Source organism: Gilliamella sp. App2-1, from assembly GCF_001690255.1.
GTDB lineage: Bacteria > Pseudomonadota > Gammaproteobacteria > Enterobacterales > Orbaceae > Gilliamella > Gilliamella apicola_G.
In genome coordinates, this window is the sequence record NZ_LZGR01000063.1 from 1 (window position 1) to 50,771 (window position 50,771).

At 33.0% G+C, this 50,771-nt stretch carries 41 protein-coding genes and 1 tRNA gene; 22 read left to right on the forward strand and 20 right to left on the reverse strand.

Going from position 1 to position 50,771, the window contains the following annotated elements:
- Nucleotides 1-561: stealth conserved region 3 domain-containing protein (locus A9G22_RS08615; RefSeq protein ID WP_141670026.1), on the forward strand; the 561-nt coding region annotated here is incomplete at its 5' end.
- 29 nt (nucleotides 562-590) lie between these two features.
- The gene (locus A9G22_RS08620) at nucleotides 591-1,295 is read left to right on the forward strand and encodes a CatB-related O-acetyltransferase (protein ID WP_065587362.1); all 705 of its coding nucleotides are present in this window, start codon (nucleotides 591-593) and stop codon (nucleotides 1,293-1,295) included.
- Nucleotides 1,296-1,514: 219 nt separating this feature from the next.
- Here A9G22_RS08620 and A9G22_RS11860 read toward each other — a convergent pair whose 3' ends face one another.
- Nucleotides 1,515-1,694: an integrase core domain-containing protein gene (locus A9G22_RS11860; RefSeq protein ID WP_081297023.1), complete on the reverse strand. Its 180-nt coding sequence runs from the start codon at nucleotides 1,692-1,694 to the stop codon at nucleotides 1,515-1,517.
- A 443-nt stretch (nucleotides 1,695-2,137) separates the two neighbouring features.
- Here A9G22_RS11860 and htpX point away from each other — a divergent pair, with 443 nt between their 5' ends.
- The 4 genes from htpX to A9G22_RS08645 all read left to right on the forward strand — a co-directional run bounded on the left by htpX (nucleotide 2,138) and on the right by A9G22_RS08645 (nucleotide 7,753).
- Nucleotides 2,138-3,007, forward strand: a complete 870-nt coding sequence (htpX, locus tag A9G22_RS08630; RefSeq protein ID WP_065587363.1) for a protease HtpX — start codon at nucleotides 2,138-2,140, stop codon at nucleotides 3,005-3,007.
- A gap of 138 nt (nucleotides 3,008-3,145) precedes the next feature.
- Complete coding sequence (locus A9G22_RS08635; protein ID WP_075508714.1) at nucleotides 3,146-5,089, forward strand: peptidase U32 family protein; 1,944 nt, start codon at nucleotides 3,146-3,148, stop codon at nucleotides 5,087-5,089.
- A gap of 983 nt (nucleotides 5,090-6,072) precedes the next feature.
- Nucleotides 6,073-6,660: a helix-turn-helix domain-containing protein gene (locus A9G22_RS08640; protein WP_176700259.1), complete on the forward strand. Its 588-nt coding sequence runs from the start codon at nucleotides 6,073-6,075 to the stop codon at nucleotides 6,658-6,660.
- A 49-nt stretch (nucleotides 6,661-6,709) separates the two neighbouring features.
- Nucleotides 6,710-7,753, forward strand: a complete 1,044-nt coding sequence (locus A9G22_RS08645; RefSeq protein ID WP_065586075.1) for a YdgH/BhsA/McbA-like domain containing protein — start codon at nucleotides 6,710-6,712, stop codon at nucleotides 7,751-7,753.
- Nucleotides 7,754-7,825: 72 nt separating this feature from the next.
- Here the strand turns inward: A9G22_RS08645 and hrpA are convergent, their stop codons facing one another.
- Nucleotides 7,826-11,701, reverse strand: coding sequence for an ATP-dependent RNA helicase HrpA (gene hrpA, locus A9G22_RS08650; protein ID WP_082264525.1), 3,876 nt, complete (start codon nucleotides 11,699-11,701; stop codon nucleotides 7,826-7,828).
- Nucleotides 11,702-11,776: 75 nt separating this feature from the next.
- Here hrpA and A9G22_RS08655 point away from each other — a divergent pair, with 75 nt between their 5' ends.
- The 4 genes from A9G22_RS08655 to A9G22_RS08670 all read left to right on the forward strand — a co-directional run bounded on the left by A9G22_RS08655 (nucleotide 11,777) and on the right by A9G22_RS08670 (nucleotide 17,631).
- On the forward strand, nucleotides 11,777-12,196 hold the full coding sequence (locus A9G22_RS08655; protein WP_065586074.1) for an META domain-containing protein: 420 nt from the start codon (nucleotides 11,777-11,779) through the stop codon (nucleotides 12,194-12,196).
- Nucleotides 12,197-12,514: 318 nt separating this feature from the next.
- Nucleotides 12,515-13,927, forward strand: a complete 1,413-nt coding sequence (gene pykF / locus A9G22_RS08660; RefSeq protein WP_075508715.1) for a pyruvate kinase PykF — start codon at nucleotides 12,515-12,517, stop codon at nucleotides 13,925-13,927.
- Between the two features lie 112 nt (nucleotides 13,928-14,039).
- Complete coding sequence (gene ppk1, locus A9G22_RS08665; protein WP_065586072.1) at nucleotides 14,040-16,097, forward strand: polyphosphate kinase 1; 2,058 nt, start codon at nucleotides 14,040-14,042, stop codon at nucleotides 16,095-16,097.
- A 64-nt stretch (nucleotides 16,098-16,161) separates the two neighbouring features.
- Nucleotides 16,162-17,631 (forward strand): Ppx/GppA phosphatase family protein, encoded by a 1,470-nt coding sequence (locus A9G22_RS08670; protein WP_081296902.1) that lies wholly within the window; start codon nucleotides 16,162-16,164, stop codon nucleotides 17,629-17,631.
- A gap of 88 nt (nucleotides 17,632-17,719) precedes the next feature.
- On the opposite strand, the gene A9G22_RS08675 is transcribed toward A9G22_RS08670, so the two are convergent.
- The 3 genes from A9G22_RS08675 to A9G22_RS08685 all read right to left on the reverse strand — a co-directional run bounded on the left by A9G22_RS08675 (nucleotide 17,720) and on the right by A9G22_RS08685 (nucleotide 23,212).
- Nucleotides 17,720-19,180: a DASS family sodium-coupled anion symporter gene (locus tag A9G22_RS08675; RefSeq protein WP_075508716.1), complete on the reverse strand. Its 1,461-nt coding sequence runs from the start codon at nucleotides 19,178-19,180 to the stop codon at nucleotides 17,720-17,722.
- Nucleotides 19,181-19,444: 264 nt separating this feature from the next.
- Complete coding sequence (locus A9G22_RS08680; protein WP_075508717.1) at nucleotides 19,445-20,410, reverse strand: FAD:protein FMN transferase; 966 nt, start codon at nucleotides 20,408-20,410, stop codon at nucleotides 19,445-19,447.
- Nucleotides 20,411-20,440: 30 nt separating this feature from the next.
- On the reverse strand, nucleotides 20,441-23,212 hold the full coding sequence (locus tag A9G22_RS08685; RefSeq protein WP_075508718.1) for a flavocytochrome c: 2,772 nt from the start codon (nucleotides 23,210-23,212) through the stop codon (nucleotides 20,441-20,443).
- Nucleotides 23,213-23,731: 519 nt separating this feature from the next.
- Between A9G22_RS08685 and A9G22_RS08690 the strand changes: the two genes are divergently transcribed.
- On the forward strand, nucleotides 23,732-24,796 hold the full coding sequence (locus tag A9G22_RS08690) for a dihydroorotate oxidase (protein ID WP_065586067.1): 1,065 nt from the start codon (nucleotides 23,732-23,734) through the stop codon (nucleotides 24,794-24,796).
- 765 nt (nucleotides 24,797-25,561) lie between these two features.
- Here the strand turns inward: A9G22_RS08690 and A9G22_RS08695 are convergent.
- Both A9G22_RS08695 and dnaQ read right to left on the reverse strand, forming a co-directional pair.
- A tRNA-Asp gene (locus tag A9G22_RS08695) sits at nucleotides 25,562-25,638 on the reverse strand.
- 112 nt (nucleotides 25,639-25,750) lie between these two features.
- Nucleotides 25,751-26,488, reverse strand: a complete 738-nt coding sequence (dnaQ, locus tag A9G22_RS08700) for a DNA polymerase III subunit epsilon (RefSeq protein WP_065586066.1) — start codon at nucleotides 26,486-26,488, stop codon at nucleotides 25,751-25,753.
- A 221-nt stretch (nucleotides 26,489-26,709) separates the two neighbouring features.
- Between dnaQ and rnhA the strand changes: the two genes are divergently transcribed.
- From rnhA to A9G22_RS08715, 3 genes are all read left to right on the forward strand, one after another.
- Nucleotides 26,710-27,180 carry a ribonuclease HI gene (gene rnhA, locus A9G22_RS08705; protein WP_065586065.1) on the forward strand — a complete coding sequence of 157 codons (471 nt, stop codon included), beginning with the start codon at nucleotides 26,710-26,712 and terminating at the stop codon, nucleotides 27,178-27,180.
- A 96-nt stretch (nucleotides 27,181-27,276) separates the two neighbouring features.
- Nucleotides 27,277-28,005 carry a hydroxyacylglutathione hydrolase gene (gene gloB / locus A9G22_RS08710; RefSeq protein WP_065586064.1) on the forward strand — a complete coding sequence of 243 codons (729 nt, stop codon included), beginning with the start codon at nucleotides 27,277-27,279 and terminating at the stop codon, nucleotides 28,003-28,005.
- A gap of 213 nt (nucleotides 28,006-28,218) precedes the next feature.
- Nucleotides 28,219-29,289 (forward strand): transglycosylase SLT domain-containing protein, encoded by a 1,071-nt coding sequence (locus A9G22_RS08715; protein WP_065586063.1) that lies wholly within the window; start codon nucleotides 28,219-28,221, stop codon nucleotides 29,287-29,289.
- Here the strand turns inward: A9G22_RS08715 and A9G22_RS08720 are convergent.
- From A9G22_RS08720 to rlmC, 3 genes are all read right to left on the reverse strand, one after another.
- Nucleotides 29,261-30,049: an endonuclease/exonuclease/phosphatase family protein gene (locus A9G22_RS08720; RefSeq protein WP_075508719.1), complete on the reverse strand. Its 789-nt coding sequence runs from the start codon at nucleotides 30,047-30,049 to the stop codon at nucleotides 29,261-29,263. The two genes, A9G22_RS08715 and A9G22_RS08720, sit on opposite strands and share 29 nt — an antisense overlap.
- Nucleotides 30,042-31,613, reverse strand: a complete 1,572-nt coding sequence (gene gshA / locus A9G22_RS08725; RefSeq protein ID WP_075508720.1) for a glutamate--cysteine ligase — start codon at nucleotides 31,611-31,613, stop codon at nucleotides 30,042-30,044. Before gshA ends, A9G22_RS08720 begins: the two co-directional genes overlap by 8 nt.
- Before the next feature lie 237 nt (nucleotides 31,614-31,850).
- Nucleotides 31,851-32,999 (reverse strand): 23S rRNA (uracil(747)-C(5))-methyltransferase RlmC, encoded by a 1,149-nt coding sequence (rlmC, locus tag A9G22_RS08730; protein ID WP_075508721.1) that lies wholly within the window; start codon nucleotides 32,997-32,999, stop codon nucleotides 31,851-31,853.
- 218 nt (nucleotides 33,000-33,217) lie between these two features.
- On the opposite strand from rlmC, the gene map reads away from it, so the two are divergent.
- Nucleotides 33,218-34,006, forward strand: coding sequence for a type I methionyl aminopeptidase (map, locus tag A9G22_RS08735; protein ID WP_065586059.1), 789 nt, complete (start codon nucleotides 33,218-33,220; stop codon nucleotides 34,004-34,006).
- 53 nt (nucleotides 34,007-34,059) lie between these two features.
- On the opposite strand, the gene A9G22_RS08740 is transcribed toward map, so the two are convergent.
- Complete coding sequence (locus A9G22_RS08740) at nucleotides 34,060-34,929, reverse strand: co-chaperone YbbN (RefSeq protein WP_075508722.1); 870 nt, start codon at nucleotides 34,927-34,929, stop codon at nucleotides 34,060-34,062.
- A 22-nt stretch (nucleotides 34,930-34,951) separates the two neighbouring features.
- Nucleotides 34,952-35,743 (reverse strand): SDR family oxidoreductase, encoded by a 792-nt coding sequence (locus A9G22_RS08745; RefSeq protein ID WP_065586057.1) that lies wholly within the window; start codon nucleotides 35,741-35,743, stop codon nucleotides 34,952-34,954.
- A 77-nt stretch (nucleotides 35,744-35,820) separates the two neighbouring features.
- Here A9G22_RS08745 and A9G22_RS08750 point away from each other — a divergent pair, with 77 nt between their 5' ends.
- Nucleotides 35,821-36,531, forward strand: coding sequence for a 5'-methylthioadenosine/adenosylhomocysteine nucleosidase (locus A9G22_RS08750; protein WP_075508723.1), 711 nt, complete (start codon nucleotides 35,821-35,823; stop codon nucleotides 36,529-36,531).
- Here the strand turns inward: A9G22_RS08750 and rnd are convergent.
- Both rnd and A9G22_RS08760 read right to left on the reverse strand, forming a co-directional pair.
- Nucleotides 36,525-37,619, reverse strand: coding sequence for a ribonuclease D (gene rnd, locus A9G22_RS08755; protein ID WP_065586055.1), 1,095 nt, complete (start codon nucleotides 37,617-37,619; stop codon nucleotides 36,525-36,527). The genes A9G22_RS08750 and rnd overlap by 7 nt on opposite strands.
- Before the next feature lie 24 nt (nucleotides 37,620-37,643).
- Entirely contained in the window at nucleotides 37,644-38,798 is a 1,155-nt protein-coding gene (locus tag A9G22_RS08760; protein WP_075508724.1) for a metallophosphoesterase, read from the reverse strand.
- Nucleotides 38,799-38,870: 72 nt separating this feature from the next.
- Between A9G22_RS08760 and cmoA the strand changes: the two genes are divergently transcribed.
- The 3 genes from cmoA (at nucleotide 38,871) to argE (ending at nucleotide 42,258) form a co-directional block, all read left to right on the forward strand.
- On the forward strand, nucleotides 38,871-39,602 hold the full coding sequence (cmoA, locus tag A9G22_RS08765; protein ID WP_141670027.1) for a carboxy-S-adenosyl-L-methionine synthase CmoA: 732 nt from the start codon (nucleotides 38,871-38,873) through the stop codon (nucleotides 39,600-39,602).
- A gap of 36 nt (nucleotides 39,603-39,638) precedes the next feature.
- Nucleotides 39,639-40,607 (forward strand): tRNA 5-methoxyuridine(34)/uridine 5-oxyacetic acid(34) synthase CmoB, encoded by a 969-nt coding sequence (gene cmoB, locus A9G22_RS08770; RefSeq protein ID WP_065586052.1) that lies wholly within the window; start codon nucleotides 39,639-39,641, stop codon nucleotides 40,605-40,607.
- A 493-nt stretch (nucleotides 40,608-41,100) separates the two neighbouring features.
- A complete protein-coding gene (argE, locus tag A9G22_RS08780) occupies nucleotides 41,101-42,258 on the forward strand; it encodes an acetylornithine deacetylase (RefSeq protein ID WP_065586051.1) in 1,158 nt (385 codons plus the stop codon).
- A 56-nt stretch (nucleotides 42,259-42,314) separates the two neighbouring features.
- On the opposite strand, the gene rnz is transcribed toward argE, so the two are convergent.
- Together rnz and A9G22_RS08790 are read right to left on the reverse strand one after the other, a co-directional pair.
- Complete coding sequence (rnz, locus tag A9G22_RS08785; RefSeq protein ID WP_065586050.1) at nucleotides 42,315-43,232, reverse strand: ribonuclease Z; 918 nt, start codon at nucleotides 43,230-43,232, stop codon at nucleotides 42,315-42,317.
- 6 nt (nucleotides 43,233-43,238) lie between these two features.
- Entirely contained in the window at nucleotides 43,239-43,466 is a 228-nt protein-coding gene (locus A9G22_RS08790) for a YccJ family protein (RefSeq protein WP_065586049.1), read from the reverse strand.
- 74 nt (nucleotides 43,467-43,540) lie between these two features.
- On the opposite strand from A9G22_RS08790, the gene yaaA reads away from it, so the two are divergent.
- Together yaaA and A9G22_RS08800 are read left to right on the forward strand one after the other, a co-directional pair.
- Nucleotides 43,541-44,314 (forward strand): peroxide stress protein YaaA, encoded by a 774-nt coding sequence (gene yaaA, locus A9G22_RS08795; RefSeq protein ID WP_065586048.1) that lies wholly within the window; start codon nucleotides 43,541-43,543, stop codon nucleotides 44,312-44,314.
- Between the two features lie 10 nt (nucleotides 44,315-44,324).
- Nucleotides 44,325-45,278, forward strand: coding sequence for an AEC family transporter (locus tag A9G22_RS08800; protein WP_065586047.1), 954 nt, complete (start codon nucleotides 44,325-44,327; stop codon nucleotides 45,276-45,278).
- A gap of 3 nt (nucleotides 45,279-45,281) precedes the next feature.
- On the opposite strand, the gene A9G22_RS08805 is transcribed toward A9G22_RS08800, so the two are convergent.
- Complete coding sequence (locus A9G22_RS08805) at nucleotides 45,282-46,142, reverse strand: carboxylate/amino acid/amine transporter (protein WP_065586046.1); 861 nt, start codon at nucleotides 46,140-46,142, stop codon at nucleotides 45,282-45,284.
- Nucleotides 46,143-46,312: 170 nt separating this feature from the next.
- On the reverse strand, nucleotides 46,313-46,534 hold the full coding sequence (locus A9G22_RS08810; RefSeq protein ID WP_065586045.1) for a hypothetical protein: 222 nt from the start codon (nucleotides 46,532-46,534) through the stop codon (nucleotides 46,313-46,315).
- A gap of 743 nt (nucleotides 46,535-47,277) precedes the next feature.
- Here A9G22_RS08810 and A9G22_RS08815 point away from each other — a divergent pair.
- The gene (locus A9G22_RS08815; RefSeq protein WP_065586044.1) at nucleotides 47,278-48,870 is read left to right on the forward strand and encodes an ABC-F family ATPase; all 1,593 of its coding nucleotides are present in this window, start codon (nucleotides 47,278-47,280) and stop codon (nucleotides 48,868-48,870) included.
- 62 nt (nucleotides 48,871-48,932) lie between these two features.
- Here the strand turns inward: A9G22_RS08815 and A9G22_RS08820 are convergent, their stop codons facing one another.
- Nucleotides 48,933-49,268 (reverse strand): YggL family protein, encoded by a 336-nt coding sequence (locus A9G22_RS08820; RefSeq protein WP_065586043.1) that lies wholly within the window; start codon nucleotides 49,266-49,268, stop codon nucleotides 48,933-48,935.
- 27 nt (nucleotides 49,269-49,295) lie between these two features.
- On the reverse strand, nucleotides 49,296-50,603 hold the full coding sequence (locus tag A9G22_RS08825; RefSeq protein ID WP_081296897.1) for a DEAD/DEAH box helicase: 1,308 nt from the start codon (nucleotides 50,601-50,603) through the stop codon (nucleotides 49,296-49,298).
- Between the last annotated feature and the right edge of the window lie 168 nt (nucleotides 50,604-50,771).

Here is a 50,771-nt window from a genome sequence, read left to right on the forward strand (position 1 = left end):
GATTTTATGTTAACGGATTTTTGTACACCAAGTGACTTTTTCTTTGCTAATGGTATTATTAAGTATTTCCCAGCAGAGACTAGAGTTTATGAAGAAGATATTGATGATTCTAGAGAGGAATATTTATTATCGGATCGTAACGCAATTGGATTGATAAAAAAAGATCTTGGAAAATCTGGTAATGATATAATGTTACATTGTCCTTATCCATCCAAAAGAAGTCTTTTATATTTTCTAGAAAATAAATTTGAAGAGGAATTTTCTAAATGTGAAAAGGAAAGGTTTAGATCTAAAAATGATTTAAGACCGATTGCCTTTATGCAGTACCATTATGGATTCCAAAAAGGGTTAGCTGTCCCGTCTACACTACCACATCGTTATTTAGCTTTATATAAAAAAACGATTGATAAGCAGTTTAATGGTGTTTTTAAAACAAGAAAATATAAAACTATCTGTATTAACGATGTTGCAGTTCCTGAAGATAAACTTTTATCTGTAAACGATTTGACGATTGATTTTTTAGAATCTTACTTTCCTTTAAAATCGTCATTTGAAAAGTAGTTTTATAGATTCGAATAGGAGCCGATAATATGAATCACGATCAAAAAGTCATTCTGGGAAAACATAAAATATATGTATATAGAGGTACCATATTTGAAAATAGCGCTGAGGTTTTATGTGAAGCACCACTAAAAATTGGTGGTGAAATATCATTTAAAGGTTCTATTGGCGCATATACATACATAAGGAAGGGATGTAGATTATCACCGGGGCTAAAATCGATAGGGCGCTATTGTTCAATAGCGCCTGATGTAAAAATAGGCGATGGTAATCATCCAACTACTTGGTTATCGACAAGTCCTTTTCAGTGGGGGGCTTTTCCAGTCCCTATAGAATATCCATTGGAAAATAGAATTGTTTTTGAAAAACCTACCAAAACTATTACAATAGGGAATGATGTGTGGATAGGTACAAATGTTACTATCACACCAAACGTTACTATTGGGGATGGTGCTATAATTGCAGCTGGAGCAGTTGTTGTCAAAGATGTTGAACCATACTCAATAGTGGGCGGTGTACCAGCACAAGTGATTCGTTATAGATTCGATGATAAAATTATTGAAAGATTACTAAAACAGCAATGGTGGAGGTTTGCTCCAGATATGCTGTCTGGGATTAGTTTTGATAATCCAGAATTAGCCTTAGATGAAATAGATAATTTAATAAATAATAAAAAAATATCTGAAGATCACCCTAGTATTGTAAAAATTGGACCTATGGGAGTTATTCTATGAATAATAAAATTATATTGCTTTAATGATTACCGTATTAAAAAACGTATAGAATACTTAAGAAATGGGCTTCAAAGTTAACGGTTAGTTAATATATGATAGATTTTATACGGAAATATATGGTTAACTAAAAATTTTTGGCAAGCATTATTAAATTAACAATAATGCTTGTCCAATACAAATAGTAATTGTCTCCTAAGAGAACACAGCAAACGTAGAAAATTATACTGCTTGATTTAGGATTTTATACACAATCAGCGTCATATAATTTAATACCTCCTGCGGTTTTTCTGTGTTAGAAATTGTTAGCCATTCTTCGGTTACCTTTCTTGCTTGTTCCAGATTATTAAATAGATATAAATCCAATATTTCTGTGCAATAGGTACGGTTATATTGAATGATTTAACCGAACTTATCGAACCAAAGTGTTAGTATAACTACCCCTTAAAATAGTACAGTAAAAGAGTAGAAAATTCTCTTTATTAACCCAGAGAGGATTTAAATATGAAAAAATGACTGAACATCAGATTGTATCTATTTTAAAAGAAGCAGAAGCCGGTATCCCTGTCAAGGAATTTTGCCGTAAATATGGCATGGGAAATTCAATTTGAATATAAAACCCTAAGACAAGCAGTATAATTTTCTACTTGAATCTTGTACTAAGTTTGAGGTATTTACACTGGGGTTTTCATCATGTAAATATTCCATAAAAATGATAATTGCAAAATAGCATAAAATTGGAGTTATATTTTTACCGTTTATAATATATTATTAGCCTTCCTTGGAGATAGCTCCATTAATTTATTTAATAATTTAAAACCATAATAAAAAGAGAAATATTCATTATGATGCGAATTGGATTGTTTATTTTAACTAACTTAGCTGTTATGTTTGTATTCGGAATTATTCTAAGTATTTTAGGCATTGATTCACATAGTACGTTAGGATTACTTATTTTTGCGGCAATATTTGGTTTTGGTGGATCTTTTATATCCCTTCTGTTATCTAAGCGAATGGCTTTGAGGTCAGTAGGGGGACAAATTATTACGCAACCTAATAATAATCAAGAGCAATGGTTACTTGATGTTGTTCGCCGGTTATCAACAGAACTTAATATAAAAATGCCAGATGTTGCTATTTATCATGCTCAAGACGTAAATGCTTTTGCAACTGGCGCAACCAAAAATAGCTCTCTTGTTGCGGTAAGTACTGGTTTATTAAATACGATGACTCAAGATGAAGCTGAAGCAGTGATTGGTCATGAAATGAGCCATGTTGCTAATGGCGATATGGTCACAATGACTTTATTACAAGGTGTGCTTAATACTTTTGTTATTTTTATTTCACGAATTTTAGCCTCTGTTGTCGCACAAGCATTAAATGACCGCAATCGCGATTTATCACAGTTAGCGTATTTCTTGATAGTTATGGTTTTTGAAATGGTATTTGGTATTTTAGCTAGCCTTATAACAATGTGGTTTTCTCGTTATCGAGAATTTCACGCTGATGCTGGTGCGGCTAAATTAGTTGGAAATACAAAAATGATTGCAGCTTTAGAAAAACTTAAAACTAGCTATGAGCCAAGTGAGGATGCTTCAATTTTAGCATTCTGCATTAATGGTGCAAAAAAAGTGAAATTTTCAGAATTGTTTATGTCTCATCCACCTTTAGAAAAACGTATAGAAGCTTTACAAAATAGGACTTACCAAAGTTAATAGTTCGTTAATCTATAACAAATTTTATACACAAACGTTACTTACCTGAAAATTTTTGACAAGCATTATTAAATTAACAATAATGCTTGTCAAATAAAGAATACACTATTAATTAGTTATCGTTTCAAAGAGTTTATAATGCCACAACATCAAAACACCAATAATAAATTAGAATTACTTAGCCCGGCCAAAAATATTGAGATTGCACAGCAGGCTATTTTACATGGCGCAGATGCCGTATATATTGGTGGACCGAACTTTGGTGCTAGATATAATGCAGGTAATTCGGTTAGCGATATTGCTCAGCTAGTCGAATTTGCCCATCGTTATTATGCAAAAGTGTTTGTAACCTTAAATACCATACTTCACGATAACGAACTTGAACCGGCAAGACAACTTATATGGCAGTTTTATGATGCAGGTATTGATGCGTTAATTGTGCAAGATATGGGTATTTTGAATTTAGATATTCCCCCCATAGATTTGCATGCTAGCACTCAAATGGATATTAGAACACCTGAAAAAGCCAAATTCTTGTCTGATGTTGGTTTTTCACAAATAGTATTGGCTCGTGAACTTAATTTAGCTGAGATAGCAAAAATTAATGATCAGATTGATGCAAAAATAGAGTTTTTTATTCATGGTGCGCTTTGTGTGGCATTTTCAGGACAGTGTTATATCTCTCATGCACAAACAGGGCGTAGTGCCAATCGGGGAGATTGTTCCCAAGCTTGTCGGCTTCCTTTCACCTTAAAAGATGATCAAGGTCGTATTGTTGCTTACGATAAACATTTATTATCAATGAAAGATAATAATCAATCAGATAATTTGAGCGATTTAATTCAAGCAGGTGTGAGATCTTTCAAAATAGAAGGGCGTTACAAAGATTTAAGTTATGTCAAAAATATTACTGCTTTTTATCGTCAAAAATTAGATAATATTTTAACCCAATCTCCTGCTCTACAACAAGCATCAAGCGGTCGAACAGAACACTTTTTTACACCAGATCCTAACCAAACATTTCATCGAGGAAGCACGGATTATTTTGTACACGGAAGAAAGCCAAATATAGGCGCTTTCAATTCACCTAAATTTATTGGCTTACAAATTGGAGAGATAACCAAGATTACGCCTAAAACCATCGATATTAAATCCGAGAAAATATTAACTAACGGAGATGGTTTAAATGTACTGATAAAACGAGAGATTTTTGGATTTAGAGCCGATAAGATAGAAAAACTTTCGGTCAATCAATACCGAATTTACCCAAATGAAATCCCTAAACCACTTTTTTCAGCTAAATTACCTTATATGATCAATCGAAATCTTGATCACATGTGGCAACAAAATTTATTGAAAGAATCAAGTAATCGTAGAATTGGCGTGTCATTTGAATTATATAATATCGAAAATGGTATTGAGCTAAAAGCAAAAAGTGAAGAGGGAATTTGTGTTAAATTAGAACTAAAGGGCACATTCAATCTTGCAGAGCAACCAGATAAAGCATTGATAAATATTAGAGATAATTTAGCTAAACTAGGACAATCTATATATTATCTAACTGAATTTGAAGTAAATCTATCAAAAATTTATTTTATTCCAATTAGCCAATTAAACCAATTTAGACGAGATGCCATTGATAAATTGACTGCTGCAAGGTTAGCAAATTATCATCCCCAAAGACGTAAACCTGAACAGAAACCGGCTCCAATTTATCCTGAAAATCATTTAAGTTTTTTAGCCAACGTTTATAATCATAAAGCAAGAGAGTTTTATACACAACATGGAGTTGAATTAATCGAAAGTGCCTATGAGGCTCATGAAGTTAAAGATGATGCACCATTAATGATAACGAAACATTGCTTACGATTTGCATTTAATTTGTGTCCAAAACAAGCAAAAGGGATTCAGGGAGTTAAAACCAAAGTTACACCAATGAAATTGATTCAAAATAATAATGAAGAATTACTACTGAAGTTTAATTGTAAAGCTTGTGAAATGCAGGTTTGGGGTAAAATAAAAAAACCTATTTTAAAAATGCCAGTTCCTGGTAGTGAAGTTATTTTTATGACAAAAAATTAAAGTATCGAATGAAATTATAGTTATAAATGGAAGTAGTGAGGAATTCGTAATAATCAACTTAATTTAACATAATATACATTATTCCGACTTTAACATTTTGATATTTATAGTTTTTTATAATTAAAAAAAAGAGGGTGAAAATTTTCCCAGTGGTTAGTTTTGTGAATTGTAACTTAATGATTAACAATAAACATCATTGAATTTATACTTGATTTATCTAAAACAACAACTGTGGGATATAGGCTCAACTTGGAATTTTTTAGGTTGATTCTGTCAGCAAATTTTATATCCATTTTTCAGAAACTTGTTGTATTGACAGATAAATGACTTTTGGTCGGCAAAACCTATGGAATACCGTATTTAAAGACTCTATCGCATTGCATTAATGGTATAAATCGCTTTACGAATATCTCGATCCTAGCCAAAATATTAGACAATACACACCTATATCATTTTGTCATTTTGGTCATATTGTATGGCTGTGTTGGAGATTATAATAGATTTCAATATATTCCAGCCAGTTTATACTTGAATTTACATGCTGATTTTATTAGTTATATCTCAATAATTCATGTACATTTATTTTAGTGCGCATAATGTATATTATGTTAAATTAAGTTGATTATTGCGAATTCCTCACTACTTCCATTTATAGCTATAATTTCATTCGATACTTTAATTTTTTGTCATAAAAATAACTTCACTACCAGGAACTGGCATTTTTAAAATAGGTTTTTTTATTTTACCCCTCTTTACACAATAGAATAAAAATAATAATTAGCGAGCAATTGTGGTTTTATTATAAAATATGATACCCTAATGATCATAATAAACTATGATCATTACTTTTCGTCAATATGCAAAATATATTTAAGAGATTACGTTCCAACAGTTATTCTGTTCCATGTGAATTGTGTAGTATGGGATCTCTTTGCATTCCAATGTTACTTAACAATAAGTTAGATAGCATATTAGAGCAAAAAATGTCTTATACCAAAGATGAAATTCTAGTTAAAGCAAATACACCATTTACCAAATTATATATTATTCATTCGGGGGCATTAAAAACTTTTGTTACTACACCGGATAATCAACAACAAATTAATGGTTTTTATTTACCTGGCGATATTGTTGGTTTAGATTCACTTTCAACCAAAGTATATAACAATAATATTCAATCTCTTTGTAATACTCTTGTTTGTGAACTTTATTATGATGAATTAATGTCTTTAGTCGATACTCAAAAAAATATCAGAGACATGGTTTTTAATTTGCTAAGTTCTGATATTTATAATTATCAAAAATTAGTATTATGCTACTCGCAAAAAAAAGCAGATGAACGATTAGCAACCTTCATATATTCGCTTTATCAACGTTATGAAAAAAGAGGTCATTCTTCATTAAATATTAAACTTATGATGAGTCGGGCTGATATCGCTAATTATTTAGGCTTAACAATTGAGACAGTTAGTAGAAATTTATCAAAATTGCAAGAACAGAATATTATATCAGCTAAAGGAAAATATATATTTATTAAAAATTTAAATGCTTTGATAGATTTAGGTAACTAGATATATCTATGTTAAAATAATCAAAATAATTTATTTAAGGTCTTAATATATGGCAAGTTTAAAGAAAATATTCATTGTGACAACTATGACCTTTGTCTCTCTTTCTACGTTTGCAGCCCAACAACTAACAGAGCAACAAGCTAAAGATTTGCAGCCATTTAAAAACATAACCATCCGTGGAGCATTTTACACTGATAATGATTATGTTATGGCCATGTCAAGAGCTGCAGATAAAGAAGGTGCAGCTTCTTTTTATATAACCACAACCAATATCAGCCCATCTAATGATACTTTACGGATTGTTTACGCTAAATTATATAAAGCTGATGCGCCTAAAGCAGAAGAACAAACTGAAAAATTGCGCAAATTTGAAGGTGTGTATGAATATTCCAAATCTAAAGCTATACGTTTAGAACCATTCAATATTATTCGTATTCGAGGGTATTTTTCTAGTGAATATGATATAAACCAAGCAATTGCTAAAGAAGCTTCGGCAAAAGGTGCTTATGCTTATTATATCGATTCACATTCTCAATTAGGTAGTAATATACAAGTTACAGCCTATTTGTTTAAAAAAGATGCGCCAGTACGTAATCTGCAACCAGAAGATGCAATACCTTATGATTCTGAAGCTGGGCAACAAGCCCTTGCGCAAGGTGGTGATGTGGCAATGCAAGTTGAAAAACCTGGTTATTATTCTTCTTCAGCTTTTAATGAAAAATTTTATGCTAACAAATTTAATAATAAAGTAAAAGTCATTGATCAATCTACCAATAATGCAACAACGCCTACAGCAACAAGTACACCTAAATTGGGCGTTACTGCGGTTGCAAATGAGCTGCAGCGCATAACTCGTTACACTGTCACTCTGCCCGATGGAAGAAAAATTCAAGAATTAAATGATGCAACTGCAGCCAAAATGGTCGCATTTGATACAATTAAATTTAGAGGCTACTATGTGACTGATCAGGAAATTTCTTATCAAGCTGGTAAACGAGCCATTGATGCTGGAGCTAAGTATTATCACATAGCCCGAGTGGCTCATGATTCAAATGGTCCAAATATAACTGTTTTTGTTGACCTTTATCGATGAAACGTATATAGATAATTGGGCGCATAAGCGCCCTATTATTTTATTCAAACGAATTCTTTATTCATTCCATCATTATAATTCAGATTTAACTGTATCAATTTGTTGCTTAATGCGTTTTGCTGAAATGGGATATGATGTGCCTAGCTGTTGCGCAAATAGATTTACTCTTAATTCTTCAATCATCCAACGTATATTTATTACTTTTTCTTGTAATTTTGAGTTTTCTGGTAAGCTATTAAGCCATTTTTCATATTCATTTTCAATCTCTTCAACTATATTCATCGACAGCCTATCTTTAGTGTAATTTAACATGAGTTTTTCAATTCTTTTTTCAATTGCAGTTAAATAACGGTTGATATCTGGCAGCCGCTTATAACCTGATTGCGTAACAAAACCTTTATAAACAAGGTGATCAAGTTGTTTTTTTATATCAGATAAAGCAAAAGCTAATGCTAAGTCAATACGACCTTTTAATTTTTTACTGATGTTGTAATATAAAGTCAAAATGGACTCAACTTGTTTTGCAATATCAACCACAATTTCATTGATATTCGCTTTGGTATAATCCAATAATTTCTCGTAGTTATTTTGGCTTTGAATGACTTGACCATTTTGTTCAATTAAATAATCAACACCACAAGCAATGCAGTCATCAATTAAACTCAGTACTGTACCAAAAGCATTGAAATATAAACTTAATTTAGATTTATTTGGTAACTTTTCATGTAAATACTTGATTGGCGATGGTATATTGAGTATAAGTAAACGTCTTAACCCTAATTTTGTCAGTCTTTGTTGCTCATCTGGATTATCTACTAGCTTAATGCTTACAGATTGTTGATTATCAATGATTGCCGGATAAGCTTTAATCGTATAATTTTTATGCTTTTCTTCATAGATACTAGGTAGAGAGCCGAAACTCCACCCAGTTAAATTACTTTGCTCAATTTGAACCGTTTTCTTAATTGTTAAAGATGATAATGCTTGTTGAAGTTCGTTTTTGAGTTGTTCTTTTAGTAAAACGAGGTCTTTACTTGTAGCAATTTCTTTATTGTTATTATCAACAATGCTAAAAGTCATTTTCAAATAATCAGGAATTTGATCCAATTGCCAATCTTCAGGGGTAATTTTTACACCTGTCATTTTGTGAAATTCGGTTTCTAAACTTTCGAGTAAAGGTTGATCCGTTGAAATACCTCTACTCAAAAATGCATCAGCATAGTTTGGTGCTGGAACAAAATTTCGGCGCAGTGATTTAGGTAATGATTTGATTAGTGCAATAATTAAATTTTTTCTAAAACCTGGTACCTGCCAATCAAATCCCCTATTTTTGATTTGGTTTAATAGATTAAGAGGTATCCTTATTGTGACGCCGTCACGTTTATCTCTTATATCAAATTGATAACTCAGTGCTAATTTCAAATTATCTTGATTCCAAAAATCAGGAAAGTCATTTAAATTAATCAGTTGTGCTGATTGTTTGATCAACATCGCTTTCTCAACATTAAGAAAGTCAGGGGCTGATTTCTGCTTTTGTTTCCACCAAGCATCAAAGTGTTTAGATGACACGACAGATTTATCAATTCGTTTATCATAAAATTCAAAAAGTTCATCATCATCAATTAAAATATCTTGCCGACGAGATTTATGTTCAAGATCTTCAACTTCATTAATCAATTTTTTATTTTTTTTATAAAACTGATGGTTGGTAAACCAATCCCCTTCAACCAAGGCATGACGAATAAATAGGGAACGACTTAATCCAGGATCGATTTTACTATAATTCACTATTCGGCTAGCAACAATAGGTAAACCAAATAATGTCACTTTTTCATTTGCAATTGTTGTACCTTGTTTTTTTGACCACCTCGGTTCGTTATAACTATATTTCACCAAATGTTTTGCTATGGGCTCAATCCATTCAGCTTCAATTTTAGCCGCTGTTCTTCCCCATAGCCGGCTAGTTTCAATCAGTTCACTAACGATACACCATTTAGGTTGATTTTTGAAAAGTGCCGAATTAGGAAAAATTGCAAATTTAATATTTCGCGCCCCAATATACTCATGCTTTTCAAGTTCCTTCATTCCGATATGGGATAATAAACCACTTAGTAATGAAATATGTAATGAATTATAATCTGCCGCTTTACTATTTATAGGGAATGCTAATTGTTTAATTGTTTGTCTAATTTGTGTATAAACATCTTGCCATTCTCGAATCCGAAGGTAGTTTAAGAACTCCTTCTGACACAATCGTCTAAATTGATTGCCGGATAGCATATTTTGTTGTTCTTTAATATAATTCCATAAATTAATCAGAGAAATAAAATCGGACTCCTTATCTACAAAACGCCGATGTTTTTCATCAGAAATTTGCTGTTTATCAAAAGGTCTTTCTCTAGGATCTTGTATCGACAAAGCTGCAGTAATTATCATTATTTCTTTAGTACAACCTAATCGCCTTGCTTCGACCAGCATTCTGGCCAACCTTGGGTCGATGGGTAATTGTGCTAAAATCCGTCCTATTTCAGTTAAATGATATCGATGATGTTTAGTAAATATTGCACCGAGTTCTTCTAACAATCGAATGCCATCACGAATATATTTTGCATCAGGCGCTTCAACAAAAGGAAATGCTGCAATGTCACCTAAACCTAACGAGGTCATCTGTAATATCACCGATGCTAAATTGGTACGTAAAATTTCAGGATCGGTAAATTCGGGGCGAGATAAAAAATCTTGTTCATCATATAACCGGATGCAGATACCATCTGAGGTTCGCCCACAGCGCCCTTTTCGTTGGTTGGCTGAAGCTTGAGATATCGGTTCAATCGGTAAACGTTGAACTTTAGTGCGATAACTATAGCGACTAATCCTAGCTAAACCCGTGTCGATAACATATTTAATTCCAGGCACCGTTAACGATGTTTCTGCCACATTTGTTGCTAGAACTATTCGCCTTTTAGTGTGTGACTGAAAAATCCGATTTTGTTCTGATACTGATAACCTTGCATATAATGGTAAGATATCAGTATGACGAAGTTCCAATTTATTAAGTGTATCTGCAAGATCTCGAATTTCTCTTTCACCAGTTAGAAAAATAAGTATATCACCATGGCTTTCAGCAGACAGTTCATCAATTGCTTCTATGATCGGTTGAAAATCACTATTTTTATCATTGTAATTATCATCTTCATTTAATATTGTGGGACGATATCTAACTTCAACTGGATAGGTACGACCCGACACTTCAATAATCGGTGCTTGGTTAAAATGTTTAGAAAAACGTTCCACATCAATCGTTGCCGATGTTATTATGACTTTCAAGTCTGGACGTTTAGGTAATAATTGCTTAAGGTAGCCTAAAATAAAATCAATGTTTAAGCTACGTTCATGAGCTTCGTCAATAATAATGGTATCGTATTGTAATAAAAGTTTATCTTTTTGAATTTCAGCAAGCAATATACCGTCAGTCATTAATTTAATCAGTGTTGTTTCACTAACATGATCAGAGAATCTGACTTTGAAACCAACTAATTGCCCTATTTCTGTTTTCAACTCATCTGCAATACGATTAGCCACTGAACGTGCAGCTAATCTCCTTGGTTGGGTGTGACCAATATAGCCTTTGACGCCTAAGCCTAATTCTAAACAGATTTTTGGAATTTGTGTCGTTTTTCCTGAACCCGTTTCACCAGCAATTATGACTACTTGATGATGCTTAATTGTGTCATAAATTTCTTGTTTTTTTTCAGCGACAGGTAAATTATCGGGAAAATCAATTTTCTTTGGTAACGATGCTACTCTGGCTTGGAAATCTAAATGAGCCTCATGTATGGCGGAATCTATATCAGCTATAGTTTGACTTTTCTGGACTAATTTTATTATTTTATGTTTATTTACGAAAGTCATTGAATCAAGATTTTTTAATTGTTGTTGAGATAACATGGCTCGTCAGATATTTTAATTAAAGTCATAATTAGACTCAATTATAGCAAATTTAACCTATTATTAGGAGTTCAAATGAAAAAAACGTTATTGCTAATTTCACTATTTATGGCTTCTTTATGTATGTCAGGATGTGATAAATCAAATAAAATACAAGATACCGACCTTATGCATCACCGTTTTGCACTAATTAAAGTAAATGGTCAAGATATTCCTTTATATGAACAAGCTGAGCTTATATTTGGAGAAAACATGATTATCACAGGAAAAATGTGTAATCAGTTTTCTGGTCAAGTTACCTTAAATAATGATAACATTAAAGGTGCAAGCCTTGCGATGACCAAAATGCTTTGTAATGATGATCAATTAAATCAATTAGATTATATTATTGATCAATTAATTACTGAAGGCGCTAAGATCAATTTAACCAATGATCAATTAACCTTAAAAGACCACGAAAATGAATTAATTTATCAACTTAAAGATTTAATGTAGCACATACATGTTATTTTTTAAGACTTTTTGATATAAATATATCTATTAATTTGAGATAAAAAACTTTATTTAAAATACTGTTAAGAATATAATAAGGACAATTTTTAAAGGATCTAACTTATTGATGAAATTATCATATTTTTCAAGAGTTTTATACGAATTTTGTAGCTATTTAATTAAAGCTATAAAAATCCTTTTAATCAATATTGCCAATGCTTTGTCATTGGTTTTTTTTTGCATAACGTTGGTTTATCGAATTTTTAAATTGAATTAAAACTTTAACTTTAACTTTAAATAAATTACTAAGTAGATATTATTATGAAAAAGACAAAAATTGTTTGTACTATCGGACCAAAATCTGAATCAAAAGAAATGTTAGCAAAACTATTAAACGCAGGAATGAACGTTATGCGTTTAAACTTTTCTCATGGTGATTATGAAGAGCATGGCAATCGTATTAAAAACTTACGTGAAGTCATGCAAGAAACTGGTTTAAAAGCAGCTATCATGCTAGATACCAAAGGACCAGAAATTCGTACTATTAAATTAGAAGGTGGTAATGATGTATCGCTTGTTGCTGGTCAAACGTTTACTTTTACAACAGATAAAAATGTTATCGGAAATACTGAACGAGTAGCGGTTACTTATGATGGCTTTGCACATGATCTTAAACCAGGTAACAGAGTACTTGTTGATGATGGTTTAATTGCCATGGATGTTAAAGAAATCAAAGGTAACGAAGTTATCTGTACCGTTTTAAATAATGGTGATCTTGGTGAAAATAAAGGTATCAATTTACCAGGTGTTTCAATTAAGCTGCCAGCACTTGCAGAAAAAGACAAAAACGATCTTATCTTTGGTTGTGAACAAGGTGTTGACTTTATTGCCGCATCATTTATACGTAAACGTTCTGATGTTGAAGATATCCGTGCACATTTAAAAACTCATGGCGGTGAAGACATTAAAATCATCTCTAAAATCGAAAACCAAGAAGGTTTAGATAATTTCGATGAAATTCTTGAAGCTTCTGATGGTATTATGGTTGCACGTGGTGACTTAGGTGTTGAAATTGCCGTTGAAGAAGTTATTTTTGCTCAAAAAATGATGATAAAAAAATGTAATAAAGCTTCTAAGCCCGTTATTACAGCAACACAAATGCTTGATTCAATGATAAAAAACCCACGCCCTACTCGAGCTGAAGCTGGAGATGTGGCAAATGCAATTATTGATGGTACCGATGCTGTTATGCTGTCAGGTGAAAGTGCTAAAGGCAAATATCCACTTGAGACAGTGAGTGTCATGGCGACTATCTGTAAACGTACTGATGGTACAATTCCTGCATCATTAGAATTAACATCAAAAGAAGAAAAATTACGCATAACTGCAGCTGTTTGTTGTGGTGCGGTAGAAATTGCTGAACGTCTGAATGCACCATTAATTGTTGTTGCAACTCGTAGTGGTAAATCTGCTCGTGAAGTTCGTCATTATTTTCCTAAAGCACGTATTTTAGCGCTTTCATCAAGCCAAAAAACAGTTAATCAATTAGCAGTAACAAAAGGTGTAGAACCTATTTTAATTGATTCAATCAACTCAACTGATGATTTTTATCGTTTAGGTAAAGAGATGGCAGTTAAAGTATGCAGTTTACAACAAGGTGATATTATTGTGATGGTATCAGGTGCTTTAGTACCAAGCGGAACGACTAACACAACATCTGTTCACCGTATTTAAAAATATATTTTTTAATCTATAATAAAATAAAAAAGCTAGTGATCTGCTAGCTTTTTTATTTACATAAGCTATTCTGTATAAAATTATTATCCATAGAGTTTAAAAGACTAAAATGATTAAAGAAAAAGTATATTTACCTAAAGAACTTAGTTGGTTATCTTTTAATCAGAGAGTTTTACAAGAAGCTGCAGATAAAAGCAATCCGCTCATTGAGCGAGTACGTTTTTTAGGTATATACTCCAGTAATCTTGATGAATTTTATAAAGTACAGTTTGCTAACTTAAAAAAATATGTACTTATTGAACAAGAACAAACGCATACTTCATCTAACTCTAAAAACTTATTGCGCCAAGTAAATCAAAAAGTTATTCAATTAGAATTACAGTTTGATCAACTCTATAATGAACTACTATTAGAAATGGCCAGAAACCAAATTTTTTTGATTAACGAAAGGCAACTTTCATCTTATCAAGAAAATTGGATAAAAAATTATTATAAAGAAAATCTTAGACAATACATCACACCTATTTTACTTGATAGTCATACTGAACTTATACAATTTTTAAAAGATGATCATGCCTATTTGGCTGTAGAAATTAGTTGTGAAGATAACATTAGTTATGCTCTACTTGAGCTACCGACAGATAATATTCCACGCTTTGTATTATTACCTTCAGAAGTTTCAACTAAAAATAAATCAATCATCTTTTTAGACAACATATTACGTTACTGTTTACCCGATATTTTTAAAGTGTTTTTTGATGCGAAAGAATTAAATGCTTACTCAATTAATATTAACAGAGATGCAGAATACGAGTTAAACACTGAGTTAGACAGTTTACTTGAGCTTATGTCTCAAGGTTTAAAACAACGTTTGACTGCACAGCCTGTGCGTTTTACTTATCAAAAAGATATGCCAAAAGCATTATTTGAATTATTGATTAATAAATTACGATTAACCGAACAAGACGCAATGCCTAGTGGACGCTATCCTAATTTTAAAGATCTTGTTAAATTTCCTGATTTTGGGCAAAAGAACCTATTAAATAAAAAAATTCCAAGCTTAAGTTATAATCGTTTTAAACAATTTCGTAATGCATTTGATACGATTAAAGAGCGAGATGTGTTGCTTTATTATCCCTACTATTCTTTTGGTCATGTACTAGAAATCATGCGACAAGCCTCGTTTGATCCTTCTGTTACACATATTAGAATGAATATCTATCGTGTTGCGAAAGATTCACGTTTTATTCACACAGCCATTAATGCTGCCAATAATGGTAAAAAAGTTACCGTAGTGGTTGAATTACAAGCCCGATTTGATGAAAAAGCCAATATAAAATGGGCTAAACGCTTAATTAGTAGTGGAATTAAAGTCATCTATTCACAACCAAAACTAAAGATCCACGCCAAATTGTTTTTAATTGATCGTAAAGAACATGGTGAAATTGTTCGTTATGCTCATATTGGTTCAGGTAATTTCAATGAAAGAACCGCAAGAGTTTATACTGATTTTTCATTATTAACGGCAGATCCCGCAATTACAGATGAAGTTAAAAAAGTATTTAATTTTATCGAAAATCCATTTAAACCTGTGTCATTCAATTATTTACTTGTTTCCCCACAAAATACACGTTTACGATTCTATGAATTTATCGAACAAGAAATAAATAATGCCAAAGCTGGTAAAAAAGCAGGTATCTATTTAAAACTCAATGCAATAACCGATAAAGATATGATAGATCAATTATATCGAGCGTCTTGTGCTGGCGTAAAAATTAGGATGGTAGTAAGAGGAACCTGCGTATTAGTACCGCAAATTCCTAATTTAAGTGAAAATATTACTGTCACAAGTATTGTTGATCAGTTTTTAGAGCATGCACGAGTTTATATTTTTGAAAATGATGGAAAAAAAGATACTTATATCTCTTCTGCTGATTGGATGCCCCGTAATATAGATAACCGTATTGAAGTGGGTGTAAAAATTTTTGATCCAATAATAAAATCAACTATCCATAGTATCTTTGACATACAGTGCAATGATAATGTAAAAGCTCGTATTATTGATAAAGATGCGGTTAACAATTATGTGCAAAGAGGTAATAAGAAAAAAATCAGAGCCCAATATGCTATTTATGATTATTTGAGGCAGTTAGAATTAATTGAATAAGGATTTTTAAGTGAATAAATTCAATGAATATGCGGTAGTGGATCTTGGTTCAAATAGTTTTCATATGGTTATTGCCCGTGTCATTAATGGTGCCATACAAATTATTTATAAAAATAAAAAAAATATTCATCTTGCCACTGGGCTTAATGCCAATAAAGAACTTAGTGAATCAAGCATTATGCAAGGCGTAGAATGCCTTGCGCTATTTGCCGAACGATTAAATGGATTTCCTTCCGAACATGTTCGTGTTGTCGCAACGCATACTTTAAGGGTGGCAAAAAATAGACATAAATTTTTAATGGCAGCGGCTAAAGTATTCCCTTTTCCTGTTGAAATTATTTCAGGCCAAGAAGAAGCTCGTCTTATTTATTTAGGCACCATGACAGCAGAATCAACATCGCCAACCGATACAAAACTTGTGATAGATATCGGCGGCGGTTCTACTGAAATTGCGATAGGCAAAGGGAATGATTTAACCCCTTTAATTGTTGCTAGTCGTCCCATGGGATGTGTAACTTATACAAAACAATTTTTTTATGAACAAAAAATTGATGCGGTGTTATTTCAACGAGCAAAACTTGCTGCTGAACAGCAAATAGAAAGCATGATCAATAGAATAAAAAAATTGAATATCACAGCAGCGTTTGGAACGTCTGGAACCATTAAATCTATTTATCATATCTTATTAGATCTTGGTGTCAGTGATGGTATTATCACACCTAAAAGACTTGATGATTTAATTAGTTATGTTTTGGAATTTAAATCTTTTCACGATATTAATTACCCTTCGCTTTCCAATGAAAGGAAAAACGTATTTGTTAGTGGGCTAGCTATATTTAGCGGTGTTTTTAATGCGCTGGGGATAGAGGCCTTACAGTTTAGTTCATGTGCTTTACGAGAAGGCGTGCTTTACGAGTTGATTGATGGACCTAATTATCGCGATATTAGACAAAACACCGCACAATCGCTTTTAGAACATTACAACATAGATCAACGCCATGCAAAACAAGTTGTTAAAACTGCAAAATATTTATTTGCACAATGGCAACAACAAGCAACAATCACGATTCCATCCAGCCTTGAATCTATATTATATTGGGCCGCTCAGTTACATGAAGTAGGTTTAAAAATTAACTTTTCTTCAATTCATAAACATTCAAGTTATATTTTACAAAATAGTAACTTGCCAGGATTTAATGAAGAACAACAATTACTTTTATCTACTCTTGTTCGTTATCATAGAAAGTCGATCAACATTGATGAATTACCTTATTTTAGCTTGTTTGAATATAAATATATAATATCGTTAATGCAAATCCTTAGATTATCTATCTTGATAAACAATCAACGAAATGCTGAACTCGATTTACAGGCGTTTCAATTGGAATTATCAAAAAGTAAACTAACCAAAGTGACCTTAGAAGTTAACCAAGAATTTGTTGAAAATAATAAATTGATATTACTTGATTTAGAACAAGAGCAAAAATATTGGAAAATGATTGAGGATTGGGAATTATCAATTGCAATTTGCTAGGCTATAAAAATTATATTTATACATAGAAATACCGCCAATCAATATGGCGGTATATACATTAATTAGTAAAAGAACTATCAGCTAATTATTAACCGAGGCCAATAATTTTCCACCATAAAATACCGACAGTAAATACGATAATCAAATTTACAACACTACAAATAAATCCTACTTTCCACCAGGTTTTTACTGGCACAAACCCTTCAGCAAATAACAATGGATTACGAGCATTGGCAAACTGTGTAATTGATCCAAAATAGTTAGTACAAATAACCAAAGCAAAAATTGCAATTAATGTTGGTACGCCAAGCGTAATAGCAATCGATAAGAAAACAGGGAATAATGCAGCTATATGAGCATTTCCACTTGCAAAGAAATAATGTAAATAAACATAAGCAACACATAAAATAACTAATATAAATACCCAACTACTTTCTCCTAAATGACCTTGCACTGCACTACCTATTGTGTCACCTAACCATTTTGTTACCCCAAGTTTATTAACTTGACCTGCCATCATGAGTAATGCAGCAAACCAAATTAATGTATCCCAAGCGGCTTTTTCACTTTTTATATCATCCCAGTTTAATACACCAGTTAAGATCAAAATAGTTAAACCAATAAACGCAGTGGTTGTTGAATCAATACCAAAGTTTTTGCCAAAAATCCAAAGTGCTAACAATAGTACAACCGTAACACCCATAATGATCTCTTTAGCTTTAATTGCCCCCATTTTTTTTAATTCTTCAGTGGCTAATTTTGGGGCTTCTGGTGTTCTTTTTAATTCTGGATTAGTTAAAAAGTAAATAACCAAAGGAATCACAATAAATGAAACTAAGCATGGCACAATTGCTGCAACAAACCATTGTCCCCAGCCTAATGTAATACCCAACGATGTTGTAACTAATTTAGCGGCTAATAAGTTGCCAGTAAACGCTGTTAAAAACATTGCCGAGGTAATATCATTAACATGGCTAATCGTTAACATTAAAAATGTACCAATGCGGTTTCTTGACTCATCTTTGGGGTTAGAATTAAAATTGATTGCTAAAGCTTCTGCTATTGGGTAAATAACCCCACCAGCACGTGCTGTTGTACTTGGAATAGCTGGCGCCAAAGAAATATCAGTGACAGATAAACCATAAGCAAGCCCCAATGTACTTTTACCTAAAATCTTAACAAGATAATAGGCAATGCGTTTACTTAAACCAGTCTTGATAAAGCCACGGGCAATCATAAAAGCAATAACAATTAGCCAAATAAGGCTGCTATTTAGTTCACTTAGCGATACTTTTATCGATTCAGCAGCGGTTATTGCACCAGAAGGTCTCAATACAGCAAAAATTGTAATCGCTAATAGGCCGATTGCGCCAATAGGCATTATTTCAGCTACAATACTGGCAATTGTTGCCACAAAAATAATGCTGGTTTGCCAACCTTCTTGGCTAATACCTTCAGGTGGTGATACAAACAACCAGAGTATCGCTGAAAATGCCACAATAATTATAAGTGGCAGCCATTTCACTGGCGGTTTCTTGACTACGTTCATAGTGTTTTCCTTTTTAAATTTAAATATTATTTAATTTATAAGAGTTGATTCAGTAACAATTATGCCACCATTTACTTTGTTGTTATTTTTATTTAAAATGATTTCTATTTTAAACAACTCTAAAAATTTCAATAAAATCAATTACTTTCCTGACAACTTTTGTGGGGAAGTTTATATATTAACTAACCTTACAAAACTGAATTTTTAAAAAGACTAATAAAATCAGTATTTTTTTAAAACCCTTTTTGATAGCAAATCAAATAATCAATCTGCTTTTATTTTGTATTGAGTATCAATCTTTTGAAAAATAAAGTTATCAGGATTTATTAATGCTATTGTTTTATTCTTTAACAAAAATATCGCTGATAAGTCTTGATGTTTTTGTAAATATTTACTGCTTTTATCAAGCCCCCATCCATAAAAAACAGTTGAATAAATATCGCCTTCCAATGAGGAATCTGAAATTATTGTCACGCTTTCTAATTCATTGTCTAATGGATAGCCTGTTTGGGGATTAAATATGTGATGATAAAGATGATCGTTTTGCATAAAAAAACGCTCATAAATTCCCGATGTCACAATCGATTTATTTTTAACTTTGATAATTCCAGACAGCTTATTATGAGTTGAAAACGGTTTTCGAAGTCCTACATGCCAATAGCCGTTTTTATCCGTTAAGGAGCTTCCTAATGTTAATACATTTCCACCTAAGTTAATAATGCCTTGGTACACTTGCTGTTCATGTAAAACCACTTTGATGACATCGGCAATGTACCCCTTAGCAATTGCACCTAAATCAATTTCCATTCCTTGCTTTTTTAAAAAAACGGAATGTTTGTTTGCATTAAGTTCGATATTTTTAGGATCAATTAATAATAGTTGTTGTTTAATTAACTTGGCAGATGGAACTTTATAACCTTTGAAGCCAATTTTCCAAATCTTAACTAAAGGACCAATGGCAAGATTAAAGCAACTATTAAAATGTAGGCTGACTTTTTGAGCTTGTTCAATTAAAGAAAAAACTGGTTGGCTCACAGTAACGGCGTGTTTTCCTGCAGCTAAATTAATTGACATAACTTCAGATAAAGACCTATTAACGGTCAATTTATCCTCAAGCATTTTTATGGTTTGAAAAACCGTATGTGCAGCGGTTTCATTAGGCTCTAAGAGCGTTAATGAAACCGTTGTTCCCATTAAAGTTTGAGTATATTCGTAGCTCGAACTTACCATGTTAAACAAGCACAAATAATCATAGAAAAATTAACTTTTAATATAATCAGCAGCTTTGGTACCCGCTTGAATACCAAAAATAATGATATCTGCAACCGCATTACCACCAATACGGTTAGCGCCATGTACGCCCCCCACAACTTCGCCTGCTGCGAAAACACCTTGAATGATATTTTTATTTGCATCTAAGACTTGTGTTTGCGTATTGATAGTTACACCGCCCATGGTGTGGTGAACTCCAGGCGCAATTTTTATTGCATAAAAAGGACCTTTTTCAATTGGGTAACGTATTCCTGTTGTTCGACCAAAATCTTCATCGTGTTTAGTGATGACAAACTGATTGTAACGTTCTACAGTTTTAGCTAATGTGTTACCGTCAATCGATAATTGTTGTGCTAATTCTTTAATGGTGCTTGCTTGGGTTACAAGTTTATTTGAAATATATTCTTCAACAGCTTTGTTTTCATCACGAACTTGTTGATCAAACAAGATATAAGCATAATGTTCCGGTAATTTGATAATTTCAGCTGATACTTTATCCCTTGTATCAAGTTCATTAACAAATCGTTGACCTTTTTGTGATATAAGTATTGCGCCACCACCTCGAATAGACTCAGAAATTAAATATGAACTTGTTTGTTCAACCGTTGGATGAATTTGAATTTCCCCCATATCAACAGTTCCTGCACCAAGTTTTTCTAATATCATAATACCTGAACCAGTCGCGCCTTTGTGATTGGTAGTGACAAAGCCTTTGAGATCTGGACGATATTTTTCAACCATGGCAGTATTGGCACTGAATCCTCCCGTTGCAATAACAACTGCTTTAGTTTTTATAACATGAGTTGAACCATCTTCTTCTAAAACTTTAACGCCAACAACTTTATGGTTTTCGGTTGCAATTTCAGTAATCTTAGTATCAAGCATCACTTCAATTGCGCGCTTGTTAATATTTTTTACTAGGCCACTAATTAAAAATCCCCCTACCGCGGCACCACTTTCTGGACGGTGAGTGCGATCGATGCTCATCCCACCCGTTGTTGTAATATTGCTTAATTCAATACCTTTTTCATCTAACCAATTAATGGCATCAGGTGCGTTTTCAACAAAATAACGTAATAATGCTGGATTATTTTTATTTTTTCCACCTGTCATGGTTTCTTTATAAAAGAGTTCTTTAGTATCTACAATACCTTTGAGTTTTTGGAACTTGGTTTCTGCGGCATTCATTCCAGCCGAGGCTTTATTGGTATTACCACCAATGACAGACATTTGCTCAACTATAACTACACTTGCACCAAGATCACGAGCTTGAATAGCAGCAGCAAGACCTGCCCCCCCACTACCAACAATCACAACATCGAAAGACTGGTCATCAGGATTGCCACCTTCAGCAATAATTGCTGCTTTGTTAGATTTTGCCATTGCTTTAGTGACTGCTTTTTTAAAAGCCTCGCACTGAGTAGTTGCTCCCGAAATCGTATCAACATGCGGACTATTTGAACCAATAATTCTATTTTTAATAACCGAAAAATTACCTAAAACGTCATTATCAAACTCTTTCTCATTCACTAATTTTATATTTTTAATAAAGTCTTTACCTAATTCAACATTAATAAGGAATTCATAAGATTCGTCATTAACTTTCTCTTGGTAATTACCGGGTTTGAATTTTTTCACATTAAGATTAACATCACGAATCAAGCTTTCAACAAGAGAAAAATACCATAGAGGTACAGGAATATTAAGAGCCTCACGCTTATCACTATCGATGAAGAGTTCTAGTTTTTCACCTTTCTTTATGCGATTTACCCAGTCAGGATAAGCAATGCAGGCTCGACCAACCGCAACTAAGTCATAACCATTGTTGATTGCATCATCAACATCACTTAGATTAATAACATTCCCAACACCCACAACAGGAATTTTAGCTAATGTTGCTGAACGCATTGCAACATATTTTTTGATTAAAGGAGTTGGATCCTGAGTATCAACAATCGACGATCTAAGCGTTGTTCCCATTGAGAAATGAACATAATCTAGCCCTTTTTTAGCCAATTTTTCAAGTAAATACATTGTGTCATCAAAACGAATTCCTGGGACTTCTATCTCTTCTGGTGAAAAGCGATATCCAACAATAAATCTAGGGGTTGCATATTGCTTAACCATATTATGGGTAATATCTAATACAGCGAGAGGGAATTGAGCGCGATTATCACGGTTACCACCCCATTTATCATCTCGTTGATTTGAATTAGGTGAATAGAATTGTTGAATTAAATAAGTATTAGCACCATGAATCTCTACGCCATCAAAACCAGCCTGAATAGCTCGACGTACTGCCTGACCAAATTTGTCAACCATTTCGTCCACTTCATCAGCAGTCAACTCAATTGGGGTAGCTGCATTAGGGCGTGGAGCTGCAATAGCACTAGGTCCTACAGGAGATTGACCACCAATTAACTTTGGTTCAACCATTCGACCACCATGGTAAACTTGAATAATTGCTTTAGAACCTTGTTCTTTGATAGCTTTAGCAATTTTTGCTAATCCTTCAATCTTATCATCACAATCTAAACCAATAGCGCCAGGAAAAGCTAATCCTTTATTATCAACAAATCCACATTCGACAATAACTGTTCCAATTTCGCCAGCTCTTACGCGATAATACTCAATCAGATCATGTGTAACGGAACCATCGTGAAAACCAGAGCAAGTTGTCATTGGCGCCATCACTATGCAATTTTTTAGTTCGACTCCATTGGGTAGGGTGATCGGCCTAAAAATATGTTCATTTTTCATTTTTATATACCTAATCATTAATATTTAACTTTCATAGTTATCAGTAATGATGACATTACAAATAATCGTTCTCTAGTTTCATTAGCTACATTAATCGTAATGTGTATCATTTTTTCGACGAATTTTTTTTAGATTTATTAATTAATTATAAAATTATTGATATAAATAAAATAATATTTTGCCTATTTTTTATACTCTATAAATCTTAAGGTGAAGAAGTTATAATTAAAAATCTCAAAAAAAACACTGTAACCTTTTCATTTAGTTACATATTTTTCATATTTTCATATTGAACTTTAATTTTGTTAGGATAAAATGACTAGAAATTAATACTATAGAGAATAACGTAATGTTTTTAATACCAATTGACAGATTAGATTCAAAACCAACTTTCTCTTCTCTATTCATCCTACTTTTCAATCCTCCTTTATGGAGGATTTTTTGTTTTAAAAACCTTTTACTTTTATAGCAAATTAATAATCGATTTTACTTTAAGAACACATATAATCAGGAGATATTATGAAATCTTTGACACCTTTTTATAATCCTAGTATAAGCTATGAAGATAATTATGCTCAAGGACCATTTGGAAGTTTTACACAATTAGATAAAGTGCAACAAATCTCAACAAAATCCTCAAAATTTTTAAATGTTGATGTCAATTTACCATTCGGTATGCCAGCGGGGCCTTTATTAAATGCAAATTACATCAAAGCAGCATTTGCTTATGGATTTGATTTATGTGTATATAAAACAGTACGAACTAAACTTCATAAATGCCATCCTTTACCTAATGTTTTAGCAGTCCATCCTAAAGGTGAATTATCTTGCAATTTAGATACGGTATTAGCTGATACTAATTATGAACAGCCACTATCTATAACCAACTCATTTGGTGTGCCTTCTTTTTCACCCGATATTTGGCAACCCGATATGGCAGACGCTGTAAAAACAGCAAGTCATGGACAATGTGTAATTGGTAGTTTTCAAGGTACACAAGGTAATGGCGATATAGAAAAAGATTACGCTTTAGCTGCAAAATTAGTTCGAGAAACCAATGCACCTATTCTTGAGGCAAATTTAAGTTGCCCAAACGAAGGGGCAAGCAAACTACTTTGCTTTGATATAGATAAAGTTGAGCGAATTGTCAATGCCATTAAAACTGCTGTACCGGATCGTCCTCTTATTTTAAAACTGGCTTATTTCCCTGATGATGAAAAAATTATTTCTTTACTAACCCGTGTTGGATCGATTATTGATGGTTTAAGCGCAATCAATACATTATCGGCTAAACCCGTTGATGCTAAAGGCAATCCGGCCTTAGGTGAAAATAGAAAAGAAGGTGGAATTTGTGGTGATGCAATTCGTTGGGCTGGCTTAGATATGGTAAGTCGACTTGCTAAATATCGTAAACAAATGGAGCTAAAATTTGCTATTGTTGGTGTGGGTGGTGTCAGCTCGAATGAACATTACCAGCAGTTTATTAACAGTGGCGCTGATGCCGTCATGAGTGCAACCGGTGCAATGTGGAATCCACTCCTTGCGATAGAAATCAAGAAAGACCTTTTGAATGGAAATGGTTAGTTGAAAAAACATAAAACGTTACGGGGTAACTTATCCTATAATCCCATTTCCAGTAATAAAGTTATATGATATTGCTTTATTTACTTTTACTAACAATAAAATTGAAGAAGAATTGATTAAACGGATGGGGGCTTGAACCCGCCCCCCAGCGTAACAGGCAGAACGCTAAAAGGTAATTTAATTAAAAAAAATTAAAAACAAAGATTTGCATCTATTGCAATATTTGATTGTGACACAATATAAAGTAAATTAAATTTATATAAAGCGTGGTATTGACACAAATATACCACAACGTCAACAACGATGACATTGCCGATTTTGTGATGCTATACTCTACTGTAGAATATAGAAAATTGATAGCGTTTTAGATTAGTCTAGTTTTAGTATTTATTAATTCGTTATCAACTAAAATGAATTCATCATTATCATGAATTGGTAATCGTTTCCCTGTCAGCATTTCAGATGTAAAAAACCAATGATTATCCGACAATTCAATCACATTATTATTACTATCTACTCCATCTTAGATTGCATGCTTGGGCAAATAGACATTCAATGAATGGCATTCATCCACACGCACTACAGGTTTTAGAAGAGTGGAATAAAGCTGATACCTGTTAGAAGATATGCTCATTTGTCTTCAAGGCATTTGTTAGGAGTTTCGGACAATGCTTTATCGAAAAGCGTCGCAAATTTGACACAAAGAGTACCGCAATGAGAAGTACTTTTACCGATTTCTTTAATCAATTGATACTCATAAAGAATTGGCGGAACGGACGGGGCTCGAACCCGCGACCCCCTGCGTGACAGGCAGGTATTCTAACCAACTGAACTACCGCTCCGCTTTATTTGATAGTTTTAATGTAGAACATTAAAGTAGGCGTGATATTAAAGATTATTTTTATTATCGTCAATAAAATTTTTAAAATTAACGTTTAATTGACTACAAAGCAATCACCTGTTCAAATTCCATAATGCCCCACCACTTTTTTTATCAATTTTTTTTAAAACAGTTTCATGTTCAAAAAGCTCATCTTTTGTTGCTTTGATTACCTTTAAAGGCAAACCGTTACGTTTTACTCTTTTTATTGCATTAAATTCAGATGAAAATGCATTATCATCCTCTGAACTGAAAGATAAAGTCGTTTGTCCCCCTGTCATTGCTAAATAAACTTCAGCTAAAATCTCGGCATCTAATAATGCACCATGCAGCGTTCGGTGAGAATTATCGATCTGATAGCGTTCACATAATACATCTAGATTATTACGTTTCCCTGGATATAGGCGTCTTGCCATAGCCAAGGTATCAGTCACAATACAATGCTCTGCGGTTTTAAAATCCAGTCCGCAAAGACGAAATTCATAGTCCATAAAGCCCACATCAAACGAAGCATTGTGGATAATTAATTCAGCGCCATCAATAAACTTAATAAAATCATGTGCTATATTTTTGAAACTTGGTTTATCTTTAACAAACTCGTCACTTATTCCATGTACTTTAAATGCATCTTCATCAATTAAACGTTCTGGGTTAATGTAAACATGAAAATGATTACCTGTTAAGCGACGGTTAATAATTTCAACGGCACCAATTTCAATAATCTTATGTCCTTCATAGTGATTATTACCTTCTTGGTTCATACCAGTTGTTTCTGTATCTAATACGATTTGTCGAGTGGAATTATGTATCACTTTCTTCTCTTTTATATCAATTTTTGGGGAAACACATTTTTAGTGGTATAGTTTAGCATCTAAACCCTTTAATGTTGATACCTTCATAAATGAAGATAACTGATAATTTGCTCAAATTATAGAACAACGGAAATAAATTAAAGATCTGCTAAATTATATTTTGAATTGAAATAAACAACAAATTTAAATAGGTCCCCAATAGTTATAAAAGAAATCAGAAAATGTTAAAAAAAATCGAAATCTATACAGATGGTTCTTGCCTTGGTAACCCCGGTCCTGGTGGTTATGCCGCTATTTTAAAATATAAACAAACTGAAAAAATATTATCGGAAGGCTTTTTTAAAACAACGAATAATAGAATGGAATTATTAGCTGCAATTGTTGCTTTAGAACAATTAAAGCTGCCTTGTCAAATTGAGTTATATTCCGATAGTCAGTATTTACGAAATGGAATTATCAATTGGATACACGGTTGGAAAAAAAATGGTTGGAAAACAGCTAATAAACAACCAGTAAAAAATATTGATTTATGGATAAGGCTTGACGATGCTGTTAAAAAACATCAAATTGAGTGGATTTGGGTCAAAGGTCATGCTGGACATATTGAAAACGAACGTTGTGATATTATAGCTAAAACCCAAGCTCAATCCCCTACTTTGCAAGACACAATATTTGAAAATATCTATACATAATTAATTTATGAAATAAAACATTTTTTATTCAACCTAAATAAGGTTAATTGCTTTTAATTTAAAGAATTAACTCATAACTGATGGTAAAAAACTAATATGTATCAAATTAATAGCATTGCATCTTTAAAAGATAACTATATTTGGATTATAACTAATACAGATAATCAAGCCGTGATTATTGATCCTGGTGAAACCGAGCCTGTGATTAATTATCTTAACAAACATAAATTATCACCTATTGGAATTTTACTAACCCATCACCATATTGATCACACTGGCGGTGTGAAAGAATTAAAAACTCGATATCCGGATATAGAGGTTTATGGTTCTCGTGAAATCGATTTACCAATCAATCATCTTATTAATCAAACTAATATATGTGTTGGTAATTTTAACTTTGATGTTATAACAGTACCAGGACATACTCTTGGGCATTTAGCTTATTATTGTTGCCCTTATTTGTTTTCTGGTGATACTTTATTTTCAGCTGGTTGTGGAAGAGTTTTTGAAGGTACTTATCAACAAATGCTAGATTCATTAAATAAATTAAAAAATTTACCCAATGAAACACTTATTTGTGCTGGGCACGAATACACTTTATCCAATTTAGAGTTTGCGCAAAATATGATTCCAGAAGATGAATATATTAATAAATATTTAAAATTTATTGCTAAAAAATCGATGTCCTTACCATCTACTTTATTAAATGAAAAACAAATCAATATCTTTTTAAGATGTGACGAAAAAAAATTGCAAAATAAATTTAATTTTAACAGTGAGTTAGAGTTGTTTGCTTTTTTTAGAAGCCAAAAGGATATTTTTTAGTTATAATAGGCAGCTTAAAACAACGAATAAATTAACAATATAATGAAGAAATTATTAATATTTACAATATTATGTTCATTTTTAGTCGCATGTCAAAATCATGGACCACGACATAATGCTGTTGTTAGAATAAAGTATTCAAAAAATACAGCGAAAAATAATAGAAATAGTTCCAGTAATTATGTATCTATAACTCAAAACCCTTGGCAGTTTATGCTTAATCAAATTGACGTTAATGTGCCTGAAAATAGCCGAGTTATAGCTGAAAGGGAGCGTTTATTACGTAATCCTCAAGGATTCGAAGCGACTGCCTTACGTTCTGAGCCTTACGTTTATTACATTATCAATCAACTTTATAAAAACAATTTACCAGTTGAACTGGCCTTAATCCCTCTTATCGAAAGTGCTTATGATCCACTTGCAACATCACCAGCACAAGCTGCAGGATTATGGCAATTTGTGCCAGTTACAGCGAGAGAGTATGGATTACTACACAATAGTTCATTTGATGCACGTCGCGATCTAATAGCTTCCACTAACTCTGCAATTTCATTGTTACAGAATTTAAATAATCGTTTTAATGGCGATTGGCTATTAACACTTGCCGCTTATAATGCGGGGGAAGGTCGTATAAGAAGAGCTATTGAAAAAAATCAAGCAAAAGGGTTACCTGTTAATTATTGGTCGCTAGATTTACCAACGGAAACCATGCATTATGTCCCTAAGATTTTAGCAATAATTGATATTGTTAAAAATAATAAACGCTATGGTATAAAGTTACCTGATTGTAATTATGAAAATTCACTTGTTAGAATTGATATGTCAAAAAATATTTCATTAGCTAAAATTGCAAATTACACAGGAATATCACTCAATGAGCTAACGTCATATAATGCAGGATATGTGAAACAAACTGTAAGTGGGCCTTTCCATTTACTTATTCCTTATGCTCATGCTGAAACTTTATTTAAAAAGTTACAAGCAGAAAATCTTGTTGCAAATGAAATTACCGAACTTTTACAAGATATTCCACATGGTAATATGCCATTTGAATTTAATAGCTCAGATTCAATTCAATACAACAGAATTACTAATAAAGATGATCGCGCAAGAAATGTAAGAAAAATTGCTTATCTTGTCAAAGCTGGAGATAGCCTTTATTCGATAGCTAAAAATTACCGCGTGAAAATTACCGATATATTGGAATGGAATAATTTAAAAAATTCTAGAGTCCAAGAAGGTGATGTCTTAACAATTAATCTTGCCAATGCGAATCCAATCTAAAATTTGCTAATAATGGATTATGATCTGATGCGGTTGTGCTAATAATTTCAGCTGTGTTAAGTTGTAATCCGCGATAAAAAACAAAATCAAGCGGCCTACCCATAAATGTCTTTCGCATATCAACTGAAAAATTAACTGACTTAAGTTCAAATGAACGTACAAATTGATACAACAAATGCAATCGCTGCTTGCTCCAAGCATTAAAATCACCCGCCAAAATAATAGGGCCATTATGCTCTTTTATTCGATTTAATAGCATATGCATTTGCTGTCGGTAGGCTTTTACTCCAATACTGAAATTAACAGCATGCATATTAGCAACTAATAATTGCTGTTTGGAATTACTAATAGGATAAATAGTAATCAAAGCAGATTTAGATACACGGATTAATGGCTCCCTTTCTCTAAAAGAAAAAAGTGAGGTTGGTAATGAATTAGAAATTGTCATTACTCCAACATAAATATCGTTAAAACAATATGCTGGGACATGATCTGCAATTTTATTATGTTGTGAAATAAAATTAAGCAACGGTGATGTTGCTTGGGCTTCTTGTAATAAAATTAGTTTAGTTTTATCAGCATATTGTTTGAGTATATTAATACAATTAGCTCTTTTTTGTTTAAAAATATTCCAAACTAAAATCGAAAATGGTGTTTGATCAATTAACGGTTTATTAACTATTATTTGTTGATTAGGCAAGATCAAGCCCACTTCATTGCTTGCCTGATATCGTAAAGTATAATATCGGTTTTTAAACATTTTTTTGGTTCAATTTTTTCTTCAAATATTCATCAAAAGACAAAGTATCACCTTTTTCTTTATTTACTTGTTTTTCAATAGATAAATTGCGTTGTTGTACAAAATCACTTTCAGTTAATAATGCTAAAGGTTCAGCCATAAGTTGTTTTTTATATTGACTTGCTAAAGCTAAACCAAATTTTGCTGTCCCTAAGTCACTTATTGCTTGTAGTGTTCTAGCTGATAAAGTTAATTCAGGTTGCTCAAACATTAAATCTAAACGCTCACAAACATTACGATAACTCTGCTTATTATCTTGATGATCTAAAACATCAGCAACACGTAATAAATCTTCGAATAATTGGTGTCCAACTTTGGCCAAAGGTTCTCGATAGCTATTGCAACCAATACCGATCTCAAGCCCTGGTTTTCGTCCTTCCATTATTACCCTATTCCAATTTAATTTGGCACACTCAAGTTCTTGACTGCTCATTTCAGGTGCTGGTGCTAGCGCACACCAAATTAAAAACAGATCGATAAATCGTATCTGTTCTTCAGTAATCCCCACCGGTGAAAATGGATTAACATCTAATGCGCGTACTTCAATATATTCAATACCACCACGTAAAAGTGCATCCGACGGCGACTCCCCTATCATTGCGACTCTTTTAGGTCTAATTGGCCCGTAAAATTCATTTTCAATTTGCAATACATTATCATTTAATTGACGATAATGATCATCAATTTTAATGCCCAATTTGGCAAATTCTATTGATTTTGTTTGCGTTGCACGTTTTAGTCCTGCAACATATGTATCTAAATGGTTAAAAGTAATACCAAGCTGTTTTTGGGCATTATTGGTATATCCAATATCACTTAATCTTAAAGAGGTTGCATAAGGTAAATAACAATTACCATTTGTTTGTTCAATAAAGGTTTGGGCTTTTTGTGGATCTTGGATAAATGAAGAACACATCGATGGTGATGCACCAAATAAATAAGGAATAACCCAACCAAAACGATAATAATTACGTATTAAGGTAAAATAACCTTCAGAAATAACTGCTTTACCTTCTTCGGTGTTTTTTATACCTTCTCTTGCCTGCCAAAATGCAGTTGGTAACGAAAAATTATAATGAACACCCGAAATAGTCTGCATCATTGCACCATAACGATTTTTTAACCCTTGACGATAAATCGTCTTAAAGAGCCCTTCATTAGAAGTACCATATTGCGCAAGGATAATATCTTCCTCATTTGCAACAAAACAAGGCATACTTAAAGGCCACATCATTTCATCACCAATATTTACGCTAGCATAACGATGCAAATCCCGTAAAAACGTTAACATATAATCAAGATTGGTATTAACTGGTGTGATAAATTCTAACATCGATTCGGCAAAATCAGTTGTTATCCAAGGATGCGTTAATGCTGCACCAATTTTCGAAGGAAATGGCGTTTTCGACAATGATCCATCAGGCAAAATGCGTAAAGTTTCACGTTCAATACCACGTTGAATACCTTGTAAAATGGTATAGTGTTTTTCTAACCAATTAAGTGCTTTTGAGACATCAGGAATCATATTTTTCGCTTCCTTAAAATGAAATTATTTAATACTTTTATATTAACATAATTTAATATTAACGGTGGGTCAATTTATGACAACCCTTAAAATAAAAAAAATTTATCTTGGAGAAAAGTCATTAATAAAACCGTAATCTTTTATTTTTATTACAGATAAATTAAACTTAAATGTTTGACTTCGTTTTAAAAGACCAACTATTGCATAGAATATTACGTTATAGCATTTATTATTGGATTATTTATCTTTCCTTTGTAATAAAACTAACACTTCCATATGCGAGGTATGTGGAAACATGTCAAATAACTGCACTTTTTGGATTTGATAATTTGATAATAATGTTAAATCATCAATTAATGAACATAAGTTGCAACTTGAATACATAATATAATTAGGTGCTATTTGCTCCAAATACTGCATAAGTGTTTTGCCAGCTCCTCGTCTTGGAGGATTAAGTAGCACTAAATCAGGTACATTTTGTTGAGTTGTCGCATATTGTGTGGCATCAAACGATTTAAAAAATAATTGGTTAAAGCCTAACTTTTCTGCTGATTGAGTTGCGCACTCAATTGCATCTGAGCTAATTTCAATACCTGTCAGTTGGATAACACTTTCAGAATTAAGACTAACACAACTTAAGCCAAAACCACCTACACCACAAAACAAATCCCAAATTGAGTGAATAGATAAATTTGTGACCCAGTCACTTGCTGTTTTATAAAGATTACTGGCAACATAACTGTTTGTTTGAAAAAAACTTTTAGGCTTAATAAAAAGAGGAACGCCATTTAATGTCATTGGCAAAAATGAGGTATCAGTTAAAACTAACTCTTCTTCTCCTTCTAAAATAGCCGCATGATTAGGTTGGATATTAATTGAAATGACCTTTAAATTTTGTATTTTGTCTTGTAATTGTTTAAAAGAATTATTTATTTTCTCGACAAATTTATGCGATTTTAAAACAAATCGCAGCATAAAACAGCTTTTATCATTCTCTTTACTTTCAGTAACTATAACAAATTTCAACTCTCCTTTCCGCTTATTAATATTATAAGGTACAAGCCCCTGTTTACGGATGAAAGTTCGAATAAGTTTTAGGATGTTTTGCATACTATTTGAGTAAAGAGGACAATCACATAAATCGACCATCTCATTATCTGTTTGTATCCCTAAAATAGGTCTTTCAACGGTGCCTAACACCGCCATTTTTGCTTTATTACGGAAAGCAAATTCATTACTAGCAAACGGAGCTGCAACGTCATTAGGTTTAAATTGAGTTAATTGTTGTAACAGATTATTTTGTTTTTCTGCTAGTTGTGTATGATAGGGCTTATCCATCCACTGACAAGATAAACATTTTTTCTGCTGATAAAAACGACATTGCATTGCGATAAAACCCTTTTTTATAATGAGTAATTATATATATAAAACGGTATTAAAATAAATATAAGATTTTATTTTATACTAAAACACATACTTTCCTGAAACTTTTTTACAAAATTTTATAAGAATATAAGTAAAATGCATAATTAATCATCCGGTATGATTTGACGAAATAGCGGGGTATGATAGGATATTGTCATTAATATTACAGGAAAAATTTAATGTCTATAAAGTTAAAAACCCCCGTCGAAATTGAAAAAATGCGAATAGCTGGAAAACTTGCAGCTGAAGTATTAGAAATGATTGAACCTTATGTTAAACCGGGCATTAGTACTGGTGAACTAGACAAAATTTGTTATGAATATATTGTTAATGTCCAAAAAGCTATTCCAGCTAATATTGGCTATAGTGGCTATCAACACACCACTTGTATTTCAATCAATGATGTGGTTTGCCATGGTATTCCAAATTTTGACAAAAAGTTAAAAGAAGGTGATATTTTAAATATTGATGTAACGGTTATCAAAGATGGTTATCATGGTGATACTTCTAGAATGTACATTGCTGGTAAGCCAACTATCGCAGGTGAAAAATTATGCCAAGTCACACAAGAAAGCCTTTATGAGGCGATTAAAATTATAAAACCCGGCATTCGTTTAAAAGAAATTGGTAAAACGATTCAAAAATATGTCGATAAATTTGGTTTTTCTTCAGTTCGAGAATATTGTGGTCATGGTATTGGTGAAGTCTATCATGATGAACCTCAAGTTTTACATTATGACGCTGATGATGGTGGTGTAATTTTAAAACCTGGAATGACTTTTACTATTGAACCTATGATAAATACAGGCGATTGGCGTACCCGTACCATGAAAGATGGCTGGACAGTCAAAACCAAAGATCATGGTCTTTCTGCACAGTATGAACATACTATTTTAGTAACTGATAATGGTGTTGAAATCTTAACATTGCGTAGTAACGAAGACTTTCCTCGTATTATTGAACACTAGAATGATAAAGATTCAACAATAAAATATTGCTGAATCTTTTATCTTTATAAATCTTAATACAATAATGTATAAAGCTTACGACGATATGCACTAGCTAATGGATTATTGGTTCCCAACGCAGCAAGTAAATCAAGTAATGCTTGTTTCAATTGACCTTTTCCAGCGTTGAGATCTTTCGTTAATGGGTTAAAAAGTAATTCAAGCGCTTCCTCATGACGTCCGACAGACATTAATTGCGAGGCTAGTTGAATCATGAGAGCAGTATTATCTGGTTGCTTAGTTAATTGATCTTGCAATTGTTGAATTTCTGGCGAATTAGCTGCTTGCTCAAGTAATTCTATCTCAGCTTGCAGGCCATGATAAACAGAATCATGATCTTGTAAAGGGATAGTTGCAAGTACTTCTTTTGCTTCGCTCAGTTGTTTTAATTCTATGTAAGATTTTATGAGCATTAATGCAATATCAGTTCTTGGTTTTCCAAGGTGATCGTTGAGTGCTTTCCAAGTTTGTTTTAATAAAGGTAAAGCTTGTTCATATTTTGCTTCATTAAACAGGTTTTGCGCTTCAATAAGTTTTAATTCTTCTTCATTGGGTAAAAACTTGACTAAAAACTCTTTAATTGTTTCTTCTGGTTGTGGGCCTTGAAAACCATCAACTGGTTGGCCATTTTGAAATAAATAAACTGTCGGGAGCGCCCGTAAACCAAATTGAGCTGCTAACATTTGTTGTTCATCGCAATTAATACTGGCTAAAATAAATTGCCCATGATGTTCATTAGCTAATTTAGTTAATGTTTGAGTCATCGCTTCATAATTTGGACTTCTAGCAGACCAAAAATAAAACAATACGGGATATTTAGATGATTCTTCAATGATCTTTTGAATATTTTGTTCATTAACATCAAAAATAAATTGGTTTTGCATATAGTGTCCTAACAATATTGGTTTATTTATTTCGTAGAATTTTATCCATTAATCTATCAGGAAGCAAACGTTTGGCAATTGCTGCTATCTTGGTAATATTTGTGACCCTGTAACGTATTTTGGGTGTTGGGTGTTCAAGTGCATGATATAAATATGGCAAAACTGCCTCTGCTGGTAAAGTAAATCGTTTTGCAATAGGTGGGTTTTTTACAATATCCTTTTGCACCGTTTGATTAACATTATTTGAAAAAGATGTTTTTAACGGTCCAGGCTCAATTAAACACACTTTTATATTGGTTTTTGCTAATTCTAATCTCAGTACATCAGACCAGGCTTCTAAAGCATATTTACTGGCTGAGTAAGCACCTCGTCCCGGCGTTGCAACAATACCAACAATTGAGCTTGTTTGAATAATACGTCCTTCATTTTGTTCAAACATGGCAGGAAGCAATAATTGCGTCAACTGATGCACTCCAAAAAAATTGGTGGAAAATTGAGATTCTAACTGTTCACGGCTGACGGTTGATAAATGCCCATATACCCCAAAGCCAGCATTGTTAAATAACGCATATAATTTACCTTCTGCTAAATCCAAAACTTCTTGAGCAACCCGCTTGACAGATTTTGGATTATCAAGATCAAGAAGCACTGTTTCGAATCCTTGTTCAATGAGCTTTTGTTGATCTGATAATTTTCGACACGAAGCAATAACACGATAACCTCGCTTTTTTAATGCAATGGCCGAAATATGCCCTATTCCACTTGAACAGCCTGTAATAAAAATTGTTCGCAATTTTAGCTCCGACTTATTCATATATTGTCAAATTTATCTTCACAAACTATGATAACACATCTAAATTGAAGTTACTCAAACTAAACCAAGAGGATCGTATGAGAATTGCTATTATTGCCGCAATGGAAGAAGAAGTAGCTATATTAAAAAGTAAAATCACCCATTATCACGTTGAGCGCCATTTAGATTGTGATTTTCATCTTGGTCAAATTTCAGGATGCGAGATTGTCTTACTCCAATCGGGTATAGGAAAAGTTTCTGCGGCATCGGGAACAACATTATTATTGAATAATTATAAAGTCGATGCGGTGATCAATACTGGTTCGGCTGGTGGGTTATCTTCCGACCTTAATATTGGTGATATTGTTGTTTCAAAGAATGTTTTTTACCATGATGTTGATTTAACTGCTTTTGGTTACAAACCAGGTCAAATGTCAGGTTGTCCTGTAGCATTTGATGCTGATCAAAAATACCAATCATTAGCTAAAATTTGTATCAAAAAGCACGAGGTTAATGCGATTGAAGGTTCAATTGCTAGTGGAGATGCTTTCATCAATGGTAAAAGTAATTTAGCAAGAATAAAACAAACTTTTCCTAATGCTATTGCTGTGGAAATGGAAGCCGCCGCTATTGGTCATGTTTGCTGGTTATTTAAAGTCCCATTTGTGGTTGTAAGAGCAATTTCAGATAATGGTGATAACGAATCAACGATGGATTTTCAATCATTTTTGAAACTTGCTGCAGCTCAATCATCACTCATTGTAGAGTCAATGTTGAGCAAGATTGCATCAAATAGTTTTCATCAATAACGAAAGTCCAAACAATACTTTTCAAATAAGGGTTTACGCCAACCTGTTAATATTTCGGGTTCGTTACCCTTTTTATCAACTTTCCATTTTACATATTGATTAATTAATCGACGTGAAAGCAATAAATCCTCACTAAGCCCTGTTTGTGAAGAAATCGTTAGTGCTGCTTGTTTTAACTCACCAGTAATTTTTTTATAATCTGGATAGCTATTAATTCGACGAATTGGTGGGATTTCAGGAATAGGATTAGATAATAGATCCAAAATTATTTGACCATACAAGCGAATTTCCTTTCCTTTCATACCTAACTTATCAAGTTCACCCAATGATGTCGGTGAATAGCGTGCAATTTTCAATAATACTTCTTCATGTACTACAAAATTTATAGCAATATCTTGTTCTTTCGCTAATCTATATCGCCAGCTCGCTAATTTATACAATTGTCCTAAACTTTTCCCTTTCAATTGCCAACTATTTTTAATATTTAGATAAGCATCATTTGGATCCATTAATTCCGATTTACGGGTAACCGCCATTCGGCACTCTTGATAAGCAGCTTGTAAATAATGATTAGTACTTAGCTGTAACTTTAAAATATTAGTTAATGGAAAAAGATATAACACGTCATTAATGGCATATTCACACTGTTTTTCAGTTAATGGACGTTTTAACCAATCTGTTCGGGTTTCGCTTTTATCAAGCTCTACCTCTAAATATTTTTTTACCAAACTAGCATAACCGCTACTCAATGGATTATCTAAAAAAGAAGCCAATATTTGGCTATCAACAATCTGGGTTGGAACACAGCCAAAATGATAAGAAAAGACTTCAATATCTTCACTACATGAATGAAAATACTTTTCAATAGTTGGATTATTTAATATAGCCAAAAAAGCCTGCCAATCAGTAATATTAATTGGATCAATTAGCGCTGCATGTTCACCATTAAATACCTGCAATAAACCCAAATGAGGGTAAAAAGTTCGTGTTCGAACAAATTCAGTATCTAAAGCCAAAGCCGAGCTATTTTCGATTTTTGAACAATAATCAGCTAACTGATCATTACTAATAATAAATTGATAAGACAAAATCAAATTCCTGTTTAAATATATTTATTCATTATTCGTATTTTTGTCAAAAACGATATCAATCACCACGATTTCGGAACGAGTCAATAAGCGAATTGGTGGACCCAAAAGTCCATATCCACTACTTACAATGCTGGTAAAATGATGATCTTTATCTTGATACAAACCATAACTATTTTTATACATTAATTTCTCAATAAGATTGATAGGGAATATTTGCCCAGCTTGTGTATGCCCGGAAATCATCAAATCGACACCTAACTTTTCTGGTTCATCAAGGTCTTTTGGTTGATGATCTAATAAAATAATCGGTGTATTAGTATCAGTGAATATCATCAAATCAGACAGTGATGCTCGTTTTATATTATAATAACATGAAGAAAAATCATCTCGACCTACTAAGGTAATGCCTACCTCATCGAAATAAATAATATCATCTTTTAACACCTTTAAACCTATTTGCATAAAGGCGTTAGTGATATCCTCTTCTCGATTATTTTCTAGTTTAGTGGCTAAGTATTCATGATTGCCGAAAATAATATAAGCACCATATTTTGATCTTAATTGTTGAAATTGCTTATCAAAGCTTTTTTGTGTAAAAGGTTTTAAATATTTATCTAATGTATCACCCGTAATCACAACAAAATCAGCATTAAGCTTATTTACTTCATCAACCATTTGTTGAATAAATCGATGTGTAGTTAATTCATTAAGATGAATATCGGAAAGTTGAACAATACGTAAATGATCAACATGAGCAGATTTATGAATTTTGACTTGGTAATGAACAATCTTGGCATTAATTGCCATTTCATGACCAAAACAAAACAGTGATACAACGGCAACAATATAAACAATTTTAAGCCATAAATTGGGTTTAATCTTTTTTTGACTAAGCCAACGTACAGTGTCAAAAATAAACAATGTGAAAAAACAGCAAATCATTAAACCAGTAACGGTATTACAAAATAACGGTAACCAATAACTTGAAATATTATGTAATAATATAGAAAAGATGAGCGATAATCCGGCTATAACAACAACTAGCCAATAAATAAATTGATAACAACCAGTTATATGAAATTGAAACCAAAACTGCCATTGTTTTCCTAAATAAATGGTGATTAATATATTAACGATAATCGCGATAAAAATAATAATAAAATCGACAAACCCCATAATTATCCGAGCAATTGAATACCCAAAAATGATATGATAGCAGAATTATTTTTTATATTACCAATTAGTTTTATGAATATCAAAAAAGACCAACTATTTTCAACACCTATTGATAAACTAGGCGATTGGACTTTTGATGAAAAAGTTGCCGAAGTTTTTCCTGATATGGTGCAACGTTCGGTTCCCGGCTATTCTAATATCATCTCAATGATCGGCATGTTAGCTGAAAGATTTGTACAACCTCATTCAATGATTTATGATTTAGGCTGTTCTTTAGGTGCTGCCACATTATCTATTCGCCGCCATGTTAATAAAGAAAACTGCCATATTATTGCAGTTGATAATTCCCAGCCCATGGTTGACCGTTGTAAAAGGCATATTGAATCTTATAAAGCAAAAACGCCTGTAGATGTCATTTGTGATGATATCTGTAACCTTAATATGCAAAATGCGTCAATGGTAGTACTAAATTTTACCCTACAGTTTTTAACGCCTAAAAATCGCCAACGTGTTTTAAATAATATTTATACTGCATTAAAACCGAATGGTATCTTGGTAATGTCTGAAAAATTTAGCTTTAGTGATTCAACTATTGATGAGTTATTATTTAATATGCATCATGACTTTAAACGTGCTAACGGCTATAGTGAACTTGAAATTAGCCAAAAGCGTAACATGTTAGAAAATGTCATGCTAACCGATACTATCGAAACACATAAACAGAGACTATCTGAAGCGGGTTTTAAACATATTGATACATGGTTCCAATGCTTTAATTTTGGCTCTATTATTGCCATAAAATAACAAATTAATTCAAGCGTAATTGATAAGGATAATAGAATGATTGACTTTGGTGATTTTTACCAGATTATCGCAAAAAATAAACTAAGTCGCTGGCTAGAAGTGTTACCAGCGCAGCTCGCAAATTGGCAAAAACAAAATATTGATAACCGTTTTAATCAATGGCTCAACAGTATTAAACATTTACCGTCAATCACTCCTTATCAAATTGATTTACTTCACAGTGTAACCGTCAATAGTGAACATCCTATTTCGACAGGTGAACAACAACGAATTACTCAATTACTAAAAAACATGATGCCATGGCGAAAAGGCCCTTTTCACTTATATGGTATTGATGTTGATACAGAATGGCGTTCAGATTGGAAGTGGAGGCGCTTAATTGATCATATTGACAATTTAGAAGGTAAAACTGTTTTAGATGTGGGTTGTAATAGTGGTTACCATTTATGGCGTATGATTGGCGCTGGAGCAAAACTCGCTGTTGGAATTGATCCTATGGCACTTTATCTATGCCAATTTGAGGCTATTCGCAAACTACTTGGTAACGATCAAAGAGCGCATTTATTACCACTTGGCATTGAGCAGCTACCCAAACTTAGTGCTTTTGATACCGTCTTTTCAATGGGGGTTTTATATCATCGTAGGTCACCACTTGATCATTTATGCCAATTAAAAGATCAATTAGTTGAAGGGGGGCAATTAGTACTCGAAACACTGGTTATTGATGGAGAATTACATCATGCCTTAATGCCAGGTGAGCGTTATGCACAAATGCGTAATGTCTACTTTATTCCATCTGTTCCAACCATGATTAACTGGCTAAATAAATGTGGTTTTTCGGATATAAAATTGGTTGATATATCACTAACCAGTTTAGATGAACAGCGTAAAACAGAGTGGATGACATCGGATTCACTAGCAGATTTTTTAGACCCTGCTGACTCAACTAAAACAATTGAAGGTTACCCTGCTCCAATGCGGGCTGTTTTTATTGCTAAAAAATGAAATAAAGCAATTTATAAAATACCCTTTATTGAAAGCAATAATATTATGGACAAGTGGTTAAAAAAGTTAACTTAAAAAAGAATAGTAAGCTAATTGATATTCTTTAAATATTTTTCTGAAAATTGAAACGTGTTATAAACAATATGATAGTAAAAAACTTGTTAAGCGCTTGTAAAAAGTATCTGTTTAAATATAACTATAAACAATTTATTTTAATAATTGAGATAGTAGGAATGAATAATAATAAGTTATTTCTTTGTCTTTTTATTAATTTTAGTAAAAAGGCTCCTTATGCTATTTGGTCCAATTTTAACAATTTTGCACTACTACTTCATCTCAAAAACCTTGCTAGTAATTTATAGCCACATATATTAAAAATATAAAATAGCTAATTGAAACGACATCGTTATTTATATGCAAATTATAATGTAAATGCTATGCTTATAGACTTATAAAGAGGTCAACCTACAATTTATCATTTAAAGGTGATTTTATGACGCTTCCATCTTTTTTAACATTGTATAACGAACTAATTTCAACACCTACAATTAGTAACGTCACTAACCAGGAATTAGATTATTCTAACAAACCACTTATCGACAAGTTAGCTACTTGGTTTGAAGAATTAGGTTTTGTTATTGATATCCAGCCCGTTCCTAATACACGTCATAAATTTAATATGCTTGCTACCTATTCAAATAGCAAAAATAAAACACAAGGTGGTTTATTGTTAAGCGGGCACAGTGATACCGTTCCATTTGACGATGGGCAATGGACTAAAGATCCCTTTAAATTAACTGAAGAAAATAACAAACTATATGGACTTGGTACCGCCGATATGAAGGGCTTTTTTGCCTTTATTTTAGATGCACTGCGTGATATCGATCTTAAAAAACTAACCAAACCCATTTATGTTCTTGCTACCGCCGATGAAGAAACATCAATGGCTGGTGCGGCATTTTTTGCTAAAAACGCCATATTACAGCCTGACTGTACTATTATTGGTGAGCCAACATCGTTAATACCAATTCGCGCGCATAAAGGATTTATAGCTAACTCTATTAAAGTAATTGGTAAATCGGGACATTCGAGCGATCCTGATAAAGGCATAAACGCTATTGAAGTCATGCATTTAGTGGTAGAACGCTTATTAATCCTAAAACAAAAATTTAAAGAACAATATCATAATAATGGTTTTAGTGTACCTTACCCTACTCTAAATTTAGGCGTTATTCACGGTGGTGATGCAGCCAACCGTATTTGTGGCTGTTGTGAACTGGTCATTGATATCCGTGTATTGCCAGACAATGACATTGATTCGTTATATAACTCACTTTGTGATATACTCCAACCTGTTATGGACAAATATCCAAATCGAATCGAGATACAGTACGAAGTTACTCCAATTCCGGGATATGAATGTAAAAAAGATCATCCGGCATTACAGCATATCGAAAAATTAGTCGGTCATAATGCCGAAACGGTTAACTATAGCACCGAAGCACCATACTTAAATCAAATCTCGCCAACGATTGTATTAGGACCGGGATCGATCGAACAAGCACATCAACCCGATGAATTTATTTCAATGGACTTTTTAAAACCGACAAAATTAACGATAAAAAGACTAATTAAGGATTTTTGTCTTTAATTCCTTCAATACGCCAATAACAATAACCTCGGCGAGGTTTAATAAAAGAAATTTAATTAAATGTGAAAAGTTGCAAAATCGGTAGCAATTTCAGTGTTAACAAAGATATTTTTTGCTTCATTAACTAACTTTTTATTATCATTCAAACTGTATCTAGGGCTTATATGAGTCATAATAAGCCTTTTTGCACTAGCTTGTTTGGCAATGGTTGCAGCATGTACAGTGGTGGAATGACCACGTTCAATAGCTTTATCAACTAACGCATGTTTTTGTGTTGCTTCATGAACAAGCAAATCCACATCATTAGCAAGCTCAATCGAAGCTTGGCAAGGTATGGTATCACCTAAAATAGCCAGCTTTTTGCCTTTTTTTATTTTAGTTTGATAGTCAATGCCGTGAATAATCCGACCATCGGTTAAAGACACTGTTTTGCCATTTTTTAGATCATTATAAAAAGAACCAATTTGAATATTATCTTGCTTTAACTTATTGATATCGAGTTGAACTGGCAAATCTTTTTCGATAACACGATAACCAAAACATGGCACACGATGCTGTAATAATTTTGCTTCAACCTGAAACAGATTATCATCAAAAACAATACCGTCTCCTTCAAGCTCAATAATATTAAGAGGAAAGGTTAACCAAGAATAGCTAATTTCAATCACAGTCTCGATAAACTGCTTAATTCCTTTTGGCGCAATCAACGTCAAAGGGGATTGATTTTGCATTGAAGACCTAGATGCTAAAACACCCGGTAATCCAAACAAATGATCGCCATGTAAGTGCGTTAAAAAAATCACCTCAAGTTTAGCTAGACTAAATTTGGCTTTTTGCATTTGCATTTGAGTTGCCTCTCCACAATCAAAAAGCCATAACCGTCCCCGTTCTTGTCTAAGATCCAGTAAAATACTGCTCACATTACGTTGTAATGTTGGGGAACCCCCACTTGTCCCTAAAAAAGTTAATTCCATAAATATTTAAACATTTTTACGTTCAATCGTTTGTTCACCCCAAAACAACTTATCGGCTTTGGTTTTAGAAAAAGCAAGTTTCAACACTTCATCATTACCTTCCGACCAAATTTGTTCGGCAAGCTTTTCATCGTGGTTAGCTAACTCAAAAATCGCCTCTGCGATTTCAATCGAGGTTTCACGAACAGTAGCCCAAGATTTAATATCATGTATTTCTTTTTTAGAAATGTTCATTTTGCTACTCCTTTGAGTTGAATTAAATGTAAAATAACCCTATTTATTGAAAAATACAATAGGCTATATTCGTTATGATAATAATTATTTCTCCGGCTAAAACCTTAGATTATCAATCACCATTATTAACCCTAAATTATACACTTCCTCAATTTATTGATTCGACTAAAGTACTTATTCAAAATTGTCAAAAATTAAGTGTTGAAAATTTAACGAAACTAATGTCTATTAGCACAAAATTAGCAGAGCTCAATTATGATCGCTTTCAAAATTGGCATAGTGACTTCAACCTTGAAAATGCAAGGCAAGCGATACTCGCATTTAAAGGTGATGTGTACGAAGGATTACATGTGGAAGATTTTACTGATAAAGATCTAAAGTTCGCGCAATCCCATTTAAGAATATTATCCGGTCTTTATGGCATTTTAAAACCACTTGACCTAATTCAACCTTATCGGTTAGAGATGGGGATCCGTTTAAAAAATGGTAATAATACAAATCTTTATCAATATTGGGGCGACAAGTTAACTGAACACCTTAATAGCGAACTAACCAAATCATCACATCGCACATTAATCAATTTAGCCTCAAACGAATATTTTAAAGCCATTAAACCAAAACAATTAAATGCAACTATCATTCAGCCCATCTTTTTAGATCAAAGCAAAGATACCTATAAAGTTATTAGTTTTTATGCAAAAAAAGCACGCGGACTTATGACCCGATATATTATAAAAAATAGCATTGAAAAGGATGAAGATATTAAAAGTTTTAATCTAGAGGGTTATCAATTTGATTCAAAACGATCAACTGACTTAGAATGGTACTTTATACGTAATCATCAATAAAATAATAACGATGGAATTTCTTACTACATTATGGGCACAGTTTTTATCTACCTTGCCTTTATTTATCTTAATTTTATTAGGATATTTAGCGGTTAAACTAGGACGCTGGCAAAAAACGATAACCGATAGCTTAACCAAATTTACTTTTTATATTGCATTTCCAATTATGTTGTTTCAGATCATGAGCCATTTTTCTGAACATTCACAAATCAATATAAAATTATTATTTGTCTTTTTTGGTGGATCATTTATCGTTTTTGCATTTGGCTGCTTAATTGCATCTAAAATATTTAAATTAACTGGTTCAGAAAGTACGCTTTTTGCCATGGGAGGTATCTATACAAATACCGTGTTTGTTGGTATTCCCATCATCAAAATGTTACTTGGCGATAAAGCGATCCCCATTGTCGCCATTATTGTTATATTTAACGCACTGATTTTATGGACGCTTGCCACCGTATCAATTGAATTTGTTCAAATGGGCAAGCTTTCAGGTCGAAGCTTTTTCAAAGTTTTAAAAAACGTATCAAAAAATCCTATTATTATTGGTATTTTTACTGGAGTTGTGGTGAACTATATTAGTTTACCTTTGCCTAAATTTATCAATCAATCAACAAAAATGGTCAGCGATATGACGGCACCACTTTCACTGATTGTGCTAGGTATGGGATTAGCTGAATATAAAATTCGCGACAAATTACTTATTACTACCTCTATCTGTATTTTAAAATTGACCATGTTACCGATTGTTACCTATATTGTGGGTAAGCTCTTAGGACTACCTACTTTAGAATTACAAGTGGTAGTATTACTCAGTTCGGTTTCAATTGCGATAAACTGTTATATGATGGCAAGGCAGTTTGAAGTGTTACAAGGTCCTATTGCTTCTAGCTTGCTAATATCAACGACACTGTCTTCTGTCACAACGCCGTTGATTTTATCGATTATGACACATCTACCTTAAATGTTAATTAATGTGTTGCACGTTTTTAACTTTGTAATGTAGCACTAATGCCAAAACAATAACGGCACTGCCTAATAAAAAGCGTCCCCAATCAATAGATTGATGCCAAACCACTACATTCACCAAAATCCCTGTTGGGATAACCATATTATTCATAATCGCTAAAGTGCCCGAATCCACTTTGGTTGCACCATAATTCCATAAAAAATAACACACACCAGAAGCAACTACGCCAAGCCAAATAATAATTCCCCATTGCAAGCTGGTTGTCGGTAATTTTGATGCATTACCAAAAAGTAACCAACCTAGCGTTGCAACAATAAGCGCCCCCAAATAAACCCAAGCAAAAGCTTGATGTTGAGACATTGGATAAACTTCCATAATCCTTTTATACCCTACTTGCCCTAACGCAAAAACGATATTAGCGCCCTGAATTAATAAAAAACCAATAATAAAATTAGCACTAATACGATCATAACGAATAATGGCCGCACCGACTACCGCTATAATTGCCATTAAAAGATAGCTAAGTCTTAATGGATGGTGTTGCAATAAATCATAAATCACTGTGACATAAATCGGTGTAAAGATAGTAAACAACAGCACCTCAGGTACCGAAATATATTGAAAGGAATTATAATAAAAAAAGTACATAATCCCTAATTGACATGCCCCAACTCCCATTAAAAGCAACATCTGCTTAAAACGAATATTTTTAAAGCGTAGAAATGGAATAAAAGTAATAAAGGCAAATAGCACTCGCATCACAACAGCAAACCAAGAATCTACCTGCCCACTTAAATAAACCGCAATAAAACTAAATGAGAATGACCAAATAATCGTTACAAAAATAAGATAAAACATAATTGATACATATAAAAAATAACTAGACTCGCATCGTATCAATTGGTTTAATACTTGTAAACTTTATATCATAAAAATTGATTACTATATTAAAATAATTGATAGTCTAATCTTTTTGTCGTTTGATGCGAGGAAGCGAATATATCTTATTATTAATTGCCAACTTCATTTTAATAAACAGGATAGACAATCTCGTTAAGTTGGTATTCTTGTTCAATTTGGGCTAGCTCTTCTTTTGAACCAGCTTTTGAAGCTTTGTCTAACTCCTCAATTTGTCTAGATGTGATCTTAAAGCTCGGTTCAATATAAACAAAGCTTTTTGCATCATCTAGGCTGTAATCAATATACTTTAAGCCTACTTTATTTAGTGGTTTGTCCGTTCCATACTCCATAAAGTAGCTGATCCAATCCCAAGCATAAGTAAATAAACGGTTGGTTTTACCAAAATAAATATATTCACCTAACTCATGACTGGTCGGCTACAATTGAGCGTCAAATAATGTAAACTCATTGCTATGAATTATGCTATATACATGGAGAATTACTATATTTCGTCTTTTTATGAATTAAAATTCGTCCTCCCATAAAATTATTGTTGACTTCAAGTTGATAATTAAATTCTTCAACAATCCCAAAAATTATCTTCAATCACTACCACTGGTATTAGACAACGCAACTTAGATTCCAATTCACATATATACTCATAACAGCCCAAATCAGATTTTTTACGGCTTTAAAAATGATGTAAATTGTAATACCCTGTTATTTTTAGATCCTCAAATATCAATTTAGCTTATAACGGCGCAGAGACTTTGAAAAGGCACTGTATAGATATCTTTTTTACGAATATAATCAATGCCCATTTTAAATAATTTTTCTACATTTATCTGATCATTATAGATTATTCGAGTTGCTTCGAGTTTTATCCATAATTTATCTTTTTTAATGTTTTGTAAAAGCAACTTTAATTGCTTAACAAAAAATTAAACAACTCATTATAGACATCAGTATATAAAGGAGTTCCTCAAAAATGATTAATTATGGCATAATGTGCGCCAAATCACATTTTAGCGAATTTACTCAAAAACTAATGACTATTTTTAAGTAAAACGCATTTTAAAGAGAGTCAATTTTCGTGTTAAGTACAAATAACATCACAATGCAATTTGGCAGTAAGCCATTATTTGAAAACATCTCGGTTAAATTTGGCAACGGTAATCGTTATGGTCTAATCGGTGCTAATGGCAGTGGTAAATCCACCTTTATGAAAATTATTGGTGGCGATCTAGTGCCGACCTCAGGTAATGTGGCTTTAGATCCACATGAAAGACTCGGTAAATTACGCCAAGATCAGTTTGCTTTTGAAGAATTTACCGTCCTTGATACCGTCATTATGGGACATACCGAATTATGGCAAATCAAACAAGAACGCGATCGCATTTATTCACTTCCTGAAATGAGTGAAGAAAATGGCTTTAAAGTTGCTGATTTAGAAACTCAATATGCTGAAATGGATGGTTACAGTGCCGAATCTCGGGCTGGCGAATTATTATTAGGTGTTGGTATTCCAATTGAGCAACATTACGGATTAATGAGCGAAATCGCACCAGGTTGGAAGTTGCGGGTATTATTAGCCCAAGCCTTATTTTCAAATCCAGATATCTTATTACTCGATGAGCCAACCAATAACTTAGATATTGATACGATTCGCTGGCTTGAAGATACCTTAAATCAACGCGAAAGCACTATGATCATTATTTCGCATGACCGCCATTTTTTGAATATGGTCTGTACTCATATGGCAGATTTAGATTATGGTGAATTGCGCATCTATCCGGGTAACTACGACGATTACATGACCGCATCAACGCAAGCGAGAGAGCGTTTGTTAGCAGACAATGCCAAAAAGAAAGCACAAATCAGTGAACTGCAATCGTTTGTTAGTCGCTTTAGTGCCAATGCATCAAAATCAAAACAAGCAACTTCACGTGCAAGGCAAATTGAAAAAATCAAACTTGAAGAAATCAAAGCTTCTAGTCGGCAAAATCCATTTATTCGTTTTGAACAAGATAAAAAACTATTCCGTAATGCGCTTGTTGTTGAAGATCTTACCAAAGGATTTGACAATGGCCCTCTTTTTAAAAATCTTAAGCTCATGGTTGAAGTAGGCGAAAAAGTTGCTATTTTAGGAACCAACGGTATTGGTAAAACCACATTATTAAAAACGCTAATGGGCGAACTGGCTCCTGAACAAGGCGATATAAAATGGTCTGAAAACGCAAATATTGGTTATTATGCGCAAGATCATGAATACGAATTTGAAGGCGATTTAACGGTATTTGACTGGATGAGCCAATGGAAACAACCAAACGACGATGAACAAGCCGTGCGTAGTATTCTAGGTCGATTATTATTTTCACAAGACGATATTAAAAAGCAAGTTAAAGTCTTATCTGGTGGTGAAAAAGGACGTATGTTATTTGGTAAATTGATGATGCAACGCCCTAACATTATTGTTATGGACGAGCCAACTAACCATTTAGATATGGAATCTATCGAATCACTCAATATGGCATTAGAGCTTTATCAAGGTACGCTATTCTTTGTTTCGCACGACCGTGAATTTGTTAGCTCATTAGCAACACGAATTGTTGAAATCACTCCAGAAAAAGTAATTGATTATACGGGTAATTATGAAGATTACTTGTGTAGCCAAGGAATTGCATGATATAAATAGCCAAAAAGCCACTGACTAATGTGGCTTTTTTATAAAAAATTCAAATAATTAAATTAAAATTCTAACTCATCCCACCAAATATCAATAAGTTGGCTGGTTTTTACATTTTTCAGGCCATGAGTTTCTAGCCATTTTGTGACAGTGCCACGATGTTCTTCAGTACAGTTCCCTAATTTTTGGGTGCAAATGATCCCTTTCCAATTTAAATAACCGCTTCCCTCATAAGCTAAACCATTGGGTTGAATAGCTTCAATAATAAACTGATCAACGATACTGTCTAAAGCCTCTTCGCTTGTGCCTTCGTCAAAAGACCAACTAACAGTAAAGCCTAATTCTTTAAACTCTTCAATGTGTAATTTTTTTCGTAAACGTCTGCTGCGATTTACCATAATCGTTTCCTTCTACATTATTAAATATTAGTGTTTATTTTTAGTGTGATTATGCCGGCTTGATGATTTCCCGCCATTTTGATTGGATGGCGACGATTGGTTCGAGCTTGAACTTCCTCTTTTTGGTGGTGCTCGCCTTTGTGATAATTTTTTTACCGGTTCGGCTTTAATCTTAGGATCAACTTCAAAACCTTTAGTTGTTATTTCTGGGATCGGTTGTTTAATTAACTTTTCAATCGATCTTAATTGAGGAAGCTCATCAATGCACACCAACGAAATAGCCTGCCCTTCATTTTGTGCCCGTCCTGTTCGCCCAATGCGGTGTACATAATCTTCTGCCACTTGCGGTAGCTCATAATTAACAACATAAGGAAGTAACTCAATATCAATGCCTCTTGCTGCAATGTCAGTTGCAACTAAAGCACGTATTTGTCCAATTTTAAAATCTGCCAAGGCTTTAGTGCGTGCGCCTTGGCTTTTATTGCCATGAATAGCTGCTGCCTTTATGCCATCTTTAGTCAACTGCTCGGCCAAGTGGTTAGCACCATATTTAGTACGAGTAAAGATCAACACCTGTCGCCACTGATTTTTACCAATTAAATAAGAAAGTAATTCACGCTTACGCCGTTTATCAACTCGATGGACATATTGAGTAATTTGTTCTGAAGCACTATTATTTTTTGCGATCGAAACAGATTCAGGTGAACTCAAAATAGATTGAGCCAAAACTTTTATTTCATCCGAAAAAGTCGCCGAAAACATCAAATTTTGACGTTTTTTCGGTAATTTAGCAATCACACGACGAATATCGTGAATAAAGCCCATATCTAACATACGATCCGCTTCATCCAACACTAATATTTTAACCGTTGAAAGATCCACAGCATTTTGTTGCACTAAATCCAGTAATCGCCCAGGAGTTGCAATTAAGATATCCACACCGCCACGTAGTTTCATCATCTGCGGATTAATACTTACTCCACCAAATACTACTAATGATCGAATGGGCAAATAGCAGCTATAGTCACAAATATTTTGGCCAATTTGTGCAGCAAGTTCACGTGTTGGCGCTAAAATCAAGGCGTATAGTGGGCGTTTACCTTTTTTACTATTTGAATTATCAGATTCTTTGGTTTTCTGCTCAATTAACTTTTGTAAAATTGGCAAGCTAAAGCCAGCGGTTTTACCTGTTCCTGTCTGCGCACTCGCCATTAGATCTTTGCCAGATAAAATTACGGGAATAGCTTTTTGCTGAATGGGAGTTGGTTCGGTATAGTTTTGTTCTTGAATTGCTTTTAAAATCTCGGTATCTAAACCAAGAGAGTCAAATGACATGAAATGTTTCCTAAATAAACGAAAAATAAATTATCCAAACGCATTATAAAGCAATTCAGTAATATTTGTCTGATTATTTAATAACTCATTTTCCTCAACACGTCTTTATTGGATATTATATACATGTATTTTTATAAACTTTTATAAGTTTGTATGAATAAATCAGTG

Coding starts and splice junctions, on each gene's coding strand:
- A9G22_RS08620 (WP_065587362.1), top strand. CDS start 591: ATGAATCACGATCAAAAAGTCATTCTGGGAAAACATAAAATATATGTA.
- htpX (WP_065587363.1), top strand. CDS start 2,138: ATGATGCGAATTGGATTGTTTATTTTAACTAACTTAGCTGTTATGTTT.
- A9G22_RS08635 (WP_075508714.1), top strand. CDS start 3,146: ATGCCACAACATCAAAACACCAATAATAAATTAGAATTACTTAGCCCG.
- A9G22_RS08640 (WP_176700259.1), top strand. CDS start 6,073: ATGTCTTATACCAAAGATGAAATTCTAGTTAAAGCAAATACACCATTT.
- A9G22_RS08645 (WP_065586075.1), top strand. CDS start 6,710: ATGGCAAGTTTAAAGAAAATATTCATTGTGACAACTATGACCTTTGTC.
- hrpA (WP_082264525.1), bottom strand. CDS start 11,701: ATGTTATCTCAACAACAATTAAAAAATCTTGATTCAATGACTTTCGTA.
- A9G22_RS08655 (WP_065586074.1), top strand. CDS start 11,777: ATGAAAAAAACGTTATTGCTAATTTCACTATTTATGGCTTCTTTATGT.
- pykF (WP_075508715.1), top strand. CDS start 12,515: ATGAAAAAGACAAAAATTGTTTGTACTATCGGACCAAAATCTGAATCA.
- ppk1 (WP_065586072.1), top strand. CDS start 14,040: ATGATTAAAGAAAAAGTATATTTACCTAAAGAACTTAGTTGGTTATCT.
- A9G22_RS08670 (WP_081296902.1), top strand. CDS start 16,162: ATGGTTATTGCCCGTGTCATTAATGGTGCCATACAAATTATTTATAAA.
- A9G22_RS08675 (WP_075508716.1), bottom strand. CDS start 19,180: ATGAACGTAGTCAAGAAACCGCCAGTGAAATGGCTGCCACTTATAATT.
- A9G22_RS08680 (WP_075508717.1), bottom strand. CDS start 20,410: ATGGTAAGTTCGAGCTACGAATATACTCAAACTTTAATGGGAACAACG.
- A9G22_RS08685 (WP_075508718.1), bottom strand. CDS start 23,212: ATGAAAAATGAACATATTTTTAGGCCGATCACCCTACCCAATGGAGTC.
- A9G22_RS08690 (WP_065586067.1), top strand. CDS start 23,732: ATGAAATCTTTGACACCTTTTTATAATCCTAGTATAAGCTATGAAGAT.
- rnhA (WP_065586065.1), top strand. CDS start 26,710: ATGTTAAAAAAAATCGAAATCTATACAGATGGTTCTTGCCTTGGTAAC.
- gloB (WP_065586064.1), top strand. CDS start 27,277: ATGTATCAAATTAATAGCATTGCATCTTTAAAAGATAACTATATTTGG.
- A9G22_RS08715 (WP_065586063.1), top strand. CDS start 28,219: ATGCTTAATCAAATTGACGTTAATGTGCCTGAAAATAGCCGAGTTATA.
- A9G22_RS08720 (WP_075508719.1), bottom strand. CDS start 30,049: ATGTTTAAAAACCGATATTATACTTTACGATATCAGGCAAGCAATGAA.
- gshA (WP_075508720.1), bottom strand. CDS start 31,613: ATGATTCCTGATGTCTCAAAAGCACTTAATTGGTTAGAAAAACACTAT.
- rlmC (WP_075508721.1), bottom strand. CDS start 32,999: ATGCAATGTCGTTTTTATCAGCAGAAAAAATGTTTATCTTGTCAGTGG.
- map (WP_065586059.1), top strand. CDS start 33,218: ATGTCTATAAAGTTAAAAACCCCCGTCGAAATTGAAAAAATGCGAATA.
- A9G22_RS08740 (WP_075508722.1), bottom strand. CDS start 34,929: ATGCAAAACCAATTTATTTTTGATGTTAATGAACAAAATATTCAAAAG.
- A9G22_RS08745 (WP_065586057.1), bottom strand. CDS start 35,743: ATGAATAAGTCGGAGCTAAAATTGCGAACAATTTTTATTACAGGCTGT.
- A9G22_RS08750 (WP_075508723.1), top strand. CDS start 35,821: ATGAGAATTGCTATTATTGCCGCAATGGAAGAAGAAGTAGCTATATTA.
- A9G22_RS08760 (WP_075508724.1), bottom strand. CDS start 38,798: ATGGGGTTTGTCGATTTTATTATTATTTTTATCGCGATTATCGTTAAT.
- cmoA (WP_141670027.1), top strand. CDS start 38,871: ATGAATATCAAAAAAGACCAACTATTTTCAACACCTATTGATAAACTA.
- cmoB (WP_065586052.1), top strand. CDS start 39,639: ATGATTGACTTTGGTGATTTTTACCAGATTATCGCAAAAAATAAACTA.
- argE (WP_065586051.1), top strand. CDS start 41,101: ATGACGCTTCCATCTTTTTTAACATTGTATAACGAACTAATTTCAACA.
- rnz (WP_065586050.1), bottom strand. CDS start 43,232: ATGGAATTAACTTTTTTAGGGACAAGTGGGGGTTCCCCAACATTACAA.
- A9G22_RS08790 (WP_065586049.1), bottom strand. CDS start 43,466: ATGAACATTTCTAAAAAAGAAATACATGATATTAAATCTTGGGCTACT.
- yaaA (WP_065586048.1), top strand. CDS start 43,541: ATGATAATAATTATTTCTCCGGCTAAAACCTTAGATTATCAATCACCA.
- A9G22_RS08800 (WP_065586047.1), top strand. CDS start 44,325: ATGGAATTTCTTACTACATTATGGGCACAGTTTTTATCTACCTTGCCT.
- A9G22_RS08805 (WP_065586046.1), bottom strand. CDS start 46,142: ATGTTTTATCTTATTTTTGTAACGATTATTTGGTCATTCTCATTTAGT.
- A9G22_RS08810 (WP_065586045.1), bottom strand. CDS start 46,534: ATGGAGTATGGAACGGACAAACCACTAAATAAAGTAGGCTTAAAGTAT.
- A9G22_RS08820 (WP_065586043.1), bottom strand. CDS start 49,268: ATGGTAAATCGCAGCAGACGTTTACGAAAAAAATTACACATTGAAGAG.
- A9G22_RS08825 (WP_081296897.1), bottom strand. CDS start 50,603: ATGTCATTTGACTCTCTTGGTTTAGATACCGAGATTTTAAAAGCAATT.